Genomic DNA, 57,177 nt, shown 5'->3' on the forward strand with positions numbered 1-57,177 from the left:
CCCACCAGGAAACGTTGCCGGGCAAGACGTTCGGTGAGCCAGTCGAGGCGAGCGAACAGCGTGTCGTATGCCTCGTCGTACGCCTGCTGTGAACCGGCGAAACCGCAGCGGTAGACGCCGTTGTTGACGTCGCGAAAAACGTACTCGGCCACTTCGTCGATTTCGTTTCGCAATGGCTCCGGGTACAGATCCGGCGCGCCTTCGCGGTGGTACTTCTTCCATTGCGTCGAGAAGTCGAGGGTGATCTGTGGGTAGTCGTTCGTGATCACCTTGCCCGTGGCGATCTCCACCATGGCGGGCACCGTGATTCCCCTGGGGTAGTGGGGATCTCGGGCGAAGTATGCGTCCTGCAGTCGCGGGATCTTCAGTACGGGATCGACGCCGCCCGGGTCGAGATCGAAAGTCCAGCTTCGCTTGTCGTGAACCGGACCGCAGATGCCCATCGACAGTACGTCTTCGAGGCCGAGTAGGCGGCGGACGATGATGGCGCGGTTTGCCCACGGGCAGGCACGTGCCACGATCAACCGGTATCGCCCGGGTTCGACGGGGTACCCGTCGCGGCCGTCCTCGGTGATCCGGGTCGGGATGTAGTTGGTGTCGCGTTTGAATTCACGACCCTCTTCGACGAATGTCGGTTCGCTCGCGCCGTCTTCCGTACTCATCTGCGGTCCCTCTCGTTCGAGTGTCAACTGGGCAGGTGCACGTGTACCCGAGCGTATGCCCCCAGAACGTCGAATTTGGCTTTACGTGGAAGCGTCGCTCCGATCGCACTGCCGCGACTTGTGCGTAGCTGCGGGATCAATCCGGAATCGAGAGCGTCCTCCGCAGCGAGAAGCGTTACTGCGCAGCCGATTCCGTGACGGCGATGCGCTGGAGCAGTCAGGGTCGTGAGATCTGCCACGAATCCCTGAAATTCGGAGTACGCCGCGCATCCGAGCACCTCGGTGGAATCGGTGAGGGCGGTGAACCACCGCGTCCGGTTCCCGAGGTCGGCTGTGGTGCTGTCGTCGGGTGGGCACAGCGCAGCGACGGCGAGGGCGTCGTCGATGTCGTGGGAAATCAGTAGTTGCTCGTCGGGTGGCGCGTCCGTGTAGTCGCCGAGGAAAGCGAGATCGACGGGGCCGGTGATTCTGCCGCCGTGATCGCCGGCGATCTCGAGCAGACGCGCCGGTTGCAGCAGGGCGTCGACGGAGATGTCCTCGGTGCGCTCGATGAACCACTGCGGCCCGACGATCGCACCTGAGCCTGCCAGATCGAGAACGTGGATGTCGTCGCCGACGACGCGGGCCGTGTGTGCCGGCCGAAGTGCCGAGTCGCCGAGGCCCAGTTCACGTGCCCAAGCGAGTCGGATGATGTCGAGGTGATGTTCGTCCACTCGCTACAGGCTAGTCCGATTCGAACGGGTTGATCGAGATGGACAGAGGTCGTATATTCCATGTGGACTATTTCAGGTGGAATAGTCAAGAAATAGTCAATTGCGGCTTGTCAGGGAGGGGGACTCATGGGTGACGTGTCACTGACGCCTCTGGGAATCACCGTTCTGGGCCTGCTGTCCGAGCGTTCGATGCATCCGTACGAGATGTATCAACTGGCCTCGGTTCGCCGGGGCGATCAGTTGGTGAAGATCAAGCCGGGATCGCTCTATCACACGGTTTCCCGGTTGGAGAAGCAGGAACTTCTGGCTTCGATCGGGACCGATCGTGAGGGCAACCGGCCCGAACGGACGACGTACGAGATCACCGCCCGGGGCCGTGAGGCCCTCGAGCATCAACTACGTGAGATGTTGGCGGTTCCGGTGCGGGAGTATCCGCGGTTGCCGCTCGCGCTCGCCGAAATGCACAACCTCTCCGCGTCCACCGCGTGTCAGATGCTTCGAATTCGTCTCGCGCACCTCGACAAGACGATCGCGAAATTCGAGGCCGACTACGAAGCGCTGAAGGCGGCGGAAAAACCACGAATCTTCACGGTGGGCGCGGACTACGCCCACGCACTGACCGTCGCCGAAAGAGAGTGGATCGGCGCGTTGGTGACAGACATCGAGAGCGGCGAAATGCCCTGGCTCTCACAAGAACTTCTCGACCGGCTGGCCGGCTCCGCAGGCTCGTCCGCACTACCTAAGGACTGAAGATGGAAAAGCAGGTCAATCCCTGGCACGCGCTGTGGGCGCTGTGTATCGGGTTCTTCATGATTCTGGTGGACAGCACCATCGTCGCTGTCGCCAACCCTGCGATCATGGAGGACCTCGGCACCGACATCAACAAGGTCGTCTGGGTCACCAGCGCGTACCTGCTGGCGTACGCGGTGCCGCTGCTCGTCACCGGCCGGCTCGGTGACAGGTTCGGACCGAAGAACCTGTACATGATCGGCCTCGTACTGTTCACCGGCGCTTCACTGTGGTGTGGTCTGTCCGGCAGCGTCGAGATGCTCATCGTGGCAAGAGCTTTCCAGGGTCTGGGCGCCGCAATGATGACGCCTCAGACGATGGCCGTCATCACACGCACGTTCGCGCCGAACAAGCGTGGCGCCGCAATGGGCCTGTGGGGCGCGGTTGCCGGTGTTGCGACGCTGGTCGGTCCGCTTGCCGGTGGTGTGTTGGTCGACAATCTCGGCTGGGAATGGATCTTCATCGTCAACGTCCCGGTCGGTGTCATCGCATTCCTCCTCGCGTGGAAGCTTGTTCCGTCGTTGCCGACCAGCGAGCACAAGTTCGACATCCCCGGCGTGATTCTCAGCGCCGCAGGCATGTTCCTGCTCGTGTTCGGAATCCAGGAAGGCAGTTCGTACGACTGGAACGGATTCGTCTGGAGCCTGATCGGCGCCGGTGTGGTGTTGCTCGCGGTGTTCGTGTTCTACCAGTCACGCAACAAGAACGAGCCCTTGCTCCCACTCGAACTCTTCAAGGACCGCAACTTCTCGCTCGCCAACGTCGCCATCACCGCGATGGGCTTCGCGATCACGTCGATGGTCCTTCCGCTGATGTTCTACACCCAGGCAGTTCGCGGACTCTCCCCGACGCAGTCGGCGCTCCTCCTCGTTCCGATGGCCGTGCTGACCGGCATTTTTGCGCCGATCATCGGCAAGCTCGTCGACAAGACGCATCCGCGCTACATTGCGGGCACCGGCTTCCTGCTGTTCGCGATCGCCCTGGGCTGGCTGGCATTGGTGATGTCTCCCGACGTCGCGATCTGGGAACTGCTCCTGCCGATCGGCCTGATCGGCTTCGCCAACGCATGCATCTGGTCGCCGCTCGCGGCCACCGCCACACACAACCTGCCTCCGATGCAGGCCGGCGCCGGCGCCGGCGTCTACAACACCACCCGGCAGGTGGGTGCGGTTCTCGGCAGTGCCGCGATCGGAGCACTGATCACCGCACGATTGGCGGCTCAGGGTCTGACCGGCGGCAGTTCCGAAGCCGGAGTGGGTCACCTACCCGAGTTCGTCCGTGAACCGTTCAGCACGGCGATGTCGGAGTCGATCTGGCTGCCCGCCGGCGTGCTGCTCATCGGCTTCGTCGCTTCGGTGTGCTTCGCTCGGCCTCTGCGCGGCGACGCACACGACGACGCGATGGCCGTCAGTGCCGAAGCGCGTCGGGAAACATCACTGCACGATTGAGATAGTCGCTCGGGTCCAGGGCTCGCTTGATCGCCCACATCGTGGCTATGTCCTCCGCAGAGAGGGCCAGGTTCAGATAGTTGCGTTTGAGCGAGCCCACCCCGTGTTCGGAACTGACGTTTCCGCCGTGATCGCGAACCAGTTCGAGGACGCTGCGGTACACGGTGTCGGCGTTCGGGCAGTTCAGGACGTTGAGGTGGATATTTCCCTCGGCGACGTGTCCGAAGAGGATCGGAATTGCCGCGGGGGCACGACTCGCGATCACCGCCGCGGCGTCCTCGGCGAAGGTGGCAAGCGAGTCCAGCGGCAGCGCCGCGTCGAATTTCAGTGGGGGGCCGAACAGTCCGACCACTTCGGCGAAACACTCCCGCGCCGCCCACAAACGCGTCGAGCCGGGATCGTCGACCGCCACGGCCGGGGTCTGCGGTGGGTCGATGCGTTCGAGCAGCTCGGCCAGGTCTTCCAGCGGATCGTGGGCCGCGGACACCTCGGCGAGGAGGTACCACGGTCGCCCCGTCGGAACCGCGGCGTTCAAATGGTGGGCGGCCAGTTCGAGACCGCGCCCGTCCAACAACTCCAGTGCGTCGACGCCGTCGAGAGTGCGCAACACTCGCCCCGCCTCGACGACGTCTTGGAGTGTGTCGAAACCGGTCAGCGATGTGACGCGGTGAGTCGGTATCTTCCGTAATTTCAGGTCGACGGAAGTGACCACCCCTAGAGTTCCCTCGCTGCCCACCCACAGTGCGGGCAGGTTGTATCCGGAATTGTCGGACAACACTTTCGGTGACCGGCGCACCGTGGTCCCGTCGGGGAGCACCACCTCGAGGCCGAGCACCTGTTCGGCCATGTTCCCGTATCGAACCGTGTGCAGCCCACCGGCATTGGTGGAGACCATGCCGCCGATCGTCGCTGTATCCCGAGAAGCTATGTCCACCCCGAATTTCAGGCGGGCGGCGGCGGCCGCCGAATGTACCTGCGCGAGTGTCGCTCCCGCACCGACGGTGATCCGACCGGCGGCAACATCGACTTCGCCGATCGCCTCGAGGCGTTCGGTGGAGAGCAGGACGTCGTCGTGCTCGGGCACCGTCCCGGCGACCAGACCGGTTCGCCCGCCCTGAACGGTGACCGGTACGCCGCGCGAGCGGCACACGTTCAGCACTGCCGAGACTTCGGCGGTATTTCCGGGTCGGACCAGAGCGCTGGCGCGCCCGCTGTAGCGCCCTGTCTGGTCGGTGGAACGGGTCGCCAACACGTCGGCGTCGTCGACGACGAACCGGTGTCCCACAACGTCCGCGAGTGCATTTCTCAGACCGTCCACCCGACGATCGTAGGCCGGTTCGATGTGGCAGTGTGGCGGCATGACTGCTCCCGAATCGCATCCCACCCGTCTCGAGCGCTTCACCACCGATGGTGGTGCCGAGGTGGCTGTCCTGACGTTCGCGCACGGACCACTCAATCTGTTCGATCAGGCCATGTTCGACGCCGTCATCGCCGATGTTGCAGCGCTGACCGAAAACCCACCGCGCGCTGTGCTTCTGCGCGCCGAGGGCAAGGTCAACTCGGCCGGCGTCGACGTCCATGTGTTCGACGGACTGAACCCGGAGCAGGGAGCGGAATTGTGGCGCGAACTGTTCGCCCAGATCTGCCATCCGCTCGAGGCGTTGCCGTGCCCGGTCATCTACGCGGCGCACGGGCTGACGCTGACTGCTGCCTTCGAGATCTCCTTGGCCTGCGACATCATCCTCGCGGCGCCGAAGGCGAAGTTCGGACTGGTCGAGACAGTGGTCGGTCTGACGCCGTCCATGGGTGGACCGCAGCGTTTGGCCGAGCGCGCCGGTTCCGGACGGGCTCGGGAGTTGGTCATGACCGGCGATCTCTACGACGCCGCAACTCTGCACTCGTGGGGCGTCGTCAATGCCGTTCACGACGATGTCGATGCTGCGGCGCGTGCCCTGGCGGCCCGGTTGGCGGACGGGCCCACGCGAGCCCACGACGCCACCAAGCAGATCGTGGCGGCCTGGCGTTCCGGCGGGATCGCCCACGCTGATTCGGTGACTCCCGGGGTGTCCGGTGCGCTGTTCGCCACCGATGACCTACGCGGCGCTGTCCGCAGTTTCCTCGAGGTCGGACCGGGCAAAGCGGTCTACTCCGGAAAGTAAGTTTGCGACGATTATCGCCAGAGACCTCCACGAACTGTGATCCACGTCATATAGTCGAATGGCCGGTGGGTTGTCAGTGACGTGGAGGTATCGATGCGGTCGACGCTTGTGGAATACCCGTGTTCGACTCAGCTCCTCGCCGACGCCCGTGTCACCCGTGCGGGTGACGGGGTGCTTCGGTACAGCCAACTCGACCCGTCGCTGTCCGAACTCCTCGATATCGCCGTTCATCGATTCTCCTCACGCATCGCGGTGGAGGAGGTCGACGGCGAGCAGGTCACCTTCGCGGAGTTGTGGGCCGAGGCGTCGCGGGTCGCAGGCGGGCTGAAGTCGCGAGGCGTCGAGATCGGTGACCGTGTGGCCATTCGCGTCGCCGCCGGGGTGAGGTGGATGGAGGCGTGCCTCGGCGTCATTCTCGCCGGCGGTGTTCCAGTCTCCGTGGGTGTTCATCTGAGCGACGACGCGGCGGACTTCGTCATCGCGGACAGTGGCTCGGTGTTGGTGCTCGACGGGGAACTCCCACACGGTGTTCCGTTCATCGACGACGGTGCCGCCCCGGAGGAGATGGCGATCCTCGCGTACACCGCCGATTCTTCGGGCGAAATGCTGGGCGTCGAGTTGAGCAACGAGAACGTGCTCTCCGCCATCGTCGGCATTCTGCACTCGCGCGATTACGGCGTCGAAGGTGTGCGCAATCTATTGGTGGACAATGACTTCAAGTCGGTACGGCAATTCGTGCACGTGCTCGCGACGTTGGTGGTCGGTGGAACGGTGGTCCTCGCCGGCGACTTCTGGCGTGAGAGTGTGCATACCGTCGACATCGTGACCGGGCGGCCCGAGGACCTGCTCGAGCCTCGGTTGCTCACCCTCGGGCCGGCGGCGCGTGCCGGTTCGAGGTCGGTGCAGTGGATCGATTGCAGCGGGTCGCCGATCACGGCCGAACAGGAAGCCAAGCTGCTGACCCTGTTCCCGGCTGCTCGGCATGTGATCGGGTGGGGCAAAACCGAGACCTGTGGGGCTGGTCTCATTCTGCCAACCGAGTCGGCACCCACCCACCTCGGAAGCGTCGGAATCGCTTTCGGTGGAATGGAAGTGGCGTTGTACGGCCCGGATGCTCCAGGTGGTTTCGGTGAGTTGCTGTGCCGTGGACCGAGTGTCACGCGTCGGTATTGGAACTCGCCGCAAGCGACCTCGACGAGGTTCACCCAGGGGTGGTTCTGCACTCACGACACCGCGCAGATCGACCCCGATGGCTTCGTCCGTATTGTCGAACGCAACGTCGCGTAGTCACGCGAGCGTGGTCGACAAACGAGAGGGACATCATGGCGGACGAGGTTCTCACCGAGCGGCGCGGGCGGACACTGATCATCACCATCAACCGGCCCGAGGCGCGTAACGCCATCAACTCGGCGGTCAGTCACGCATTGGCCGCTGCGGTCGAAGAGCTCGATGCGGACGACGATCTGTCCTTGGCGGTGCTGACAGGAGCCGGCGGAAACTTCTGTGCCGGTATGGATCTGAAGGCATTCGTGGCCGGCGAGAACGTACTCGTGCCGGGACGCGGTCTCGGATTCACGGAAGGGCCGCCGCGTAAGCCGATCATTTCGGCGGTCGAGGGCTTCGCGTTGGCAGGCGGCACGGAACTCGTGCTTGCCACCGACCTGGTGGTCGCGTCGTCCGAAGCGAAGTTCGGTATCCCGGAGGTCAAGCGAGGGCTGGTCGCAGGTGGAGGCGGATTGTTGCGCCTGCCCAAGCGGATTCCGTACCAGAAGGCATTGGAACTGGCCCTGACCGGTGACAGTTTCACAGCCGAGGAGGCCTACCGCTACGGCTTCGTGAACACGTTGACCGAGCCAGGTAAGGCGCTCGAAGGCGCGCTGGAGCTGGCTGAGCGCATCACCCGCAACGGACCGCTCGCGGTTGCGGTCACCAAGGAGATCATCGTCAAGGCCGGCGGTTGGTCCGACGACGAAGCTTTCGCGAAGCAGTTGCAGGTCATGGCGCCGGTGTTCGCGTCCGAAGATGCACGCGAGGGCGCGACGGCGTTCGCCGAGAAGCGCGCCCCGGTCTGGAAGGGGCGGTAACACCGACATGGCTACACCTGTCGCAGAGCTGCACATGCACATCGAGGGTTCTCTGGAACCCGAACAGATTTACCGACTTGCCGAGCGCAATCGAATGGACTTGCCGTACAAGGATATCGACGATCTGAAGTCGAGGTACGAGTTCACCGATCTGCAGTCGTTCCTCGATCTCTACTTCGCCAACATGGCCGTCCTGCGCACCGCGGAGGATTTTGCCGACCTGACGCGAGCGTACTTCCGCCGCGCGGCTGCCGCCGGCGTCGCGCATGCCGAGTTCTTCTTCAATCCACAGGCGCACGTGGTCCGTGGTGTTCCGCTGACCGAGGTCCTGGACGGGATCATGGATGCGGTGGCATCGAGTGAGCGCGAGTTCGGGCTCAGCAGCGCGGCAATCGCCGCCATCCTCCGAGATCAGCCCGTCAAAGACGCCGAGGAGATCTTCTCCGAGATAATTCGCCTGCAGGCTCCGATCGTCGGGCTCGGACTCGACTCCGCGGAGGTCGGCAACCCGCCGTCACTGTTCGAGGACGTGTTCGCCCGCGCGCGTGCCGAGGGTTTGCACGTTGTGGCTCACGCCGGTGAAGAGGGACCGCCCGAGTACATCTGGCAGGCGCTCGACATTCTCGGCGCCGAGCGGATCGACCACGGAGTCCGGGCACTCGAGGATCCTGCCCTGATCGAGCGTCTGGTCGACGAGGAGATTCCACTGACGGTCTGCCCGTTGTCGAACGTTCGTCTGCGGGTGTTCGATTCGCTGTCGGATCATCCGCTTCGATCGATGCTCGAGATGGGTTTGATCGTCACGGTCAACTCCGACGACCCGGCCTACTTCGGGGGATATGTCGACGACAATTTCACCGAACTGGGCCGAGCCCTGGGTCTGACGGAGGCCGAGCGAGACACCCTCGCCCGGAACTCGATCAAAGCCTCGTTTGCGAGCGATGCGCGAAAAGCGGAACTGCTGCGGCACTGAACGTCAGTCGCCGAGCACCTGACGCAAGTACTCGTTGTCGAACACACGATTCGCGTCGTACTTGTCTCGAACGGCGACAAAGTCGTCGAGTCGGTCGTACGTAGGACGCAGGTCGTCGACGGTCCGGTTGTGCATTTTTCCCCAATGCGGCCGGCCGTCGACGGCGCGCGCGATGGCTTCCACCGCGGCGAAGTATTCGGTTTCGGGTCGGCGGTGGTACTGGTGTACCGCGATGTATGCCGTGTCGCGTCCGTGAGCAGTGGAGAGCCAGAGGTCGTCGGCGGCAGCAAAACGTACTTCGACGGGGAAAGCGACGTTGGTTCCGGACTTCTTCATCCAGCGATCGATTTCGTGAAGTGTCTCGGTGACGTGTTCGCGCGGAATCGCGTACTCCATCTCCTTGAACTTCACGCGGCGCGAAGACGCGAATACCCGGTAGCTGCGATCTGTGAACTCGCGGGCGCCGAGCAATCGGGACGACACGTTGTTGATTCTCGGGATCGCGGCCGGTGCCAGGGTGGCAACGCGGTTGACACCTTCGAAGAGTGTGTTCGAGAGGAGTTCGTCGTCGACGAACGCGCGGACCTTGCCCACCGGATCGGGTTCGGTATCTCCGGGGAGTCGCGTATTGCTCTTCGTCAGGACACGATCGGTGTGCGGAAACCAGTAGAACTCGAAGTGGTCCAAGCCCAGACGATCGCTCTCGAGGGTGTCCAGTATGTGAGACAGCGTGTCGGGTTCCTCGATTGCGCGAAGTGTGAATCGCGGGACGCAGGCGAGAGTGATCTTCGAAATGATGCCGATTGCGCCCAATCCGAGGCGGCCTGCTTCGAACAATTCGACGTTTTCGTCGGCGCTTGCGGTAACGACGGATCCGTCGGCGAGAACGATCTCGATTCCGCGAATCTGCGTGGCGATACCGCCGAATCGTGCGCCGGTGCCGTGTGTGCCGGTGGACGTCGCGCCGGCCAGTGACTGGACGTCGATGTCACCGAGATTGGCCATCGCATATCCGCGTTGCCACAAGGCGTCGTTGAGAGCATGAAGGCGAGTGCCTGCAAAAACAGTGACCAGCGCACCGTCGTCGGTCGGTGTGATCGAGTCGATTCCGCTCAAGTTGTCCAGGCTGACGAGGACACCGTCAGTGACCGCGACACCGGTGAACGAGTGGCCGGCGCCGACGGCCTTCACACGTTGGCCACGCGAAGCGGCCTCGGCGACCAACGACGAAAGTTCACGGGTATTTGTCGGCGTCGCAAAGCGACGCGGCGCGGCGCTTTGAGTGCCCGCCCAGTTCTGCCAAGTGTCCGAAGCCATTACGCAATAATGTACTTGGACGGTCGTCCAGGCAAGTATTGCGCGAAGATTTTGTCATTTGCGTTCTACGATCATTGGATGCTGAACAGGCTCCCGGCGGACGAACGCCGCACACAATTGGTCGAGTCCGCCTTGTCTATTGCGGAACAGCGCGGTGTCAGTTCTGTGACGGTAAGGGCGGTGGCAGAGGAGGCCGGGGTATCGCTCGGCGTCGTTCATTACTGCTTCGAGAGCAAGGAAGCGCTGATCGCGGCAATGGGTGAAACGCTCATTCTGCAGCTCAGTGCGTCGATGCAGTATGCGTTCGCGCAGGTCCGCCATGCGCCGGATCTCAGTGGCGTGCAGGGGCTCAGGGAATTGCTGCACATCGGCCTGACCGGAATGTGGCCGACCATCGAGGCAACCCCGGATCGCCAGTTGTTGACCTACGAAATTACTGCGCAGGCACTGCGTAGTCGCAATCTCGGAGCCGAACGTGCTGGGGCGGTTGCATTTGAGCAGTACCGAATCATGGATGAGCTCGCGGTGTCGTTTCTCGAAGAGTGCGCCAAGATATCGGGCACGGTGTGGACGGAGCCGTTGAGTTCGATTGCGCGACTGAGTCTTGCAATGATCGACGGCCTTGTTCTGCGATGGCTGGTCGATCGTGACTCCGACGCGACTATTGCCGAGTTCGGAGAAATGGTTCAGGTAATCGCCAACAAAGCCGTGGTCGCGCCTCAGTAGAACCGCCATCCTGGACATACGTCCAGGATTGGTGATTGACTGGTCGCACGCCGCGACGATTGGATCATCTGTGACCAGGACCCTTGATCGACTCACTGCTGCCACGCGAGAACTCGACCCGCCTCTGGCTGCTCTGGATCTGACCACACTGCGCAGTAATGCAGCCGACCTGGTGCGCCGCGCCGGTGGAACCCCGGTGCGAGTGGCGAGCAAATCGGTTCGTTGTCGGACGGTTCTGGCTGAAACTCTCGGCGACACACTGACCGCGTCCGGCGGATTCCGCGGAATCATGGCGTACTCACTGCGCGAGGCTCTGTGGCTGGTCGGGCTCGGCGCACGGGACATCCTGATGGGGTACCCGACCGCCGATCGTGGCGCCATCGCGGATCTCGCTGCCGACGACACCGCTCTCGCATCGATCACCTTGATGGTCGACGACGATGCGCAGTTGGACCTCATTCGTTCGGCGTCGACGGGGGATGCGCCTGTCCGCGTGTGTCTCGACGTCGACGCGTCACTGCGGATCGGCCCGATCCATCTGGGCGTACGACGCTCGCCACTGCGCGAACCTGGCGCGGTCGCCGCACTCGCGGCGCGTGCGCGCCAACGCGGATTCTCCGTCGTCGGAGTGATGTTCTACGAAGCCCAGATTGCCGGCCTTCCTGACACCAGTGCTCCGATCGGTTGGGTCAAGAAAGCCTCTGCCCGCGAATTGGCGTCCAGAAGGGGCGCTGTGGTCGCGGCCGTCACCGATGCCGTGGGTGCACTCGAGATCGTCAACAGCGGCGGTACGGGGTCGCTGGAGGTCAGCTCGGCCGATCCTGTGGTGACCGAGGTAACAGCAGGCTCCGGACTGTACGTACCGACCCTGTTCGACCGCTACCGTGCCTTCCGTCCCGATCCGGCGCTGTTCTTCGCACTGTCGGCCGTGCGCAAGCCGACGCCGTCCGTCACGACACTGTTCGGCGGCGGATACATCGCGTCGGGACCTGCCGGAGCCACCCGCGTTCCGTCACCGGTCTGGCCCGCTGGTCTCAAACTGCTCCGCAACGAAGGTGCCGGCGAAGTCCAGACGCCGGTCACCGGGAAGGAAGCCGGAAACATCGCGATCGGCGACCGCGTATGGTTCCGTCACGCCAAGGCCGGCGAGCTGTGCGAGCGCTTCGACCGCGTGTACGTGGTCGAAGCCGACGGCACCCGAACCTCGGTTCCCACCTATCGCGGCGAAGGGCAGTGCTTCGGGTAGGGCAGTGCTTCAGGTAAGACAGGCTTCGGCTAGCTCGTCAGCCTCATGAATGCACCCAGTTCGACCAATCCCGCAGGCGTACTGGGCATGTACTGCGTCAACGCGTGTGATCGAACGATGATCGCGCACCACTTGCCGCGTGAGACAGCAACATTGAGACGGTTTCGCGACAGCAGGAACGACATCCCTCGCGGGACGTCCTCGACGGCAGATGCGGCCATCGACACGATTGCCACCGCAGCCTCGCGGCCCTGGAACTTGTCGACGGTCCCGACCTCGACCTCCGTGAGACCGGCCTCGGTGAGATCGCGCTCGACGGTGCCCACCTGGGCGTTGTACGCCGCGACCACGAGAATGTCCGACTGCTCCAGCGGCCTGGTTCCCTCGAACTCGCTCGGGTCGGTCCAAGGCGTACCGAGAAGGCCCTGGATCTGGCGAACGATTTCCTGGGACTCTTCCGGGGAGTAGGTGGAATTGCCGCGGTGATCGACGAACACCGTGTGTACTCCGGCAGCGAGTCCGTCGAGTTTTCTTGCCGCACTCACGGTTTCCTGGGAATGCAGCTTGCCCTCGTACGACAATGCGGACACGGGCGCACACAGATCCGGGTGCATCCGCCACGTTTTCTCGAGGAAGTAGCCGAGTTCGGGTGGCAGTGCGCCGTGTCCCTCGGCGAGCCAACCGAGTGCCGATTCGTCGACAGGTTCGGGGTGAGTACCTTGGCTCACCTGCGGCAACTGCTGCGGATCGCCCAGCAGCAACAGGTTTCGCGCGGAAATCGCGACGGCAATGGTGTTCGCCAGCGCGAATTGACCTGCCTCGTCGACCACGAGCAAGTCCAAACTGCCGGCGGGAACACGATCGGTGTTCGCGAAGTCCCACGCAGTGCCGCCGATGACGCAGCCGACGCCTTCCGCTTCGGCGATGAATCCGGCGTATTCCTCGGACGCGATGTCCTGCCATTCCGCGGTCTTGCTGCGGCTGCCCTTCTTCGCGACCAGTGCGGGGTCCACGCCGGCCTTCAGAATGCCGCCAAGCATGTTCTCGACCACCGAATGTGATTGTGCCACCACGCCGATTCGCCAATGGTGTTGTTCGATCAGTGTCTTGACGACACGAGCGCCCGTGTAGGTTTTGCCGGTACCGGGAGGACCTTGCACCGCCACGTAGGAATCGTCGAGGTCGAGAAGTGCGGCGGTGATGGCGTCGGCGTAGTTGTTGTCGGTGCCGACAGGTGGCAGCGGTGAACCCGAGAGGGTTCTCGGGGTGCTGCGCCGGAGAATGTCGACTGCCGCGATGTGTGGCAGTTCGGGCAGGCTCTCGCTGGCGTCGGACGCGGCAGCGGCGATGGACTTCTCCATGCGTCCGGTGGGAATCGGACGACCAGGTGCCAATGCGACTGGGGAATCGATGTATTCGTCACCGCTGAGCAGTTCTTCCACGGTGACCACGTCGAGCCCTTCGGACTTGACGACGGCGGTGACCTTGACGCTGCTGGTGCCGCGCTGGGTGGGGTTCTCGCTTGCAACGGCATCCGGGGAGGGGGTTGCGTAGAGCGCGAAAAGATCACTGCCCGGGCTCAAAGACGTTCCGGTGCCGAAACTTCCGGTCAACCGGATGTGGCGACGAAACTTCTTCTGCCGCGCGGTGCTCTTGTGCCAGTCCGTTTCGATTTCGGACTGTTCGACCACCATGACGTCGCGGATGTCCACGAGGTCTTCGATCGGTGTGACCAATCGGTCGAAGTGGGCCCACCAGTACGGCTTCCGCTCGCGATTGTGGTAACCGACTGCCGCGGCCAATAGAGCAGCAGCCTGCTGATCGGGGGTACGCGTCGAACCTGCCTTGTGTCCTGCGAATTCGCGGAGCGCGAGCTCCGATTCGGTGAGCTCCTCGAGTGGAATCTTGATCTGCCCGGTCGGCTCACGAAGTTCGACACCATGTTCTGCGGCGCGCTCTGCAAGCCAATCGCGCAGGCGCAGAGTGGATTCGCAGTCGTACTCGTTGTAGTCGGAGATGCCCTGAAGAAGTTCCCTGGCCTGGTCGGCTTGTCCGCCGTCGCGCAATTGGCAGTAGTCGGCATAAGCGACGACCGAAGCGGCGGCATTGGTCACGTCGCCGTCGCGGCCGTGCTCACCCATGTAGAGCGGCTCGAGTTTCTTGATGCTGTACGAGCGTTGTCCGATCCGCAGGCAGGCACGGACGATCGGGTACAGGTCCACGAGCACGTTCTCGCTGAGCAGGGTGTCCACCGTTTGCTCGCCGACACCGTGACGTGCGGCCAAGCGCAACAGCGCCGATTTCTCGTACGCGGCGTAGTGGTAGATGTGCATGCCTGGATGAGCTTCTCGACGCGCGGTGACGTAATCGAGGAAGTCGAGGAGCGCCTGGCGCTCACCCTCGCGATCGTGTGCCCAGAACGGCTTGAACACGTAGTCGTCCGCAGGCCCTTCGACCACACCGAACAGATACTCCAACCCCCAATCGGTGGACCCGTCCTCGGCCCAGAGCGGATCGCCCTCGAAGTCGAAGAAGATGTCGCCGTCGTCGGGGATGGGGAGTCCGCCGAGCGCCGAGGGTTCGTAGACCTCGAATTCGGCGTCGCCGGACACTTCCTGGCGTAGTTGAACCGCTGCCTGTGCACGGAGCTTGTCGAGTGTTTCCCGGCGGATTCCCTCGACAGGGCCGGTGCTCGCGGCGAGTTCGTCGATTGTCGTGATCCCCGAGACGATCAGCTGTTCACGCTGATTGCCGCGGACACCCGCAACCAGCAGCAGGTCTCGATGGCTTTCGACCTCGACGCTGCAGGTGTCGCATCGACCACAACGCAGGTACCGATCGTCGAGCCACTGTGTCGGTTTCCCCTCGGCGCGGTGCTCGTCGAGGACTCGTTCGAGTTCAGCTCTACGTGCCGCGAATACCGGCGCGATGTCTCCGATGTCGTGCGACGACGTGCTGCCGTCGCCTAGCAGTAGATGAACTTGATCGGAGGCGGCAATTGCATTGCGCTCCAACGCATCCGCGTATGCGGCGAGTTGTAGAAGTGCCGACACCTTGGCGTGCCGGGAGAGCTTGCTGTCGTAGACCGCGTAGGTGTCGCCTTCGCGGACGAGGAAATCGCAGAACCCGAGGAATCGGCCGTCGAAAAAGGTTCCCTGATAAATGACCGGCGCGCCCGATCGTGCTGCCTCGACGGTGGCCAACGTGGCAGCGGTCAGGCCTGCGCGTGAGTGTTCCGGTCGCGGCATGACGACGACGCCGTCTCCGTGCTGATCGATGAACTTCTGAAGCTGTTCGCGCTCGTGCGAGTCGCCGAGGCTCGACGTCCGTTCGAGCATCGGATCCGCCTCGGCGGCCTCGGCCGCGATCAGACCGGTTCGGGCGTCGAGTTGCCGCAGCAGTGCGAACTCGCACGAGGCCGCAGCCGAGAGGTCGCTGGCGCTGTAGACGATCTGATCATCGAGTAGGAACACAGGGCGATTGTGCCATCGCTCACCGACAAGGCAACCCACCAGTAATCGCTCACGAGCCGCGGATATCGGTAGCGGCGTGCAGAATGACGATCATGCCTTTCTTCGACGGACGAACCGGTCAGGTGCACTTTCGGCATTGGCCGGCGGCAGGGGGTGCGGTGCCCACGGTGTCACTGGTCTTTCTGCACGGTCTCGGCCAGCACAGCGGCCAGTATCACCGCTTCGCGGGCGCAATGACGGCGTCGGGGATAGACGTGTGGGCGATCGATCACACCGGGCACGGTTTGTCGGAGGGTGATCCGGGAGTCGGGGCTCCGCTCTCCGATCTTGCTGCCGATGCAGCCGCGCTGGCTGACATCGCCTTGGCGGAACTGCCCGAAGTTCCGCAGGCGGTGATGGGTCATTCGTTAGGTGCCGTGACGGCGCTGACGATGCTGGCTCATCGCGATCACGATTTTGCCTCCGCAGTGCTGTGCGGCATCCCGCGCAGCGCGGTCGAGCAACACGGGTGGGCGGAACTCTCCGACGCGGGCATCCCGGTTTTGGTCGTTCACGGTACCGACGACCGGATCGCCCCGGTCGATCCCGTCCGGGACTGGGCGCGGACGCTGCGCAACGTCGAGATGCGTGAGTTCGAGGACGCCGGTCACGACCTGCTGCACGAGAAGGTTCACGCCAGTGTCACCAACGTCAGCCGTGAATTCCTTCTCGCGCATTCCAGGTAGTCCTCTCAGGAGAGCGCGCCGAGCACCTCTTTCGACGTGACGGGATGCGAGAACATCGGGTAGTCGTAGGTGATCGCGTTCTCGTGTTCGGCGACCGAAGTGCCTGCCACGCAATCGGTGAGTGTGATGACCCGGTAACCGTTCTCGTATCCGGTGCGCATGGTCGATTCGACGCAGCAGTTGGTCAGGAAGCCGCCGAGAAGGATCGTGCGAATTCCTTTGCTGCGCAGAATGAAATCGAGGTTGGTGCTGGCAAAAGTGTCGAGTCCGCGCTTGCCCTCGATGACGATGTCGCCGTCTTTCGGAGTGAGGTCGTCGACGATAGCGGCGCCCCACGAACCTTTCACGAAAGCCTTTCCGTCGACGACGCCCTTGAGGATTCCGTACGGATGCGAGGTGATTTCGTTGTACCCCTCGGCGAAGGTGATCGGTGCGTGCATCACGGTGACACCCGCCGCCCGGGCCGCATCGACCAGCGCGGCGGTGTTCGCGAGGAGTCCGTTCGATTCCATGACTGGTGCGACGGCCTCGTGGAGGACACCGCCCTCGGTGGTGAAGTCGTTCTGATACTCGATGAGCACGACGGCGGTGGTCGCGGGATCCAATTCGAGCTTGTCGGTCATGGTCGGCACCTTCTCTGTTGTGGTCCGGGTCACGAATCTCCTCAATTAAACAGTTTGTCAGACAAGCAGGCAAGGGGTGGTAGCGTCGCGGCATGGATACGACTCCGTTGTCGCGCATGCCGCTCAGCCTTGCCGTGTCGGGAAGAATCCGTGCTGCCATACTCGACGGCTCGCTTCCCGTCGGCGAGGCATTGCCGACCGAACAGGAACTCGCGCAGACGTTCTCGGTGGGGCGATCGACGGTCCGTGAGGCGCTTCGGGTCCTGCAAGCGCAGGGATTGTTGACCGGCGCGGACACCACTTCTACTGCCAGGCCTCGGGTGACGCACGAGCATACGGCCGATTCCGCGGCCACAGCTCTCAGCACGGCGTTGCAAGTGGGTGCAGTTCCATTGGGCGATCTTGTCGAATTGCGAGTGCTGCTCGAAGCTGCTGCGCTGCGCACTGTCGTCGCGGTGCCGAACGGCGCCCGGGATGCGATCGAGCGGATGCGCGTCGCAACCCTTGCCGACGACTCGGTCGCATTCCACGACGCCGATGTCGACTTTCACGTTGCGCTGGCCGGAGCCGGCGGGAACAAGGCGTTCGGGTTGGTCATGACGGTTCTCCGCGACAGCATCGCCGGCTACCTGCTGAGTGAACTCGACTCGCGCGAGAACTCGGCGGCCACGCTCGGCGCACTGCTGGCAGAGCACGAGGGTATCGCCGACGCGATCGAGCGCGGTGCAGTTGACGAGGCCGCCGTTTTGGTCGAGCGCCATGTGCGCGGATTCTACGAAGGACGAACACAATGACCACGAGTATCGATCTGTTGGGCGAGCGTCTGCAGAAAGCGGTGGGGGACAGGGCGACAACCGATCCCGACCGAATGGGTGCGTACGTCCGGGATCAATCACTGCTCACCGCAGCCGGAAGGCCCGCCGCGCTGGTCAAGGCGAAGACGGTCGACGACGTCGTTGCGGTCATGGCGGTGGCCCACGAACTCGCCGTTCCGGTGGTGACACGAGGGGCAGGTACCGGGTTGGCCGGCGCCGCCAACGCACTCGACGGATGCATCGTCTTGAGCGTCGCGGGCATGGATCGAATTCTCGAGATCGATCCTGCCGCGCGCACCGCCACGGTGGAGCCCGGAGTGATCAACGGTGACCTGGCGGAAGCTGCTGCACAGCAGGGTCTTTGGTACGTACCGGATCCGGGAAGCCGGTCCATCTCGAGTATCGGCGGCAATCTGGCGACAAATGCAGGCGGCATCTGTTGCGCCAAGTACGGCGTCACCGGTGATCACGTTGCGGCCCTGACGGCGGTACTCGCCGACGGGCGTGTGATCCGTACCGGTGCACGGACGCGCAAAAATGTTGCGGGGCTGGACCTGACACATCTGCTCGTCGGGTCGGAGGGCACTCTCGCGGTCATCGTCGAAGCCACGATGCGGTTGCGTACGGCGCCCACTGCCGCGACCACTGTGGTCGCCTTCTTCGATTCCGCGGAGTCCGCGATCGATGCCGTCCTCGCCGTGTCGGCAGTGGCCGAACCGTGTCAGATGGAGTTGATGGACGACGTCACCATCGGCGCCGTCAATCGGCTGACCAAGATGGGGCTGGACGAATCGGCCGGGGCGATGCTGCTCATCCAGTGCGACGGTAGGTCGGCGGCCGCCGAGGCAGCGGACTGCGCCGCGGCGTGCGAAAGTGCCGGGGCCCGAGAGGTTTTCCACACCGACGATCCGGTGGAAGGTGAAGAGTTCACCGCCGCGCGCCGCATGGCCTTGCCGGCTCTCGAGGCGTTGGGCACGGTACTTCTCGACGACGTCGCGGTGCCGGTGCCGGCGTTGCCGTCCATGTTGGAATGCATTCGTGAAGCGGCCGATCGCCACGGCGTCACGATCGGAACCTTCGGTCACGCCGCCGACGGCAATCTCCACCCGACCATCGTGTTCGACGCTGCCGAATCGGGTGCGCAGGATCGTGCGCGCGGAGCTTTCGACGACATCGTTGCCGGCGCACTGGCGTTGGGCGGAACGATCAGCGGTGAACACGGTATCGGGGTTCTCAAAGCGCCGTACATGGCGGACATGGTCGGCCAGACCGAACGCGAAATGATGCTTGCAGTCAAGGCCGCATTCGATCCGAAGAACGTTCTCAATCCCGGACGAGGTATCTGAGCGGTTCGTCCGTGCCTCAGTCGCCGGAAATTGCGCTACCAGACGAACGTGTTGCCGCACGACGCTTTTCAAGTGACGATGGCCCTCATGAAGCTGTTGATGCTCGGAGGAACACGGTTCCTCGGCCACGCTCTCGTCGATGACGCTTTGGCTCGGGGCTGGGAAGTGACAGTGCTCCATCGTGGGCTCACCGGAGCGCCACCACCTACAGCGGAGGTCCTGTTCGCGGATCGCACCGATCAGCGTGCGATGGTTGATGCGCTCGGTGATCGTCGATGGGATCTTGTCGTCGACACCTGGTCGGGTAGCCCCCGAGTGGTCGGTGAGAATGCACGCGTTTTGCGCGGTCACGTCGACCGGTACGCATACATCTCCAGTGGATCCGTCTACCAATGGGGCTTGCACGTAGACGAGACCTCACCAGTGGTGGCCGCATCTGCGACCTCCGATGACTACAGCGATTACGCGTCCGCCAAACGCGGGGCCGAACTCGCTGTCCTGGAATCCTTCCCGGACGCGTTACTCGCGAGGGCAGGTTTGATCCTCGGCCCGCGCGAGGACATCGGGCGGTTGCCGTGGTGGCTGCAGCGCATCGCGGCGGGCGGACGTGTCGTTGCTCCCGGAGTGCCGACCAGACCGTTGCAGTACGTCGATGCCCGCGACATCGCAACCTTTGTCCTGGCCGGACTGGCAGCCGGGATCAGCGGGGCATACGACGTCATCAGCCCGTCCGGCCACACCACTACCTCCGTACTCCTCCAGGCGTGCGTGGTTGCCACCGGTTCGGACGCTGAACTCGTGTGGATCGACGAGGACAGGCTGGCGGCCGCTGGAGCGCAGCCGTGGACACAACTTCCGTGTTGGGTGCCGCAGGAGGGTGAGTTCGCGGGCTTCCTCGAAGCCGACACCGCCAAGGCGGGGCAAGCAGGGCTGCGGTGCCGGCCCGTCGAAGACACCGTGCGCGATACCTGGGAGTGGATGCAGCGAGAAACTCTGCCGACTCAGCGGGAGGATCGTGCGGTGCACGGCCTTCCATCCGAGATCGAAGAGGAACTACTCTCCGCCGGACAGTGAAACGAGTCTGGCCCGGTTCGCATTCGAACCGGGCCAGACTCGTGAAAGACGATCGATCAGGCGTACAGGTCGCTGATCTTGGTCTTGTGAGCTTCGTGAATGATGTTGCGCTTGAGCTTGAGCGTCGGCGTCAATTCACCGGTCTCCTGGGTGAAGTCGACCTCGAGGATCGTGTACTTCTTGATCTGCTCGGGGTTGGAGACCTTCTTGTTCGCGTCGGCAACGGCCGAGTCGATCTCGGCGATCAGGTCGGCGTTCTTCACCAGATCGGCAATCGGGGTGCCGGCGGGCAGGCCGTTGCGCTCGACCCAACCGGGCAGAGTCTCCGGATCGAGGGTGATCAGTGCACCGATGAACGGCTGACCGTCACCGACGACGAGGCACTGGCTGATCAGAGCGTGCGCGCGCAGGGAATCTTCGAGGCCTGCCGGTGCGACGTTCTTGCCGCCCGCGGTGACGATGATTTCCTTCTTGCGTCCGGTGATGGAGACGTAGCCCTCGTTGTCGATCGAGCCGAGGTCGCCGGTGTGGAACCAGCCGTCGACGATGGATTCGGCAGTGGCCTTCTCGTTGTGCCAGTAGCCGGCGAACACGACCGGGCCCTGCAGGAGGAGTTCGCCGTCCTCGGCGATCCGTGCTGCATGGCCGTTGATCGGCTTGCCGACGGTGCCGACGCGCTGCGCGCTCGAGGTGTTGACGGTGATTGCGGCGCTGGTCTCCGTGAGTCCGTAGCCCTCGTAGATCGGGATGCCGACGCCGCGGAAGTAGTGGCCGAGGCGCGCGCCGAGGGCTGCGCCACCGGAGACTGCACGCTCGCACTCGCCACCCAGAGCTGCGCGCAACTTCGAGTAGACGAGCTTGTCGAATACCGCGTGCTTGAGCTTGAGTGCAAGTCCGGGGCCACCCTTTTCGAGGGATTCGCTGTATTCGATGGCGGTGGCAGCAGCCTTGTCGAAGATGCTGCCCTTACCGCCGTCGACTGCCTTCTGGCGAGCCGAGTTGTACACCTTCTCGAACACGCGGGGCACCGAGAGGATGAAGTTGGGCTTGAAGCCGGCGAACTGCTCGAGCAGCGTCGTCAGGTCCGACGTGTGGGCGACGGTGACCTTGGCGTCGAAAGCGCCGAAGGAGATCGCTCGCGCGAATACGTGGGCAAGCGGCAGGAACATCAGAGTCTTCTTGCCGGGGACCATGGACTCCGGCATCGCCAGGCGGCATGCGTTGGACTCGGCGTAGAAGTTGGAGTGCGTCAGCTGGACACCCTTGGGGCGTCCGGTGGTACCGGAGGTGTAGATCAGGGTCGCGGGCGAGGCAGCGGTGACCTGGTGACGACGAGCGTGCAGTTCTTCGTCGGTGATTGCCGAACCGCGACTGGACAGCTCGTTGATCGCACCCGACTCGATGACAAGAACCTCGCGGAGGGCTTCTGCGCCGTCGGTGACTTCCTTGTGAGTCTCCGCGTGCTTGGCCGTTTCGACGACCAGAAGTGTTGTCGCTGAATCCTCGAGGATCCACTGCGCCTGATCAGGGGAGGAGGTCTCGTAGATCGCGACGGTGCATCCGCCTGCAGTCCAGATGGCGTAGTCGAGAACGACCCACTCGTAGCGAGTCGCTGACAGGATAGCGACGCGGTCGCCGAGCTCGACACCTGACGCGATCAGGCCCTTGGCAACTGCGGAGACCTGCTTCGCGAATTCAGCTGCAGTGACGTCGACCCATCCACCGTTCGACGGCCTCTTGAACGGCACGAATGTGGGGTCTTCTTCGGCGTGACGGAACACGGAGTCGGCCATGGATACGTTCTCCGGAATTGAGAACGACTGTGGAACTGAGAACTCGCGCACTATTGACCCCTCCAGTGACTACTGACATTTCTGATGTGCATTGCATCACATTAGTCGTCATTTTGCACTGTCGTTACTATTCGGTAGAACTGGTCGGGCGCTGACCTGCAGTTTAGTGTGACCGCCTGTTTACAGGTACTCAGGCGACGTGTTGGAGCGTGCGACCGTGCACGGACAGCCACCGCCGAATTGCGTAGTCCAATCGGTCCGGATCCACTCCGAGTTGCTCTGCAGTAGCTGCAAGGATCTCCGAGGTGTCTCCCGGCAACTCGGTGGTGCCGAGTGTCGCGCTGATGAAGGTGTCGGCAGCGGTCCCCAGATCGGTGTGCGGAATTCCGGCCAACATCAACAGGTGGGCCCAGGTCACTTCGGAACCGTCTCCGCACGCGTCCACCCAGGCATGGTGAACGGCTTCGAGAGCGTTGTCGGAATCGGCGGCCGACAGCAGGTCCTCGACGCTGTTGATCCGCAAGTGATGGAGTTTCTCGGCGACCTGTTGGATGTGCCGTGCCTCGATCGGGACACCCGTCGCCGTGTAGCGACGCTTGTACGAGCCGATCTTGCCTGCCCACTGGTCCGAACTGCCGGCTTCCTCGAAGGTGCGGAGTAGTTCGCGTGCGCCATCCGTGACGGGTTTGTCCTCGCGGGCTTTCCGGTACGCCAGGTAGCGATCGACGACGGTCACTTCGCTGTGGCCCGACGTGGACTGAACGGATTCGATGATGCACAGGGCGAGGCTCTGTCGATAAGCGTCTGACGCAACCCAGGCGGAAGGGTCGCCCAGGCGGTCACGGCACGCAGCTGCGACGGCGTCGACGGTATCGGTCGAGATGGTCACGGTTCCTCCAGAAAGCCGAATTCTTTTTGTTCCATTTGGGCTATCGGCACCGAGGAGCGAAATGTTGCACACATCACAAATTCTCAGAGATCTCTTGGACTGTGCTCAGGCTGGAGAGGTGTGCACTCAGGCGAGGAAGGACAGTACTTCGTCGTCGCTGAGTTGATGGAAGTCCTCGAATGCAGCACCGACGCCGCCTAACAGGGCAGGAACGAAGGGGCAGACGACCCGATCGGCGGAGCACGCGATCACTCTCATGGCTTCGGGGGACGCTACTGGGACCGCGACGATCACGGCGGCAGCACCCGCGGTGCGCGCGCATCGGCAGGCAACCGCGGCACTCGCGCCCGTAGCCATTCCGTCGTCGACGATCACCGCAGTGCGTCCGTGGAGGGAAACCGGGGTCCGCCCCTCGCGCAGGAGATGCGCCCGCCGTTCCAATTCGGTTCGCTCGTCGCGTTCGACGGCGACGAGTTCTCTTTTCGAGACGCGAACCGCTGCGATGACGTCGTGGTTGAGGACCCGCACGCCGCCCTCACCGATGGCGCCCATCGCCAGTTCCGGGTTGTACGGACTGCCGAGCTTGCGCACCACCACGATGTCGAGCGGAGCGTTCAGTGCCGCAGCCACTTCGGCTGCGACCGGAACTCCGCCGCGCGGGAGTCCGAGAACGACGGGCTTGTCGATACGCAAGGTCTCGAGCCGCCCGGCCAGAAATTTGCCGGCGGAAGATCGATCCCGATACTGGGTCACTGCGTTGTCCTCGAGAAGCTCGAACCCCGACCAGTTCGACGCTACTCGCTGCAGGTCACCGCGACGAGACTGTGAACCTCCGCAGCGCGAGAGCGGGATTCTTCTCGCGTACCTCGGTGATGCGAGCAGCCGAAACGAGTGCGGTGGCGACCCCGACCTGCTCGCCAAGTGAACACATCACGACGCCCATCGGGTCGACGATCATGCTGGCACCCGCGCCGCCGCGCGCGCTCTGATCTGCCGCTGCGATGTACATCGTGTTCTCGATGGCCCGGGCGCGCACGAGAGTGGTCCAGTGGTCTTCCTTGAGCGGCCCCGGCACCCACTGGGCGGGCAGGAGCAAGATGTCTGCGCCGACGTCGACGATGCGCCGGGTGACTTCCGGGAAGCGCAGGTCGTAGCAGGTCTGGAGGCCGAAGGTCAGGCCGTCGCACCCGAAAGTCTGCGGTTCGGTGATCTCGCCCGCGCGGATCACGGCCGACTCCTGGTAACCGAAAGCGTCGTAGAGATGCAGCTTCCGGTAGGTCGCCACCAGTTCGCCGTTCGGGTCCATCGCGACGAGGGTGTTGGAGATTCTGCTCACGTCGTCGATCCGCTCGTTCATTCCTGCCACGAGGAAGATTCCGAACTCCGCGGCGACCGACGCCAGCGCCGAACCGAATTCGCCGTCCAGGTCCTCCGCGGACTCGATCAAACGCTCATCCGTCTTCGGTGCGGTGAACATCGAGTATTCCGGCGCCACGACAACTTTCGCGCCGCGTGCTGCTGCATCGGAAGCCAGTGATCGCAGTGATTCGAGGTTGGCTTTCTTGTCCGTCCCCGGGGCGAATTGGGCAATCGCGACAACGGTCTGGGAGGGGGTGGCTGCGGTGGCTGCGGTCATGCTTCCTACGCTAGGCGAAACCCGCTGGGAGGGTGGATCTGTCGTAAATGCACCCCCGGTATGTCGTCGTGTCTATACTCTATCCGCTAAACTGCTGGTCAAATGAGTGATATTGAGCGTGACCCCGAACCCCCAACATTTGCCGACCTCGACATCGATGATCGGGTACTGAAGGCACTGTCAGACGTGGGCTACGAGTCGCCCTCGCCCATTCAGGCTGCCACCATTCCGCCACTGCTCGAAGGCAAGGACGTCGTCGGTCTCGCACAGACCGGTACCGGCAAGACCGCAGCCTTCGCAGTTCCCGTTCTGTCGCGGATCGACACGTCGATCAAGCAGACCCAGGCGCTGGTGCTTGCTCCCACGCGTGAGCTGGCGCTTCAGGTTGCCGAGGCCTTCGGCAAGTACTCCGCGCACATCCCCGGACTCAACGTCCTGCCGATCTACGGTGGCCAGAGCTACGGCGTCCAGCTGTCGGGCCTGCGCCGCGGCGCACACGTCGTCGTCGGTACCCCGGGTCGTGTCATCGACCATCTCGAAAAGGGCACCCTGGATCTGACCAATCTCAAGTACCTCGTTCTCGACGAGGCCGACGAGATGCTCAAGATGGGGTTCCAGGAGGACGTCGAGCGCATCCTCCGCGACACCCCCGGCGACAAGCAGGTCGCCCTGTTCTCCGCAACGATGCCCGGCTCGATTCGCCGGATCTCGAAGCAGTACCTGAACAATCCGGTCGAGATCACCGTCAAGTCCAAGACGTCGACCGCCTCGAACATCACGCAGCGCTACATTCAGGTTGCTCATCAGCGCAAGCTCGATGCACTGACCCGAGTCCTCGAGGTCGAGGCATTCGAGGCGATGATCATCTTCGTCCGTACCAAGCAGGCCACCGAAGACCTGGCGGAGAAGCTGCGCGCCCGCGGGCACTCGGCTGCCGCGATCAACGGTGACATCGTCCAGGCCCAGCGTGAGCGGACCATCGGTCAGCTCAAGAACGGAGCCCTCGACATCCTCGTCGCGACCGACGTTGCTGCTCGAGGCCTCGACGTGGATCGAATCTCCCACGTCGTCAACTACGACATCCCTCATGACACGGAGTCGTACGTCCACCGCATCGGTCGTACCGGCCGCGCCGGTCGTCAGGGTGACGCGTTGCTGTTCGTCGCCCCGCGTGAGCGTCATCTGCTCAAGTCCATCGAGAAGGCGACCCGTCAGCCGCTTGCGGAGATGCAGCTTCCCAGTGTCGACGACGTCAACGCCCAGCGCGTGGCCAAGTTCGGTGACTCCATCACCGAGAGCCTGGCCTCGGAGAATCTCGCGATGTTCCGCAAGATGATCGAGGACTACGACCAGGAACACGACGTTCCGCTCATCGACATCGCTGCCGCTCTGGCGTTGCAGTCGCGCGACGGCGAAGCATTCTTGCTTTCTCCCGAGCCGCCGGCACCGCCGCGTCGTGAGCGCGAGCCTCGTGAACCACGTCCTCCCCGTCGTTTCGACGATGGCCCGGCCCCGCGCTCGCGTGGGCCCGAGGGCCAGGAGCTGGCCGCGTACCGCATTGCAGTCGGCAAGCGTCACCGCGTCGTTCCGGGTGCCATCGTCGGTGCCATCGCCAACGAGGGTGGGCTTCGTCGAAGCGACTTCGGGCACATCAGCATTCGCCCGGATCACAGCATCGTCGAGCTGCCGGCCGACCTCTCCAACGAGACTCTCGAAGCTTTGCGTCGCACACGCATCTCCGGCGTCCTGATCCAGCTGCAGCCTGATTTCGGGCCGCCGCAGGGTCGTCCGAGTGGCCGTGGCGACCGTGGTGGCCGGGACGATCGTGGTGGACGTGACGACCGCCGCGGTGGCGGACGCGATCGCTACAACGACTGACATACAGCTTCAACGACTGTCATGAAGACTGAAACAGGCGCTGCCCTCCGCGAGGAGGACAGCGCCTGTTTTCTGTGTGGGGGGCAAGGCTTTTCTGTGTGGGGGGGCAAGGCGCTGCGCGGTATCAGATCGGCGTCGGTGCGAGGGCGCCGTTCTTCCGGGCGTTGGTGTCGAACTGCGTGCGGTACAACTCGGCGTAGCGGCCGCCGCGCGCGAGCAGTTCCTCATGGTTGCCGCGCTCGACGATCTGGCCTGCCTCGACGACAAGGATCAGGTCCGCGGAACGGATCGTCGACAATCGGTGAGCGATCACCACCGCAGTCCGCCCGGCGAGTGCTTCGCCGAGTGCTTCCTGAACCGCAGCTTCCGACGTCGAGTCGAGATGCGCGGTGGCCTCGTCCAAGATGACGACGCGAGGCTGGGCCAGGAGCAGGCGTGCGATGGTCAGGCGTTGACGCTCGCCGCCCGAGAGGCGGTAACCGCGTTCACCCACCACGGTCTCCAGTCCGTCGGGCAGCGACGCAACCAGGTCGGTGAGCCGTGCGCGCTCCAGAACCTCACGCAGATCTTCTTCGGTGGCATCCGGTCGTGCAAGGAGCAGGTTGGATCGAAGGCTCTCGTGGAACAGGTGCCCGTCCTGCGTGACCATGCCGACGGTCTCCCGGATGGAATCGGCACTGAGGTCGCGGACGTCGACGCCGCCCAACTCGACCGAACCGGAGTCGATGTCGTAGAGGCGCGGAATCATCTGCGCCACGGTCGACTTTCCGGCACCGGACGTGCCGACCAAGGCGACCATCTGTCCTGCTTCGGTGCGGAACGACAGGTCGTGCAACACGTCCTCGCCGCCGCGGGTGTCGAGGATCGCGACTTCCTCCAGGGACGCGAGAGACACCTTGTCCGCGGATGGGTAAGCAAAAGTGACGTTCTTGAACTCGACGGACACCGGGCCCTGCGGCACCGTGCGTGCATCGGGCTTCTCGGTGATGAGCGGCGCCAGATCGAGAATCTCGAATACCCGCTCGAAGCTGACCAGGGCGCTCATGACGTCCACCCGGGCGCTGGCCAGTGCGGTCAACGGCGAGTACAGCCGCGTCAACAACAATGCCATCGCCACGACGGCGCCTGCGTCCAACTGTCCGCGCAGCGCGTAGAAACCGCCGAGTCCGTAGACGAGGGCAAGAGCAAGGGCCGAGACCAGCGTCAGCGCTGTGACGAAGACGGACTGCAGCATTGCGGTCCGGACTCCGATGTTGCGCACACGCCTGGCGCGAACCGCGAACTCCGCAGATTCTTGCGACGGGCGGCCGAACAGCTTGACCAGAGTCGCGCCGGGAGCGGAGAACCGCTCCGTCATCTGGGTGCTCATGAGCGAATTATGGTTGGCTGCTTCACGATTGAGTGCTGCAAGTTTTGCGCCCATGCGCCGTGCGGGGATGACGAAGATCGGGAGAAGTAGCAGCGCGAGGACGGTGATCTGCCAGGAGATCCCGAGCATGACGATCAGCGTGATCACCAGGGTGACCAGATTGCTGACCACTCCGGACAAGGTGTCGCTGAAGGCGCGCTGAGCGCCGATGACGTCGTTGTTGAGACGGCTGACCAGTGCTCCGGTTCGAGTTCTGGTGAAGAACGCGATGGGCATCTTCTGGACGTGATCGAAGACGGTGGTGCGCAGATGCAGGATCAGGTCTTCGCCGATGCTGGCCGAGAGCCACCGGGTCAACAGTCCCAGAGCGGCTTCGAGAAGTGCAACCAGTGCGATCAGGGCGGCAAGTTTGACGACCACGTCGACGGCGTCGCCGCCGACTATCGCGTTGACCACGCGCCCGGCCAGGACAGGTGTTGCCACGGCAAGCGCAGCAGTGACGACACTCAGTACGAGGTACCAGCTGAGGTTGCGTTTCTGTGGAACTGCGAACGTCGCGATCCGCTTCAGTGTCGCCTTCGAGAACGGGCGCCGATCTTCTTGCGCGTGCATCGCGTTGTACATCGCGTTCCACGCGGTGACTTCCATACTCATGACTTCGCCCCTCCGGTCGCCGGCCACGAAGATTACGTGGCCGGTACGACACGAAGGTAGAACCTCAACCAAACTTCAGGTCAAGTGCGGCCTCAGCGGGCCACGTCGACCACCACGCGAGGAGGGTCGCTGAGCGTCGTGACCGTGAACGGCTGCTTCTCGGTCACGCCGATGAACGACTGCGTGACTCCCTCGAAGACGTTGGACCCGTTGACCTCGGTCACGACTCCGCCGACGCCGGGGACCGGGTTGGGGCCGGAGTACTGCTCGACTCCGCTGTCGAAGGGATATGCGGAACCGTCGATCAGGACCTGGATCACTGCGGCACCCTTGATGTCCACGGGCTTACCGCTGCCTTCCTGCGTCGCCGCGTCGACGTACTTGACGCGCCAACCGGGTGTGCCGGTTCCGCCCATTTCGTAGACGACACGATCGAATCCGTCGTGCTCGCCCACTCGGATGTCGACGACGGTGAGCTTGGATTCGGTGCCCGCAGCCGACGTCTTGTCGGAGCTGTCCGTCGGGACTGGTTCTGTGGTCGACGCTGCTGCACTCGAGGTCGAGGTCGAGGTGACGGCCGAGGTGGCTGCCGTGGGAGTGGTCTCCGCGTCCTGCGAACAGGCAGTCAGGCTCACGCCCACTGCGATGGCAGCGACAGCGGCAAATGATCTCGTCCGGTTCGTTGTCATGACTCGATCGTAGGGCTCGCGTTATCGGGATCCGCGGCGGCGGTGCCCGGAGTTACCTAACCGATATCGCCGTCGACATAGAGCCACTTACCCTCTGTTCGCGCAAATCGACTGCGTTCGTGGAGCATTCCCCGCTCGCGTCCGAATGTGTAGTGAGCGCGAAATTCCACGACGCCGTCGGAATCGAACAGCCCGCCCCGTTCGGTGTCCAGGATCTCCAACCGGAGCCATTTCTGGTCGGGGTCGAGATCGAGTTGGGCTGGGCGATGGTCGGGATGCCAAGTCTGCGTGAGATATTCGTCGTCCATCACAGCGAAAGCCGTGTAACGCGAACGCATCAGGGTTTCGGCGGTCGGTGCGTGCGCTACTCCGCTGATGTACTTGCCGCAGCATTCGGCCAACGCGTTGCCGCTGCCGCACGGGCACGGATCGGTCGGATTGGGTGTGGTGGGGCGGCGCGAAGTCACCGCCCCATTACAGCACGCGAACTCAGACCAGTTTGTGTTCGCGGTTCTCCCAGTACGGTTTGCGGAGGTCGCGTTTGAGGATCTTTCCGGTGGGATTGCGGGGAAGGATCTCGACGACGTCGATACTGGTCGGGCACTTGAACTTTGCGAGGCGTTCCTGTGTATAGGTGATCAGTTCGGCTTCGTCGATCTGCGCTTCGGCAGTGAGAACCACGACAGCCTTGACGGTTTCACCCCAACGGTCGTCGGGAACGCCGATGACCGCGACCTCGGCGATTGCCGGATGCTCCACCAGTACTCGTTCGATCTCGGGGGAGTAGACGTTCTCGCCGCCGGTGATGATCATGTCCTTGAGGCGGTCCTCGATGAAGACGAAGCCGCCGGAGTCGGCGCGGCCCATGTCGCCGCTACGTAGCCACCCGTCTGCGGTAATCGTTTCGGCCGTCGCCTCAGGCTTGCCCAGGTATCCGGGTGTGCACTGTTCGGATCGCCACCACAGTTCACCGGTCGTTCCGGTGGGCACGTCCTCGAGCGTGACGGGGTCCACCACGCGCATCTCGACGCCGGGGATCGCCGTACCTGCTGATGCCATGCGCTCGACCTGCGACTCGTCGCGGTGAACGTCCGGCATCAACGCGGTAATGACGCCTGCCATTTCGGTCATGCCGTAGACCTGCACGAATTCGGTGTCCGGCCACGCTGCGAGTGCCGCGCGCAACAGTGGGAGCGGCATGGGGGCGGCGCCGTAGGTGATGCGTTTGAATGCTTTGAAGGCGGCGACCGCCTGCTCGCCTGCGGCCAGGACTCCGGCAATGACCGGTGGGACGAGAAAGGCGATGTTGGCTCCGGCGGCGAGACCGGCGAAGATCGACGGTCCGTCGGCTTCTCTCGTGAAGTAACAGCGGCCACCGGTGTGAATTGCCATGATGGCGTAGCACGTTCCGCCGACGTGGAACATCGGCATCGCGATCAAGAATCGGTGATCCTCGTGGGCCGGCAGGATTTCGAGGACATTGTTGCTGTGCGCGAACAGGTTTCGATGCGTGAGCTGGACACCCTTGGGGCGACCGGTCGTCCCGGAACTGTAGAGAACCAGAGCGGTGGCATCGGGGCTCACCTCGGGGCGGGCGTGCAGCGGTGTGACCTCGTCGATCCACGGCTCGAATTCGTCGTGTTCACCGCCGACGGCGAAGATCGATTCGACGGCCGTCAAGCGGTCTCGCATCGCGACGACCTGGGGGAGTAGTTCGCTGCCGACGAACAGAATGCGAGCGCCACAGTCCGCGAGAACGTAATCCAGCTCTTCGCTCGAAAGTCGCCAGTTGGGAACGACATTCGCGGCGCCGAGTAGTGAGGCGGCGTAGGTGACTTCGAGACAGGACAGATGATTCTTGTCGACGAACGCGACAGTGTCGCCGGCACCGATGCCTGATTCGGCGAGGGCGGCGGCGATACGCAAGATGCGGTCCCGCCACTGAGCCCACGTGAATTCGGTCCCTTGGAAGGTCATCGCTGCTTGATCAGGCTTGACCGTCGCCCAGTGCTCTAGCCGATCGAAAATGATTCCAGCGGTGGCGTCGGACATTCGGCCGCCTCTCTCGTGTGATTGGTGTCACAAGGTTAATGTGCGCCCGGTCTTCGTATCGCTGTTTCCAGTCAATGCGCACAAGCAGGAGGGGTCGCATTCCCCCGACCCTGACCGGCTCGGCCGCAGATATCAGGGTGGTCCCCGATGGCGGGCGCGCCCGCCACCCGACAGGATGGAACCAACCATTGCGGGCGTCCGTGTTTTCACGGGCGCCCGTCACGCCCGCAAAGTAGCACCGAAGTGAACAGGAAAGGCGATCATGAGTTCGCACGCCCAGGATGTCGCGGCCCGCGCAGTCGGCCTGTCCAAGACCTACGGCACCGGAGATACCCAGGTGCACGCCCTCAGTTCGGTGTCCGCAGATTTCGCCCGCGGTGAGTTCACGGCGATCATGGGGCCGTCCGGTTCCGGTAAGTCGACGCTGATGCATTGCCTCGCCGGTCTGGATTCCGCCAGTTCGGGTTCTGTTCTCATCGGTGACACGGAACTCACGACGCTTTCCGACAAACAGATGACCCAATTGCGACGCGATCGCATCGGTTTCGTTTTCCAGGCGTTCAACCTGGTGCCGACCCTGACCGCGCTCGAGAACATCACGTTGCCGCTCGACATCGCGGGACGCAAAGCGGACCCGACCTGGTTGAACAGCGTCCTGACCAAGCTGGGTCTCGGGGATCGCCTCGATCATCGGCCGGGAGAGCTCTCGGGTGGTCAGCAGCAGCGTGTGGCGTGTGCGCGTGCGCTGGCGGGTCAGCCGGAGATCATCTTCGGCGACGAGCCGACCGGAAACCTCGATTCGAAGTCCTCCGGTGAGGTGCTCTCGATCCTGCGGGCGGCCGTCGACGAGTTCAACCAGACCGTGGTGATCGTGACGCACGATCCGCGGGCAGCGGCGTATGCCGACCGGGTGGTGTTCCTCGCGGACGGCAAGATCGTCGACGAATTGCGCGAGCCTACGGCGGATTCGGTCCTCGACCGGATGAAGCGTCTGGACGCTCCGCAGGCGGTCGTGAACGTGGAAGCCGGGGCTTGAGCACATGGCTTCGGTAAGTAACTCGCCGATGCGCAAGGTTTCCCTGCGCAACTTGGCGGCACACAAGGTGCGACTTGCGCTGACGGTTCTCTCCGTGGTGCTTGGCACGGCTTTTGTCGCGGGGTCGTTCGTTTTCACCGACACCCTCCAGAAGACTTTCGATTCGATCTTCGAGAACACCGCCCAGGGCGTCGACGTCCGGGTATCGATGGAAGAGCGCAACACCAGTGGCGTCCCGGTCGAGGATGTCGACAAACTTGCCGCAGTCGACGGCGTTCGAGCGGTAGCCCCGGCCGTCAGTGGACAGATCGTCCTGATCAACGCAGACGGCGGCGCTGTTCAGACCGGCGGCGCGCCGAGTATCGGTCAGTCCTACCTACCGCCGGGCCAGGCGATTGCCGAACCCGACACCTTCGTCGAGGGCGCGCCTCCGACGCAGACCGGTCAGGTCGCGCTGAACACCAGCGCCGCCGAGCGAGCCGGACTGAAGGTGGGGGACTCCGCCAAGGTTCTGGCACCGGCCCGCGGAATCGTGGACGTGACGTTGTCCGGTATCTACGAGGGGGCGGGCAGTGACACCGGCGGGTTCATCGGCGCGCTCTTCACCGACGAGCAGGCCCGTGGACTCTTCACCGACGGCCAACACGTCGAGTACATCGACGTCGCGGGCGACGGGGTGTCGCAGACGGAACTGCAGCAACGCGTCGAGCAGGTTTTCCCCGATCTCAAGGTGCAGACCGGCGACCAGGTTCGTGAGGAGACCAAGGCCGAGGTCGACTCGGCGCTGAGCTTCATCAACTACTTCCTGTTGGCGTTCGGCGCGATTGCTCTGCTCGTCGGAACGTTCATCATCTACAACACCTTCTCGATGATCGTGGCGCAGCGTCTTCGTGAGCTGGCGCTGCTGCGTGCGATCGGTGCGAGCCGAGCGCAGGTCGGCCGTTCGGTGGTCACCGAGGCGCTCGTGGTCGGACTCATCGGCAGCATCATCGGTCTGCTCGGCGGTATCGGTCTCGCCTACGGATTGCGCAGTCTCCTCAACACATTCGACGTCGGTCTGCCGGAAGGCCCGCTCCAGGTGGGTGCCCGCACGATCATCGTCGCGTTGGTGGTCGGCGTCGTCGTCACGACGCTCAGCGCTTACGCCCCGGCTCGTCGTGCGTCGAAGATCCCGCCGGTGGCGGCCATGCGTGAGGAGTTCGCCTCCACCGGCGACTCACTGCGAGTGCGGACGTTGATCGGTGCGATTCTCGGCGTGATCGGTGTGGCACTGCTCGTGTTCGGCTCTCGCGGTACCGGCGGCGGCGCGGCGCTGATCGTAGGCCTCGGTGCGTTCTCGTTGATCATCGCGGTGCTTCTCGGGGCTCCCGCGCTGTCGCGGCCGATCGTCGGCGCGCTCGGTGCCGTGTTCGCCAAGCCGTTCGGTGCCATCGGGCGATTGGCTCGTACCAATGCGGTGCGCAATCCCCGTCGCACGGCCGCAACGGCATTCGCGTTGACTCTCGGTCTGATGCTGGTGACGGTCATCGGAGTGTTCGGTTCCTCGGCCAAGGCGAGCATCAATGCTCTTGTCGACGTGGGTGTTTCGGCCGACTACATCCTGACCGGTCCCAACGCGATCGGCGTGCCGCGAGGTGCGGCCGACGCGGTCCGACAGGTGCCCGACGTGCAGAGCGCGACGTCGTTGCACGGAGTGCGTGCGAAGGTCGACGGTGAGGACGAGCAGGGCGCTTCGTTCGACGGCCCGATCGAAGGCGTGCTCGAGTACAAGATCCTCGAGGGCACGGTCGATCTGACCGGCAACAACATGCTCGTCTCGAAGTCGACTGCGGATGACAAGGGCTGGACTGTCGGCTCGACCCAGACGTTGACCGGTCCTGGCGGCGTCGAGTACCAGACCGTTGTCGCGGGAGTGTTCGAGGACAACCAGCTGATCGGCTCGTGGATCGTCTCGGACGAGGCGTACAGGAAGCTGATGCCGGCCGAGAGTCTGCCGGACTTCGTGGTGCTGGTGAAGGCGAAGCCTGGCGCGGATCTGACAACGCTGCGATCCGAGCTCGAAACGGCCACGGAGAAGTACGTCGTCGTCCAGGTGCAGGATCGTGAGGAGTTCAAGGGAACTCAGGGCCAGCAGATCAACACGTTGTTGGCGATCCTCTACGGACTGCTTGCACTCGCGGTCGTGATCGCAATCCTGGGCATCATCAACACCCTGGCACTGTCGGTGGTCGAGCGGCGACGAGAAATCGGAATGCTGCGAGCTGTCGGCATGCAGCGCGGACAGATGCGACGCACGATCTACCTCGAGTCGGTGCTCATCGCGGTGTACGGCGCGGCGGTCGGAGTTGTTCTCGGCATCGCGTTCGGTTGGGCCTTCGTGAGCACTCTCGCGGATCAGGGCCTCGACAAGATCACGATCCCGTGGGGTCAGGTGGTCGGAATGCTGATCGGCTCGGGTGTGGTGGGTGTCTTGGCGGCGCTGTGGCCGGCCAACCGAGCGGCCAAGACGAAGCCGCTCGAGGCGATTGCAGACATGTAGGGCCTTCGGCCCCCGTGCGCACTTTTGGTAGCGGAAGCAGCCGAAAGTGCGCACGGTACCGTTGCCACATGAGCACCCTTCAAGAAGTCGGCGAACGTGAATCCTGGCGCTGCTGGCTGTGTGACGAACCGGTCGATCCCGACATGTCCGTCAATGATCCGCGCGGCCCGAGTATCGACAGCATCAACACCGCAAAAAAGGGTGGCAAGACCAAAGGCGGCGTCGAACGCTTGGCGCACCGCGCATGCAACACCAAGAAGGGTGCGGTCAAACCTGTTGTGGAATGGCCGGATCGGCTGTTCGTCGTGGATCCCGCTCCGATCATCGGGGTCGTGGAGCAGCTCGAGCGAAAGGGTGGCCGCGTCGCCGTCGCTCGCTGCCCCGGCAAGGACGACGCCCAGGAAGCGTCGGATTGGCTGATCGATCGGTTGTCGCGTCTGGCTCCCGCGTTGAATGTCGAAACAAGCATCGACGCCGCGGGCGGGGGTTACCTGTTGGTCCTGAAAACCGTGTAGGAGGTCGGCCCCGAGTGCCGTCTTTTGCGGTACCTGTTCCGCCTCCATAGCTGTCGGGGTACGGTCGAACCGAACATGAATCCGGTTTCGAGTGCGAAGGAATCCCGATGAACCTGGCATTGACCGACGAGGAACTAGCGTTCCGCGACGAGATGCGGACGTTCTTCCGTACGCAAATCCCCGCGGACATCAGGGAGGCGTACGCCCACGGCGAGGAGTTGGGGCGCGACCGTATGGTCGAGGCGCAGCAGATCCTCAACGCTCACGGTCTGGCGGTACCGCACTGGCCGGTCGAGTGGGGCGGCAAGGACTGGACCCCGGTCCAGCACAACATCTGGCTCGACGAACTGCAGCTTGCGTCGGTTCCCGAACCTTTGGCGTTCAACGCCAACATGGTCGGTCCGGTCATCGCGGCCTTCGGCTCGCAGGAGCAGAAGGAGAAGTTCCTTCCGGCGACTGCGAACCTCGACATCTGGTGGTGCCAGGGATTCTCCGAACCCGAGGCCGGTTCCGATCTCGCTTCGCTCAAGACCCGTGCGGTCCGCGACGGCGACGACTGGGTCATCAATGGTCAGAAGACCTGGACGACGCTGGGACAGTACGCCGACTGGATCTTCTGCCTCGTGCGCACCAATCCCGATGCGCCCAAGCGTCAGGCCGGCATCTCGTTCATCCTTGTCGATCTGAAGACGCCTGGCGTCACGGTCCGCCCGATCAAGCTGATCGACGGCGGCTACGAGGTCAACGAAGTGTTCTTCGAGGACGTCCGCGTTCCGGGAGAGAACCTGGTCGGTGAAGAGAACCAGGGCTGGGGCTACGCCAAGTTCCTGCTCGGCAACGAGCGAACCGGTGTCACCCGCGTCGGTTTCTCGAAGGTTCGTCTGGCCCAGGCCAAGGCTCGCGCTGCCGAGGTCAAGGTCGGTAACGGAACACTGCTCGAAGATCCGCTCTTCGCTGCTCGCCTCGCCGAACTCGAAAACGAATTGCTTGCCCTCGAGCTCACTCAGCTCCGGGTGGTAGCCAGTTCCGCTGACGGCCAGCCGAACCCGGCGTCGTCGCTGCTCAAGCTTCGTGGCTCCGAATTGCAGCAGGCGAGCGTCGAACTGTTGATGGACGTGGCCGGCCCTGATTCACTGCCGTACGACGCGGGCAGCGACATCGCCTCCGCGAGCTGGGCGCAGCACACTGCCCCGACGTACCTGAACTACCGCAAGGTATCCATCTACAGCGGATCGAGCGAAGTGCAGCGCAGCATCATCGCCTCCTCGATCCTCGGATTGTGAGGCGTGGCATGGACTTCGAACTCAACGACGAACAAAAACTTCTCCGCGACACCACCAAGGATCTCCTCGCGCGTAGCTACGACGCCGAGAAGCGCAACGCGATCATCGACTCCGATCCCGGGTGGAGCCCGCAGGTCTGGAAGCAGTTGGCCGAGGTCGGCTTGCTGGGCCTGACATTCTCCGAGGACGACGGCGGCATGGACGCCGGCCCAGTGGAAATCGGCGCGGTCATGACCGAGATCGGTCGACGCTTGGCACCCGAGCCGCTACTCGACGCGGTCGTGACGCCGGGCGGGCTCATCTCCGAAGGGGGCAGCGCAGAGCAGCGCTCGTCGATTCTTCCCGGAGTGGCCGAGGGCACCACGTTCCTCGCGTTCGCCGACCAGGAACCCGGAATCCGTTGGCCGGCAACCGAACGGGCCACCGCGGCGGCCCAGGTCGACGGCGGCTGGACCATCACCGGTATCAAGAATCCCGTCGGCCACGGCGCGACGGCGGACATCTTGGTCGTGAGCGCTGCGCTCCCCGGCGGTGGCGTCGGACTGTTCCTCGTCAAGAGCGATGCCTCCGGTTTGGTACGCAAGTCCTACGCCACTCACGACGGGTTGCGCGGGGCGCAGATCGAGTTCACCGATACGCCGGCCGAAGCACTCGGTGAGGGCGGTGACGCTACTGCTCTGATCCAGGCCGCGCAGATCCGTGAGCAGGCCGCGCTGTGCGCCGAGGCTGTCGGAGCGATGGAAGAGGCGCTACGCCTGACCACCGAATACCTCAAGACGCGTAAGCAATTCGGGGTTCCCCTCGCAAAGTTCCAGACACTGACACACCGCGCCGCCGACCTGTACGTCTCGCTCGAGTTGGCACGCAGCATGAGTCTGTACGCAACGATGTCCCTTGCCGACGGCGTCGTCGATCCAGTGATCGCTTCGCGGGTGAAGTTGCAGATCGGGCGTTCGGCTCGGCTCATCGGCCAGGAGGCGATCCAGATGCATGGTGGTATCGGTATGACCGCAGAGTACCCGGTGGGGCACTACGTGAGCCGACTCGTCGCCATCGAGCACACCCTCGGCAGCACCGAAGATCACCTTCGGGTGTTGGCCGCCGGTGTGGCTGATCACGAGATGGTCAGCGTGGTCTGATCTTTCACGAACGACGAAGGGGCCGCATTCCGTTCCAAGGATGCGGCCCCTTCGTCGTTCAGCGGTGATTGCGCAGGACGTCCAAGCGGAGTCGGCGCTGCTCGATGTTGACGGCGCTGTCGGTGAATGCGTGTTGCCACCCGGGGTCACTCGTTCGGGCCGCCGCGTCCTGCAGAAGCGGTACGGCGTCGAAAGGGAAGCGCGCCTGCACGCTTCGCAGGGTGGAAAAGTGACTGTGACGCGAGTGGATGCCCAAGTCCTCACCCGTCGCAGCATGCTCCATCGCTTCGTTCTCCAAGGCGTTCAACAACTTTTCGGCGACGGCCAGGGGCCATGGGCGGTCGATGCCGTCGAGTAGTGCGCTGCCGTCGACGCCCAGAAGGTACTCGTCCGCGTGGCCGGCAACGATGTACTCGACGCGCTCGCGTGGGTCCGCGATGGCGACGATTCTCCGGTCGGTCGTGCGCCCGTCCCGCTCCAGAAATGCCGACGCCCACGCGGTGTTCTTCTGGAGAACGGTTGCAGCAGTCCATGATTCGATCATCACTGCGCGCCATTGCTTCTCGATGGGGATGGTGAGGGCCTCGCGTGGCGAACCGGCCATAGATTCCCACAGCGTCAGCGGAGTGGCGGTCACGACTTGCCGTAACCACCAGCGCCGGATGCCCTTGTTCTTGTAGTGGACGTCTTCGATGCCGTCACGAAATGCGAGGTCGTCGAGCGAGCCGGGCAATCGGACGGCAAGGCGCGGCCGCAAGGGCTTCGTCTCGAGCCGCACCCAGGACCGAGCCCGAGTGACCATTCGAGAGGCAAACGGAGATCGGGGGAGTTGCCGTAGTAGTTGAATTGCACGCTCACGGACCCGCACGGCTGGATCGTCGAGTGCACGCTCGAGGAGCGCGTAGTCGTGTTCACCCAGCCCGACGTCGAGATGGTCGAGGAAGTGCAGCCGGCTTGCCGTGGCCTCGTCGTCCCAAGCGATCTCGAGCTCTTCGCTCGCCAGTTCCGGGTCGACCGTACGTATGTAATCGAACCAGGCCGTACGGTCGTCCGGATCGGGCGAAAGCCACAGCTCGTCCCGGCGTGATCCGATTCGTCGTAGCTGGGCCCAATCCGGGTTCTGCTCCGCCAGGTACTGCCCGCGTCGACCGGCGAGGCGAAGTAGCGCCTCGCGGTGCTCGGGATACTTCAGCGCGGCTTCCATGAAGAGCGGAACGCTGGCAGCGGGCGCGAGGAATCCGCGTTGGTCGGCCATCGCGAACCATTCCGCGAGAGTCCAGGAACGAACCTGCAACAAGGACTGAAGTTGTTCGATCGCGAGGTCGGGAAGCAGCGGTTGAACTGCTGGATCAGTCTTCGATGCGCGCGAGTGACCTGCGTGCGCGTCTGATCGCAGGGAGGTCACCCGCCTACGGTATGGCAGGGGTGCGTCGAGCTGGGTCGCAGGGGTCGGGCGCGTGTCGGCAGATTCTGGAACAGTGGTAACCGGCGACCACAAGGAGGCGTGAGATGGCAGACGGAACTGATGACGTCTTTGTCGTGGCGTCGGTGACCGAACGGCGAACGCTCATCTCCACCCGAGTGAGGGAGTGGTGTGCGGCGGGGACAGTCGAGTCGAACCGGCCGGAGTTGTCCGATGATGTCGCGCTGCTGATCGCCGGCGGCTATGCGGACGAGTCGACGCGGTCGATCCTGGCGAACCGGCGCAGTGTCGGACGTTCGTTCCCGGAGATCGGCGGCTTCTCGGAGTTGCGGTATCTCACCGACGAGCTGGCCCGCACCAGACGTCGACTGCTCGCGACTCGCATCGGCCCTGTTCAGGTTGTCCTCGAACGACGGGTGCAGGCGCTCGAGAAGCGCGTTCAGTCGATGCGGTCGGCGATCGTGCATTCCAATCGTCACTTCGCGAGCAGCGTCCGTGCCATCCGCAAGGACCGGCGCGACGGCCTGCATCTCGACGTCGAGCAACGCGAGGCTCTCTTTGCCGGGCTCACCCGTACGCCGGTTCCAGCGAAGCTGCCGGTGGGGCTCGGTGTCGTGGCCAGCAGTGGAAACGCAGCACTCGACAAACTCGCCGCCCAGTTCGGGAAGGTCCAGGGAACCGGTGTCATCGCCGATGCCGGAAGGCGCATCGCGGAAGTCCTCGACGGACTGGTCGATTCAGAACCCGAGGGACGCGCCGGTGAGTACGACGCCTTGCTTTACCTCGCCGGGAATCTGTTCGACCGGATCGAAAGCTCCAGCGCGTGGCATTCCGACCACTTCGTCATTCAACGTAACCAACTCGACCTGGCCGACGAGATCACCCAGATCGCGGTCGACACCGTCGCGCTGCGTTCGATTCTTGCGGAGTTGGACGACGCGGCTGCACTGGCACGCGACGAGGGAACCCGAGCCGGAATCGCTTCGCGCAGGGAAGCGCTCGGCGCGGTCTGGGACCAGCTGGTCGAGCGCGTGGCGGCCCTCGCGCGGATCGGTGACCTGGTCGCACGGGCCGAGGATCAGTTGAGTTCGCAGCGCGCGGTTGCGCATGCAGCGAGCCTCGACAGCCGGATCGACGACCTACTTGCGCGCTCCGGCTCACGTGAACTTTCGGCTGCAAACACGCACTACGTCGGGGATCAATTCGACGGTGTGGAAGAGCTGATGTTCGCTCACCGGGCGGCGCTTTACGGGGACATTGCACTGCTGACCTCTGGGAACGAGCGTCGGGCGCCGTAGTCAGGCCGTCGCCGGAGCTGTAAGGTCGGGGGTACTGACCGGCCACACGATCGAAGTAAAGGCCGGGATTTCGCTCAATGCTCGACCCCGATGCCGATCCGGTGATGCGGGCGTACCCGCTCGAGACAGGTCGATCATGGAAGACACCGCAAGCCGCGGCATCAATGCGTTCATTTCCGAAGCTACGCAGCGTGGGGGCAAGGCTGTCCGTCTCACGCACTCACGTCGTAATCCCGTCGAGGTGACGGGCGCTGACGGTGTCAGCCGAATCGTCCGCGTGCGGTCCAAGCTCGACGGTGACTGGCAGGCCAGGCGTCAGGACGAGTCGCTCGAGAGTGACGACACCCGCTCCGAGTTCTGGGTGTTCGTCGACCTGGCAGCAGATCCGCACGAGTTCTACATGTTGCCCTCCAACGAGGTCGCCGACGACATCCGCGCCGAGGTCGACCTGTGGATCATGGACAGCCCCGGACGCAATCGCACCGGCCATCACGCGATTCCGCGTGGGCGCGTCGTGCACGGTCACGATCGTTGGGATGCGCTGGGCTTAGCCGCGGTCAAGGATCCGAGCATTTACGTCGAGACCCCGGTTGCGACCAAGCGTAAGACGTCGCCGGTCGCCGCGAAGAAGCGTCGCGCCAGCGGTGTCGAGGAGATCGAAGTCGTCGACAATCGCCTTGAGATGACAGCCGATTGCCACGGATATCGCTGGGTCGGGCGCTTCGACGAAACCACCGAGGTCGTCGAGATCATGCGTGGACCGATGGAAGGCCGCCGATTCCCAGATCCGACCGCGGCCGCAAATGCTGTCACCGGTCACATCTCAGGCGACACCGAGAGCCATGACGGTTGGTCGTTCTGGACGATCAACAACACGGCCCTCGGCGCTCATCTCAAAACTGCCTGATCTCAGGCTCCGACTGCCGCCGACACCCGTTCGAGAGTGTCCAGTTCGTTCGACGAGAGAACCAGATTCGGGGCGTCCAGTAGCGCCGGGAGCTGCTCGGGCCGGCTGACGCTCGCGATCGGTGCGGTGATGCCCGGTCGAGTCAGCAGCCAGGCCAGCGCGACGGTCGAGATCTCGCTGTCGTGTGCCTGCGCGATTGTCGCCAGTTCCGCGACGACGTCGAGTCCGGCGTCGCTGAAGTATCCGGCGGTCAGTCGTTCGCGGGAGCTGCCTTCGATATCCGCGCGGGTCTTGTATTTTCCGGTCAGGAAGCCGGAAGCGAGAGCGAAGTACGGGAAGACGCTGATGTTGTTGTCGGTGGCGATCTGGGCAAGTTCGGGTTCGTACGACTTGCGGTGAACCAGGTTGTAGTGCGGTTGCAGGGCGATCGGCGCGGCGTAACCGTTCTCTTCGGTGATCCGCAGCCACTCCCGGACGCGATCGGGGCTGTAGTTGGAGATTCCGAGATAGCGAACCTTGCCCGCGACGACCAACGCATTGAAGGCTTCGAGAGTTTCCTCGAGCGGAGTCTGTGGGTCGTCGAAATGCGCGTAGTACAGATCGATGCAGTCCGTCTGCAGGCGCTGCAGCGACGCCTCAGCTGCGGCCGCGATGTTGTCGGCCTTCAGGCCCTTGAAATCGGGATGGCTACCCACCTTGGTGGCGACGACGATGTCGTTCTGCAGTCCCCGATCGGTGATCCATTTCCCGATGATCGTTTCGGATTCCCCACCGGAATTGCCGGGAGCCGACGCCGTGTACGAGTCGGAGGTGTCGATGAAATTTGCACCGGCTTCGGCGAACGAGTCGAGGATCTCGAAGGACGTCTTCTCGTCCGCGGTCCATCCGAAAGGGTTGCCGCCCAAGCTGAGTCGGAAGATGTCGAGATCCGAATTTCCGATGATCGCCACTGTGTGGAACTCCCGTCGATGAAGGTGGTCGCTGCATCCCGCACCGTACCCTCTCACGGCGCTGGCGATGGCGCGCCCTCGCCAGGTTCGCCGAAAAATGTATCGGATCGTGATTGCCGCCGTCGGTGTTGGGTATGGCCTCAAATACTGAATTCTTCGATGGACTGCTGATAGGAGCGTCCGATGATGATTGTGGACGAAGCCACCCGCGTCGTTCGTGGTGTGGCAGACGCAACGACGACGGTGGCCGGAGCCGTCGGCGGTGGAGTGCTCGGTGGAGTGACGGGCGGGATACGTGGATCGGCGGAGGGTGTCCGAGACGGAATTCGTGCGGGTAGTTCCTCGACGCCGACGGCGGTTCTCACGATGGCGGCCGTGGGTGCGGCGGGATTGGTGGAATGGCCGGTGCTCTTGGCAGTCGGCGGCACGGCCCTGGTACTCCACGAATGGGATCGCAAGAGCGGTCGGCCGGATCGCCAGGTCAAGGCGGTTGGCCGCACGAGCAAGCCGGAACAGGTAAAGAAGGAATCGAGCGGAAACTCCCACAAGGCGGCCGGCCGGTCACAGGATCGAACTCACAGTTCTTCGCACACTCGATCCACTCACTGATGTTCTCAGCGATGGCCCGGCGTGCGGTGTCGGTGGCAACTTTGCCGCCGCGCCTGGCGTTGTCGGGACTCGCGTTGGTGGGCGGTTCGACGATTCCGCGAACCGCTGTCAGTGACGTGGCGTTGCGGACCGGCACCCTCGCGTTGGCGGGTGTGGGGATGATTCCTGCAGCAGCGGGATCGATATTCGGTGCCCCGCGAATCCCAGGTTCCGCCTATGTCTCGGCGGCCGCGTCGGCGATCAATTATCAACCCCGGGTGCGTCGGCGAATCGAACAGCGCCTTGGCCGTTCGCTCACCGACTTCGCATTGGAGTCGGCGACGTCGTTCGCGGACGTTCTGACCTATGCGCCTGCGTCATTGGGCGTGGATTTCGGGCTGCGGACGATGCTGCTACGCGAAACTCTGGCGGCGCGACACTCTCGGCGGGTGTGGTCATTCGAACCTGGCGGTCGCGGTGCTTCCACGAGGCCTGAACCGAGTGGCTCAGGTGAGCGTTACGCAGACAGGATCGCTGGGGTTCAGCTGGCGGCCGGAGCTGCACTGGCTACCGTCTCTGCCGGCGGTGACACCGTCGCGACGAGTATCAAGGTTTCGGCGCCGCGACCGCTTCGGATGTCGCGCGAATCATTCGCTGCTGGTTTGTCATACGGTCTGTGGCGGACGCACCACGTCGCCGTTTCGGACCCCGCGGCTCTACGCATGCTCGATCGTGTCGATACCGTCCTCGTCGATCCGAGTGTCCTTTTCGACGACGCGCTCCGGGTTTCCGACATACGAGAGGTGTCCGAGTCGGACCGCGTCGTGGTGTGGGCACATGCCAGGGAAGCGCTTGACGCCGGCTCGCTCCCGGTCGGAAGACACCGCATCGACGGCGCCGAAGTTGTCGTAAGACCGGTGCGAAAAGGGTTGGCGGAATCACTGATAGGCGAAATACGCGCGAGCGGGGTCGCAGCCGTCACGATCGACGACGACGGGCTCGGATCACTGCGAAGTGGATTCGACGAGCTCTATCCGGCGCAATCGACTGCCGAAGCCGGCCTGCGCGAGGCTCTCTCGGCGTTGGTGGCCGAGGGTCGGACAGTTGCGATCGTGTCGAGTAGGGCGATATCGGGACAGGCAGTGCTACGCATCGGGATTTCACCACCGAGTGGCGAGCACGTGAGTGCCGACATCCACACCGACTTGGCCGGGGCGTGGCGGGTTGTCCATGCGCTCCCGGCTGCTCGAACAGCGACGAGGCGCGGTGTCGAACTCTCCTCAGGTTCTTCGGCATTGGGTGCCTTGATCATGCTTCCGGGAGTTCGAGGGGCTGGGCCGGGGCCGATCACAGCTGGTTCGGCCGCGGGACTGTGGACCGGATACACCTTGTCCCGATCTGTGATTCAAGCGCCCGTCCCTGTCGGTACTCCGAGCGATACCTGGCATGAAATGGACGGTGATGCTGTCGTTCGCGAACTATCCGAATCCATCCGACATACACCGCACCGTGCGGAAGCTCGTGTGCGAGCGCCCGCACGGTTCAGGTTGATCCGTGACGGATTGTCGGCGTTGCGAACAGAATTGGCGGATCCACTGACGCCTGTGTTGGCGACCGGCTCCGCTGCCAGTGCAGTCCTCGGTTCACCGGTAGACGCCGTCCTGGTCGGCTCGGTCTTGGTCGGCAATGCTGCGATGTCCGCTGTTCAACGGCTTCATTCGGAGCGGGCGGTGCAGCGGCTCTTGCGGACTCAGGAACCGGTAGCTCGGCGAGTAACCAACGACGGCACGGTCGAGACAGCGGCCGACGCGCTCGAACTCGGTGACGTCGTGGCAATCGAGTCCGGGGACATCGTGCCCGCAGATTGTCGCCTGTTGAGCGTCGAATCGCTGGAAGTCGACGAGTCGTCGTTGACGGGAGAGTCCCTGCCCGTCGACAAGCAGACCGACCCGACCCCTGGGATGCCACTGGCCGAGCGACGGTGCATGGCCTACGCAGGGACAACAGTGCTTGCCGGATCCGGTCGTGGCGTGGTCACGGCCCTCGGAGCCCGAACGGTGACCAGGCGTGCCGATGTCGGTGTGTCCCGATCCGGACCTGCTGTGGGCCTGACCAACAGACTTCGCGAACTCACGAGGGCGACCCTGCCGGCCAGTATCGGCGGTGGGGCGTTGGTGACAGTCGCGGGTCTGCTTCGTGGTACCGGTCTGCGCCGCGCCGTCACCGGAGGTGTGGCCGTAGCTGTGGCTGCCGTGCCGGAGGGGCTGCCTCTGGTTGCCACTCTAGCTCAGCAGGCCGCAGCGCGAAGGCTCACTGCAGCAGGAGTGTTGGTTCGTGCGCCACGATCGATAGAAGCGCTCGGTCGTGTCGACGTGGTCTGCTTCGACAAGACCGGAACCCTCAGCGAGAACAAGCTACGGGTGGCCGCGGTCGAACGCGTCGACGGCTGGGACGAAAGCGAGATTCTGGAAGTTGCGGCGCGCAGTGCCCTGGGAAGTCGCGACGATCGCGTGTTTCATTCGACGGATGCCGCCGTCGTCGATGCAGCCCAGCAAGCTCTGGACGATGCTTCGGTTTTCGGTGACGTCGAGGCGAACAACCTCGTTCCGTTCAGGTCGGGGCGGCCGTACTCGGCAGCTTTGCTCGGCAGGCGGATCGCACTCAAAGGTTCGCCGGAATTCGTGACCGAAGCAGGACGAGATCCGAATGCTGTGTCGGCGAAGCACGTTCAAAGCATGGCCGGACGCGGACTGCGGGTGGTTGCCGTCGCCCAGCGCGAGTTGTCGGAACACGACGCGCGACGCGCAGGCGAAGACTCGCAATTTCTCGAACAGTGTTGCTCCGAGGGGTTGGAAGCGGTCGGCCTTCTCGGACTCTCGGACACGCTCAGACCCGAAGCAACGCAACTTGTTCGAGAACTTCGAGGCGACGGACGGCAAGTGCGCGTGCTGACCGGGGATCATCCGACAACAGCGGCCGCGGTCGCCACCGAACTGGGGTTGGACGTCGCACGCGAGGATGTTGTCACCGGTCCTGACTGGGAGAACTTCTCTCGCGCCGAAAGACGGGATGCGGTCCGCGGCAGCAGCGTCTTTGCGCGCGTGACACCCGAGCAGAAGGTCGAGATCGTGCAAGCGTTGGAGACCGACGGGCGGGTGTGCGCCATGGTCGGTGACGGCGCGAACGATGCTGCGGCGATCCGAGTTTCCAGCGTGGGAATCGGGGTGGCGTCGACCGACAGTGATCCGGCGCGCGGCGCCGCAGACATCGTGCTCCTCGACGGCCGTGTCGGCGGACTGACCGACGCATTGGACGAGGGCAGTCAATTGTGGCGGCGGGTCAGATCAGCGGTAGGGGTTTTGCTCGGAGGCAACGCGGGTGAAGTCGCATTCGCGCTGATCGGTTCTGCGTTGTCCGGCGAATCACCGCTCAACGCAAGGCAGTTGCTACTGGTCAATCTGATGACGGACGCCTTGCCCGCTGCCGCGCTTGCGGTGAGCACCCCGTCCGAGAACGGATCCGAGAAGTCCGAACAGATGGACGCTCATGCGTTGTGGCAGACGATCGCTGTCCGCGGCGGTGCCACGGCAATCGGTGCGCTGGCAGCGTGGCTTCTGGCCCGGGCGAGCGGTAGGAGGCGGCGAGCGTCGACGGTGGCGTTGGTTGCCCTGGTGGGCACCCAACTGGGGCAGACGCTGCTCGAATCACGCAGTCCGCTGGTGGTCGCAACCGTTGCCGGATCCGCTGCGGCGCTGGCGACGCTCGTCAGCACACCCGTGGTGAGCCAATTTCTCGGTTGCACGCCGCTCGGTCCCATCGCCTGGGGCCAAGCGGTGGGCTGCGCGTCGGCGGCGACGCTGCTCGCGGCGCTGGCTCCGCGGGTGTTGGAGCGGATTGCCGCAACTGAGGAGAACGCGAACGGTCAGTCGACGATTCGCAAGATCCCGACGCGAACGAGCACTGCGTACACCTCCCGAACCGGGGGAGTCAGCGCTCGCGACAGCGTGGAAATCAGCGACGTGGAAATCAAAGAAGCGGAAACCGGTGAATCAGACACGCTTGTGAGCGTCGCTGCTGGAAGTGACACGTCGCCGAACTCCCGGGCGACCCGAGATGAATCCTGAGGAATCGTGACATGTCCCAGAACACCGTCGACCACACGAACCCCGTCGATCACCGCGCGGTAGTCGAATCCGTCCGTTCGGCACGGAGCTTCGAGTTGGAGCTACCGATCGTCGGTGCCATCCCTGTTCCGAGACCCGAGCAGATCGCCTACTTTGCGGTGATGGGACTGATGGTCGCCTTCGAGATCATCGAGTGGCCCGTGGCAGTCACCATTGCAGCGGGGCATCTGCTCGCAACAGAGCAGCACAATCACGTCCTCGAAGAGATCGGAGAGGCGCTCGAGGGGGTCTGACGCAGGCGCTGCCTGGACACAAATCGAGGCCTGGACACAAATCGAGCGGCCCCGCATTTCGCGGGACCGCTCGACGTGCGGAGAAACTTACTGCGCGAGTGCGCGCTTCATGCCGCGTTCGACTGCTGCGATGATCTGCGGACGCAGTTCTGCGGCAGGGACGATCTCATCCACCGAGCCGACCTCTCGGGCCCGCTGGATGTTGTGGATCGCTTCGAATTCGGATGCCACTTCGCCGAGCTTGTCGGAGCGGACGGCGATGCGCTGAGCGTTCAGTTCTACGCGCAGATGTGCTTTCTCCGTGTCATCCTTGGCTGCTGCCAAGTCTGCCTCCAGTTGCTGCACCTTCGGGTCGTTGTTGGTGCGGGTGTTCACCTCACGGGTGAAGACCACTGCGGCGGCGGGGGCGCCGCCGAGTACCGACGCGAACGAGCCTTCGACAGCAAGAACTTCCATGTTGTCGTTGAGCGCACCGGAGAACACGACGAACGCGCCGCCGTGGTAGCGGGAGACGACGCAGAACACGATCGGTCCGTCGAAGTTGACGATGGCGCGGCCGATCTCGGCGCCGTACTCGAGCTGGATGTTGCGCAGCGACTCCGGGGAACCGTCGAAGCCGGACAGGTTGGCCAGCACCACGATCGGACGGTTGCCGCTCGCAGCATTGATCGCGCGAGCAGTCTTCTTCGACGAGTTCGGGAACAGCGTTCCCGACGTCCAGGTGTCGGGACCGTCGGCGGGGAAGTGCCCCTTACGTGGGATCGCGCGGGATTCGATGCCCACCACTGTGACCGGATGTCCGGCGAGGTGCGCGTCCAGAACGACCGACGTGTCGGCGCCGGCCATGTCGGCCCAACGCTCGAGAACAGAGTGGTCCTGGTCGACCACCGAACGCATCACGGTGCGAATGTCGAAGGGCTTCTTGCGATCCGGGTTCTTCGCCGAGGAGAAGATGTCGCCGACCGTCTCGAAGTCGCTCGACGGGTGGGTGTGCGGGAAGCTACGCACGTCGCGATCGACAGGGTCCGTCGTCGCTGCGCGGCGCGGGAACCGTTCGCCGGGAGCGAGGTACGAGTGTGCGTAGTGACGGAACAGGATCTCGCACGCCGCAGTGAGGTCGGGGGCCCAATACTGTGCCTGGCCGTTGGGGCCCATGACGCGGTCGTAACCACCGATACCGAAGTTGTCCTCGGCCGACACACCACCGGAGTAGTCGAGAGACTGCTTGCCGGTCAGCACCATCGCGCTGTCCGGGGTCATCACCAGAATGCCCTTGGTGTGCATCAACATGGTGGCTTCGGCGTTCCAGTAGGGCTGAGCGCCGACGTTGATTCCCGTGACGACGATATTGATTTCACCGCCGTTCTGGGTGAAGGTGATGATCCGGCGCAGGCCACGGGAGACCCAGTCCATGTTCTCGGTGCCGCTCTCCATCGAGATGGTGGCACCCGAGGACAGTGCAAACCACTCGACCGGGGCGTTCAACTTCTCGGCCAGGTCGATGGCAGCGACCACGCGTGAGCATTCGGCCTCGGCCACGGTACCGAGCGCCTTGGTGGGGTCACCGAAGAGCGCGACACGGGTCATTCCCTCGGGATAGCGCGGCGTCGGAGTGTTCACGAGGCCGACGACGATGCCGGCCTTGTTGAGCCCGTACGGACGCTCGACAGGTGAGAGGACGCCCGCTTCGTCGAAGTCGTGCTCGACGAAGGTGCCCTTGGTGCCGGTCAGGAGCGGAATCAGCTCGTACGGGTACACCGTGCCGCGTGCCCGCGAACTCTGGACCTTCTGGGCGTACGCGTCGAGGGGGAGCAGCGGTTCAGTGGGAGGCGTGGTCTTGTTGATGACCACACCGGCACCTGCGCGGTAGGAGAATCGCAGCGCAACTTCCTTGGGCGCGCCGCCCTTTCGGTCCTTCAGGCGGGTGATGAGTGTGATCTCTTCTAGCCCGGCGCCGACGGTCAGTCGGGCTGCGTTCTGAGCGATCACGGAGAAGCGTTCGCTGGGAACGTCGGCGACCGGCCACACGTACAGCACGACGCGGTTGGCTGCCAGTCGACGCTTGTCTCCGCGCTGGGACTGCGCACGGCGGATGCCGTCGAGGCACGCGGCAAGTGTGCGCTCGATGGCCGGAAGCGCAACCATCTGGCCTTCGTCGTCGAGCTGCGGTGTCACGTCACGGATTTCCGCGAGAGCGATCAGGCGCTCGTCCTTCGGGTTCTCCTTGGCGGAGAGGTGGAACAGGTAGGTGTTCTCCGGAGCCGGCAGACGCTTGCCGTTGAAGTTCTTCAGACGCCACATGTCCAGACGCTGACCCGTGAGCGGATGCATGTCGCGGATGATGTTGTCCTCGACCAGTTCACCGTCGATCGGGCGGAAGGTGACCCAGCGAACCGGCTCCCCATTCGGATTGCAGATGATCACAGTCGCGCGGCGGGACCGGGTGATCGTCTCGTTGCGCGAGAGTTCGGTGCGCAGCGTCTCGACGAGCGTGTCGCCGTCGGCGGGCTGATTCGGCCAGTCGAGGTAGATGTCGACTACCAGGCCGCGACCGGATGGAGCATCCTGCGCGATTGTTGCGACATCGTCGAGAGCCGTTCCGAGAGCGTCGAATTCGGCCACCGTCGAGACCAGATGTAGCCCGTCGCCCTTGAGGTCGAAGTTACCGGTCACGAAACGGCGGTCGACGTGCTCGAAAACGCGGACGTCTTCGAAGGAGTGAATCTTGTAGTAGCGACGCGTGATGACCTCGAGCAGAGGGCCGCCATCGCGGTTGCCAAGGCCGATCTTTCGACCCAACAGGTCCAGGAGCGGTTCGGGAGTGGCGACGAGGTTGGCGATTCGCTCGTCGAAATCGGCAGCGTCCGGCTGCTCTTCGAGGTAGGCGAGGTTGCCGCGTACTCCGTCGTAGACGTCTTCGCGAACTTTGCGGATGCGCGGCTCGTCGAAGAACCGGAAGCGAAGGTTGCGGGCGACGTCGCCGATGACGGGGTAGCGGACCTGCGTCGCGACGATGAGTCGATCGAGAACCTCGTTGAGCTCCTGCGCCGAGCAACCGGGAGCCTTGTCGCCGACGAGCCAGCCTTCGAGAAGTGCTGCAATGACCGGGATCTGGGCTTCCATGCGCTGCAGAGCCAGGAAGAGTCGGTACACCGCTTCCTCGACGGCCTGGCGATCTTCCAGATCGGTGACGTCGTAGTGGCGAAGTGCCCGTTCGAGTCTCGTGCGGAACGACGCCGGCAAACCTTCGCGCTCGGAGTCGAGTGAGTGCAGGAAGGTGTGGAAGTGCTCGCGGGGGCTGTGGACGGATTCGTCCTTCGCGGACTCGCCCGAGGTGGGCTTGTTGCGCGAGAGTTCGCAGATGTCGGCGAAGGTGGTCAGCACAGCCAGTTCTGCCTGGACCAGTTCGCGGTCCTCGGATTCGAGTGCGCTGCGAAGTGCGTCGTATTCGGCCAGAACAGCGTTTGCGTGCTTGCCGCTGACGTCGTAGCCACTGATCATCGCGGTCAGTGCTTCCAGCTGTGCCAATGCATCTGCGCGGGTATCGGACCCGGAAGTTGCTGCGGGAAGATCGAATTGGACTCGCGGAGCCTTCTCCGTGACAGCTTCCTCACTGACCTGGTCGACGCGCAGGAGCGGTGCGCCGGCATCGACCTGGGAGTTGACGGTAGCGAGAACCTCACGCACTTTGCCCGCATACGGAGCGCGAACCGCGGTCTCCATCTTCATGGATTCGAGCACGACCAGAGTGGATCCGGCTTCGACGTCGTCGCCGACCGCGACCGGTACTGCTACCACTACGGCGGGAGCCGGCGCGCGGACTACGCCGGCGTCGTCCTGGCTGATCTGGTGGCTGATGCCGTCGACCTCGACGAGATAGCGAGCCGGGCTCACGACGGAAACGACGTGGAAGCGGCGATCACCGATCACCAGCCGTGACTCGAAGTCACCGAGACGATCGACGTCGACCTCGATGTCTCCGGCGTCTCCGTCGACGCGGTAGCGGTGCGGGCCGATACGACCGACGGTCAGTTTGTATGCCTGACCTTGGTAGTTGAGCTCGACGGTACGGCCGATCGCGTGATTGGCGCGTGGGCGGCCGCCACGTGCCGAGGCGAGGAAGGCCGCACGCTCGAGGGACTCCTCGGCGTCGTAAGCATCGATGGCGGTGGCGATCAGCGCGACGTCCGCGCGGCGAGTGGTGCCGGTGAGGGCGCCCGTGCGGTCGAGCCAGCCGGTATCCGCGGATGCCGAGATGACCTCGTCGCGATCGAGTAGATCGAGGAGGAACGACTTGGTTGTAGTGCCGCCGTCGAGTACGACAGTGGTTTCACGAAGGGCAGTGCGCAGACGCGCAAGCGCCTCGGAGCGGTTGCGGCCCCACGCGATGACCTTCGCGACCATCGAGTCGTAGTCGGGCGGAATGACGTCCCCGGCAGCGATGCCGGTGTCGACCCGGATGCCGGAGCCGAGCGGGAACTTGAGGAGCTGAACGGTGCCGGGTGCCGGCGCGAAATCGTTGTCGGCGTCTTCGGCGTTGAGGCGGGCTTCGACAGCGTGGCCGAATGCGGGCGGGCAGTCACCGACCAATTCGTCACCACTGGCGACCAGGATCTGCAGTTTGACGAGGTCGATTCCGGTGGTGACCTCGGTGATCGGGTGCTCGACCTGCAAGCGGGTGTTGACCTCGAGGAACGTGAAGAGCTTGTTCTCGGGCTGGTAGAGGTATTCGACCGTGCCTGCGCCCTGGTATCCGGCTGCCTTGACCAGTTCGGCGGACACCTTCTTGAGGTGGTCCGACTGTTCTTCGGTCAGGACGGGGGAGGCGGATTCTTCGATGACCTTCTGGTTGCGACGCTGAATCGAGCAGTCGCGAACGCCCGGAGCCCAGACATTGCCGTGGTTGTCGGCGATGACCTGTACCTCGACGTGGCGTGCATCGGTGACAAGGCGTTCGAGGAAGACGACGGGGTCGCCGAAGGACCGCTCTGCTTCGCCCTGCGTGCGCTCGAGTGCAACTTCGAGTTCGTCTTCGGCCCAGACCTTGCGGATACCGCGTCCGCCGCCGCCGCTTCGGGCCTTGATGATCAGGGGATATCCGATGGACTGAGCATGACGACGAGCGTCGGCGCGCGTTTCGACCGGTCCGCCGCTCCACGGGGCGACCGGTACGCCGACCTTCTCGGCCAGGATCTTGGCGGCAACCTTGTCGCCGAGCAGGCGCATCGCGTCGGCGCTCGGGCCGATGAACGTGATGCCCAGTTTCGCGACGATCTCCGCGAAGGCGGGATCCTCGGCCACGAAGCCCCAGCCGACCCAGACTGCGTCGGCCTCGGCTGCGAGCAGTGCTCGCTCGAGTTCGGCGTAGTCGAGATACGGGCTACCGGTGCCGGTGCTGCGCAGGGTCACGCCCTCATCGGCCTGGCGGACGAACATGGCGCGGCGCTCGGCCTCGGTGTGCAGTGCAATGACGCGAATGCCGTAGTCGTGTTCGGCGTTCAGTTCGCGTACAGCCCTGATCAGCCGGACCGCGGCCTCACCTCGATTGACCACTGCGATTCGTTTGAACATTGTCACTGCCACCGTCCTTGATGAGATTCTTCGTCACGTACGTTGCGATATGAGCCGACCGTGTCCCACATACCCGGATTCCCCGGTTCGTGAACTACGCCGCGATGCGCTGTGTTTCCCCCGGTTGCGCGTCGGCAAGTGATTGCCCTTCCGGTTCGTCGAGTCCCCTGCGCTGAAGCACTGTGTGCACCGAAGCGCTGTGTGCGCTGAGGCACTGTGTGCCTTGTGCGCCACCCTGCAGGCGTGGACTCAGAACCGCTCCAATCACGAATCAGCAACATATTGTGTCTGCTTCCAGGGAATCCCTGGTTTATCTAAGAATGCAGTATGTCGACGCTCATGTCACCTGGGCGAATTGAAGAATATTAGTCAACGTGAACCACGGTTACACATATGGCGTTAAATCATTGCGGTGCAATGGAATTCGGACTTGTGACACGGATCACGATGGTAATGAAATCGGCAAGAAAGTGAATACTCACTGGTAACAAAATCGCATATTCGGAGAATTCTCTGGGTTGCTCGATTATTACTGATCGGTACTACTGGCGAGTATTTTTTATGTCCGGTCGGACCGTATTCGAGAAATCGCCTTCGATGGTTGCGATGTGCTTTGCGATCGCGTCGAGTCCTGAGGGAGGGAGGTGCAATGCGTTGCCGAGAGCAAGTGAAGTCCGCTTGAAGTGCTCCACGAGTGGTTCGTATTTCGTGACCAGTCTCAGTCTGTCGGTCCCGTTCAGGTACTTCACGCTTCCCGCGTTGTCGACGAAGTCGCTGAACTTCACGAGGAACACTGCGGGATCTGCTATCGCGCGGATGACGTGATCCTGATATCCGGCGGTGGTGTTGTCGTGTGGGTAGTCGATTGGATTGGTCACTGCCTCAACAAGTTCGGAGATTCTGTGGCCGAAGCGCGAGGCGATGAGTGTGGACGCACGTTCCTGCGCTTCGGATGCGGACATGTCGTCTGCAGTCTGGCCACCGAGGAGCGCGATGACGGCGTGTGGTCGGTCCTCGACCGTGTCGTGAAGTGCGGTTGCGCTCAGGATCTCGACATCGGAGCACCCGTACCGAAGCAGCCGCAATACATTTCGTAGGGGATGAACGATGTAGGGATCCTCGTCGGACTTGATCCCGTTCTTTCTGAACTGATCGAGGTGCGCAAGGGTCGCGACCTCCATGGCGAGCCGTAGGGTTTCACCCGGGATCGCCAGCTCGTGGACGGCGCTCTCGATGGCGAAGACCAGCGTTGCAGCGTCCATGTCCTTCAGGGGCAACTGGTCGAATGCAGACCTGATCGGGTCGGAGTTGCTCATGCCAAATAGCCTTCCGGTTGGTGAGGCGTCGCGACGAATGTCCTGGTGCAGATCTGCAATCGAGCCCTGATTGACGCCGGAAATACAGGTCGAGGTCAGAATCATCTTGATTCTATCCGGCGACTACGACAGCAAGTGTTCCTAGCGTTGTCATAGAGGTGGGCGGGGAGGTTCGTTCGCCTCCATCACAGGCAAATAGGGCAGGAAGAGGTTCGATGACCACGGAGGCGACCCTGGAGTCGTTTGTCGAGACAGTTGACACGGATGTCGACACCCATCCGCTGGACGATCCTGTGCGACAAGGACTTCGCGGACATCATGCGCAATTCGCTCGCTGGGCAGGGAGAGTTGCGCGATACGACCCGACGGTCGCGCCGTTTGTCGGTCATCCGCCCGAGTTGGACGCCGAGGACTGGGAGAACCTACTCACACTCGTAGGTCCTGGCGGCACAGTAGGTTTGCGAGGATTTGATCACCGCCCGCCGGAAGGGTGGCGCGTTGTGGATCAGTTCGGCTCGGTGCAGATGGACGGATCCGCACTCGAAGTCTCCGTTGATCCGTCGGTCGAACTTCTCGGAACGGGCGACGTTCCCGAAATTCTGGCATTGATCGAGCGCACCAAGCCAGGACCGTTTCTTCCTCGTACCGTCGAGATGGGCAGTTACTACGGCATTCGCGTCGACGGAAGACTTGTTGCCATGGCGGGGGAGCGGTTGCACCCTCCGGGATGGACGGAAATCAGTGCGGTGTGCACTGACAGCGACTTTCGGGGTCGAGGCCTGGGTACGACGCTGATCCGTGCCGTCGCTGCCGGGATTCGCGATCGCGGCGAGCTGCCATTTCTCCATGCAGTGCAATCGAATACGAATGCCATCAGACTCTACGAATCACTGGGGTTCGTTCTCCGGAAGAGATCCAGGTTGACTGCGGTGCAGGCGCCTGCCTGATCGAATTCGCGCCGACGCCTGTGTTTCGGGCGCTCGGCCACTAGTCTGAACAAATGACAGTCGATCAGGCGTTGGACAGTGATTTCCTCACTCTTGCCGATCCGTACCGCCGCGAGTTGCTGGCGCACTGCTATCGCATGATGGGGTCGATTCACGACGCCGAAGACCAGGTCCAGGAGACGTTCATCCGGGCTTGGCGCGGGTTCGACGGTTACAAGGGCCAGTCATCTCTCAGGACCTGGCTCTACCGCATCGCGACGAATACCTGCCTGACCGCGCTGGAGGGGAGATCGAGGCGTCCCCTCCCGACCGGCCTCGGCGCACCTAGTTCGGACCCGGCCGACGATTTGATCGAGCGCAACGAGATTGCCTGGTTGGAACCGATCGCCGATTCTGCGTTGGGCGACGTCAATGATCCGGCCGTCATGGTCGTCAATCGCGATTCGGTCAGGCTCGCGCTTGTTGCCGCTTTGCAGCACTTGTCCGCGCGCCAACGTGCGGTTCTGGTTCTACGTGACGTTCTCCAGTGGAAGGCGTCGGAAGTTGCGGAGGCGCTGGACACCACAACCACTGCGGTAAACAGCCTGCTGCAGCGGGCTCGCGCGCAGATCAATCACATCGGACCCACCGAGGACGATCTCGTGGAACCGACTACCGAGGCTGCCCGGAAGTTGCTTCGCGACTACGTGCACAGCTTCGAGAGCTACGACGTCGAGGCCATCGTCGAACTGTTCACGCGCGAAGCCATCTGGGAGATGCCTCCGTTCGAGGGTTGGTACCAGGGCCCCGAGGCAATCGGGCAACTCATCGGAACCAAATGCCCGGCCGACGGACCAGGAGCGATGCGCCTACTTCCGACCGCTGCGAACGGTCAGCCGGCGTTCGGCCTCTACATGCGCGAGCCCGATGGTGTTCACCGCGCTTTCCAGTTGCACGTTCTCGATGTCACCGAGTCCGGGATCTCGCACGTGACGTGTTTCTTCGATCTGAGTCTGTTCGCACGGTTCGGATTGCCTGCCGAGCTGTAGGTGCCCTGCCGAGTTGTAGGGGCAAGGAGTTGCGCGAGCCCTCCGGTATGGAGGGACCCGCGCGACTGCTCGTTACTGCTGTTGCTGTGCGTTACTGCTGGGGAACAGTCGCAGCCGGGTCCATCCACATGACCTCCCAGACGTGATTGTCGAGGTCGCGGAACGCGCGTCCGTACATGAAGCCGTGATCCTGGGGCTCCATCCACTTGCTGCCGCCGGCAGCAATCGCCGCGTCGACGAAGGTGTCGACTTCCTCCCTGCTGTCGGCCGACACACACATCAGTGCTTCACGAGCTTTCGACGTGTCACAGATGTCGTCGGCGATGAAGTCCCCGAAACGCGGTTCGTTCAGGAACATGACGGTGGCGGAATCGCTGACGATCATCGAGACAGTGTTCTCGTCACTGAACATGTCGTTGAACTCGAAGCCGAGGCCACTGAAGAATGCACGGGTAGCGGCGACGTCCTTGACCGGCATGTTGACGAAGAGAAGACGAGACATTGGGTGCTCCTTGAACTCGGTTGACTGATTACTGAACGCTTCGGTTCCTGTTGGTGCCTGCTCATACAGACCGCAGTGGGCGCAGAAAGTCATCGCGAGAAGCAAAAATTCGAGAAAAGTATCGCCTGTTAACCGACTGCAGTGCTCTGACCTGGCGATTTGGTGTTGTGTTGATCTTCGCGTAACTTTGTCCAGGTCAGAGCGACACGGACACCGACTCCCACCTGCGAGGGTGAGTGACACGAGGTTGTACGAAGTGCCTGACCAAAATCTGAAGTAGTTTCCATCGTGTATGGTTGTGCTTCACCTCCAGTTCTTCCCCGAATGTTCAGCGGTTTGCGCCGGTGACCAGGTTGGGATAGGCTGGAAAAGTTGCCCCGGAGCGGCGGCCATAGGGTCGTGGTGATGGTGTGTGCGTGTTCTTTGAGAACTCAACAGTGTGTCGATGAATGTCAGTGCCAAATATTTTTTGGTACTTCACATCCGCGAATGATCAACCGCCTCTTGGGGTTTGGTTGGTTTGTGTGTGGTGTGAGTATTTTTCGTCGGTGATTGTTCATTCTTCCGTCTGAATGGTTGCCGACA

Annotated in this window: 44 protein-coding genes (1 of these 44 only partly in view); 25 read left to right on the top strand and 19 right to left on the bottom strand. The window is 63.4% G+C overall.

Going from position 1 to position 57,177, the window contains the following annotated elements:
* Both ASU23_RS04960 and ASU23_RS04965 read right to left on the bottom strand, forming a co-directional pair.
* A protein-coding gene (locus ASU23_RS04960; protein ID WP_042450363.1) for a glutathione S-transferase family protein crosses the window boundary here: on the bottom strand, positions 1–662 show its 5' portion. It extends 373 nt beyond the left edge of the window; the window shows 662 of its 1,035 coding nt (coding positions 1–662); it begins with the start codon at positions 660–662; the stop codon falls past the left edge of the window.
* A gap of 23 nt (positions 663–685) precedes the next feature.
* Complete coding sequence (locus ASU23_RS04965; RefSeq protein ID WP_003945114.1) at positions 686–1,375, bottom strand: hypothetical protein; 690 nt, start codon at positions 1,373–1,375, stop codon at positions 686–688.
* A 126-nt stretch (positions 1,376–1,501) separates the two neighbouring features.
* Here ASU23_RS04965 and ASU23_RS04970 point away from each other — a divergent pair, with 126 nt between their 5' ends.
* Both ASU23_RS04970 and ASU23_RS04975 read left to right on the top strand, forming a co-directional pair.
* Positions 1,502–2,125: a PadR family transcriptional regulator gene (locus ASU23_RS04970; RefSeq protein WP_007736146.1), complete on the top strand. Its 624-nt coding sequence runs from the start codon at positions 1,502–1,504 to the stop codon at positions 2,123–2,125.
* Between the two features lie 2 nt (positions 2,126–2,127).
* Positions 2,128–3,612 carry a DHA2 family efflux MFS transporter permease subunit gene (locus ASU23_RS04975; protein WP_003945132.1) on the top strand — a complete coding sequence of 495 codons (1,485 nt, stop codon included), beginning with the start codon at positions 2,128–2,130 and terminating at the stop codon, positions 3,610–3,612.
* On the opposite strand, the gene ASU23_RS04980 is transcribed toward ASU23_RS04975, so the two are convergent.
* Positions 3,572–4,972: an FAD-binding oxidoreductase gene (locus tag ASU23_RS04980; protein WP_051720874.1), complete on the bottom strand. Its 1,401-nt coding sequence runs from the start codon at positions 4,970–4,972 to the stop codon at positions 3,572–3,574. The genes ASU23_RS04975 and ASU23_RS04980 overlap by 41 nt on opposite strands.
* On the opposite strand from ASU23_RS04980, the gene ASU23_RS04985 reads away from it, so the two are divergent.
* From ASU23_RS04985 to ASU23_RS05000, 4 genes are all read left to right on the top strand, one after another.
* Complete coding sequence (locus tag ASU23_RS04985) at positions 4,971–5,771, top strand: enoyl-CoA hydratase/isomerase family protein (protein ID WP_007736151.1); 801 nt, start codon at positions 4,971–4,973, stop codon at positions 5,769–5,771. The two genes, ASU23_RS04980 and ASU23_RS04985, sit on opposite strands and share 2 nt — an antisense overlap.
* Before the next feature lie 93 nt (positions 5,772–5,864).
* Complete coding sequence (locus ASU23_RS04990; RefSeq protein WP_058037452.1) at positions 5,865–7,058, top strand: class I adenylate-forming enzyme family protein; 1,194 nt, start codon at positions 5,865–5,867, stop codon at positions 7,056–7,058.
* A gap of 35 nt (positions 7,059–7,093) precedes the next feature.
* Positions 7,094–7,855 carry a crotonase/enoyl-CoA hydratase family protein gene (locus tag ASU23_RS04995; RefSeq protein ID WP_058037437.1) on the top strand — a complete coding sequence of 254 codons (762 nt, stop codon included), beginning with the start codon at positions 7,094–7,096 and terminating at the stop codon, positions 7,853–7,855.
* Positions 7,856–7,862: 7 nt separating this feature from the next.
* Complete coding sequence (locus ASU23_RS05000) at positions 7,863–8,828, top strand: adenosine deaminase (RefSeq protein WP_003945144.1); 966 nt, start codon at positions 7,863–7,865, stop codon at positions 8,826–8,828.
* Between the two features lie 3 nt (positions 8,829–8,831).
* On the opposite strand, the gene ASU23_RS05005 is transcribed toward ASU23_RS05000, so the two are convergent.
* Complete coding sequence (locus tag ASU23_RS05005; RefSeq protein WP_054781623.1) at positions 8,832–10,145, bottom strand: D-arabinono-1,4-lactone oxidase; 1,314 nt, start codon at positions 10,143–10,145, stop codon at positions 8,832–8,834.
* A gap of 78 nt (positions 10,146–10,223) precedes the next feature.
* On the opposite strand from ASU23_RS05005, the gene ASU23_RS05010 reads away from it, so the two are divergent.
* Positions 10,224–10,871, top strand: a complete 648-nt coding sequence (locus ASU23_RS05010) for a TetR/AcrR family transcriptional regulator (protein ID WP_020908434.1) — start codon at positions 10,224–10,226, stop codon at positions 10,869–10,871.
* A gap of 70 nt (positions 10,872–10,941) precedes the next feature.
* Positions 10,942–12,117, top strand: coding sequence for an amino acid deaminase/aldolase (locus tag ASU23_RS05015; RefSeq protein WP_007736155.1), 1,176 nt, complete (start codon positions 10,942–10,944; stop codon positions 12,115–12,117).
* A gap of 29 nt (positions 12,118–12,146) precedes the next feature.
* On the opposite strand, the gene ASU23_RS05020 is transcribed toward ASU23_RS05015, so the two are convergent.
* Positions 12,147–15,590 carry a bifunctional RecB family nuclease/DEAD/DEAH box helicase gene (locus ASU23_RS05020; protein ID WP_058037453.1) on the bottom strand — a complete coding sequence of 1,148 codons (3,444 nt, stop codon included), beginning with the start codon at positions 15,588–15,590 and terminating at the stop codon, positions 12,147–12,149.
* A gap of 83 nt (positions 15,591–15,673) precedes the next feature.
* On the opposite strand from ASU23_RS05020, the gene ASU23_RS05025 reads away from it, so the two are divergent.
* Positions 15,674–16,315 carry an alpha/beta hydrolase gene (locus tag ASU23_RS05025; RefSeq protein WP_003945142.1) on the top strand — a complete coding sequence of 214 codons (642 nt, stop codon included), beginning with the start codon at positions 15,674–15,676 and terminating at the stop codon, positions 16,313–16,315.
* 5 nt (positions 16,316–16,320) lie between these two features.
* Here the strand turns inward: ASU23_RS05025 and ASU23_RS05030 are convergent, their stop codons facing one another.
* Positions 16,321–16,938 carry a cysteine hydrolase family protein gene (locus ASU23_RS05030; RefSeq protein ID WP_030536921.1) on the bottom strand — a complete coding sequence of 206 codons (618 nt, stop codon included), beginning with the start codon at positions 16,936–16,938 and terminating at the stop codon, positions 16,321–16,323.
* Positions 16,939–17,030: 92 nt separating this feature from the next.
* On the opposite strand from ASU23_RS05030, the gene ASU23_RS05035 reads away from it, so the two are divergent.
* The 3 genes from ASU23_RS05035 to ASU23_RS05045 all read left to right on the top strand — a co-directional run bounded on the left by ASU23_RS05035 (position 17,031) and on the right by ASU23_RS05045 (position 20,173).
* A complete protein-coding gene (locus tag ASU23_RS05035; protein ID WP_030536920.1) occupies positions 17,031–17,732 on the top strand; it encodes a FadR/GntR family transcriptional regulator in 702 nt (233 codons plus the stop codon).
* Positions 17,729–19,099, top strand: coding sequence for an FAD-binding oxidoreductase (locus tag ASU23_RS05040; RefSeq protein ID WP_058037438.1), 1,371 nt, complete (start codon positions 17,729–17,731; stop codon positions 19,097–19,099). The genes ASU23_RS05035 and ASU23_RS05040 overlap by 4 nt, the downstream gene beginning before the upstream one ends.
* Positions 19,100–19,186: 87 nt before the next feature.
* Positions 19,187–20,173 carry an NAD-dependent epimerase/dehydratase family protein gene (locus ASU23_RS05045; RefSeq protein WP_253741206.1) on the top strand — a complete coding sequence of 329 codons (987 nt, stop codon included), beginning with the start codon at positions 19,187–19,189 and terminating at the stop codon, positions 20,171–20,173.
* A 56-nt stretch (positions 20,174–20,229) separates the two neighbouring features.
* On the opposite strand, the gene ASU23_RS05050 is transcribed toward ASU23_RS05045, so the two are convergent.
* The 4 genes from ASU23_RS05050 to ASU23_RS05065 all read right to left on the bottom strand — a co-directional run bounded on the left by ASU23_RS05050 (position 20,230) and on the right by ASU23_RS05065 (position 24,491).
* Complete coding sequence (locus ASU23_RS05050) at positions 20,230–22,017, bottom strand: long-chain fatty acid--CoA ligase (RefSeq protein ID WP_058037439.1); 1,788 nt, start codon at positions 22,015–22,017, stop codon at positions 20,230–20,232.
* Between the two features lie 139 nt (positions 22,018–22,156).
* Positions 22,157–22,855 carry a hypothetical protein gene (locus tag ASU23_RS05055; protein ID WP_003945151.1) on the bottom strand — a complete coding sequence of 233 codons (699 nt, stop codon included), beginning with the start codon at positions 22,853–22,855 and terminating at the stop codon, positions 22,157–22,159.
* Between the two features lie 126 nt (positions 22,856–22,981).
* Positions 22,982–23,608: a phosphoribosyltransferase gene (locus tag ASU23_RS05060; RefSeq protein ID WP_007736162.1), complete on the bottom strand. Its 627-nt coding sequence runs from the start codon at positions 23,606–23,608 to the stop codon at positions 22,982–22,984.
* Positions 23,609–23,663: 55 nt separating this feature from the next.
* Positions 23,664–24,491: a carbon-nitrogen hydrolase family protein gene (locus tag ASU23_RS05065; protein WP_058037440.1), complete on the bottom strand. Its 828-nt coding sequence runs from the start codon at positions 24,489–24,491 to the stop codon at positions 23,664–23,666.
* Positions 24,492–24,593: 102 nt separating this feature from the next.
* On the opposite strand from ASU23_RS05065, the gene ASU23_RS05070 reads away from it, so the two are divergent.
* Entirely contained in the window at positions 24,594–26,369 is a 1,776-nt protein-coding gene (locus ASU23_RS05070; protein WP_003945121.1) for a DEAD/DEAH box helicase, read from the top strand.
* Positions 26,370–26,493: 124 nt separating this feature from the next.
* Here ASU23_RS05070 and ASU23_RS05075 read toward each other — a convergent pair whose 3' ends face one another.
* From ASU23_RS05075 to ASU23_RS05090, 4 genes are all read right to left on the bottom strand, one after another.
* The gene (locus ASU23_RS05075) at positions 26,494–28,392 is read right to left on the bottom strand and encodes an ABC transporter ATP-binding protein (protein ID WP_019749303.1); all 1,899 of its coding nucleotides are present in this window, start codon (positions 28,390–28,392) and stop codon (positions 26,494–26,496) included.
* Positions 28,393–28,484: 92 nt separating this feature from the next.
* Positions 28,485–29,081 (bottom strand): hypothetical protein, encoded by a 597-nt coding sequence (locus ASU23_RS05080; protein WP_007736169.1) that lies wholly within the window; start codon positions 29,079–29,081, stop codon positions 28,485–28,487.
* A gap of 56 nt (positions 29,082–29,137) precedes the next feature.
* Positions 29,138–29,548: a YchJ family protein gene (locus tag ASU23_RS05085; RefSeq protein WP_007736170.1), complete on the bottom strand. Its 411-nt coding sequence runs from the start codon at positions 29,546–29,548 to the stop codon at positions 29,138–29,140.
* A gap of 22 nt (positions 29,549–29,570) precedes the next feature.
* Entirely contained in the window at positions 29,571–31,133 is a 1,563-nt protein-coding gene (locus ASU23_RS05090) for a long-chain-fatty-acid--CoA ligase (RefSeq protein WP_058037441.1), read from the bottom strand.
* A gap of 262 nt (positions 31,134–31,395) precedes the next feature.
* On the opposite strand from ASU23_RS05090, the gene ASU23_RS05095 reads away from it, so the two are divergent.
* The 5 genes from ASU23_RS05095 to ASU23_RS05115 all read left to right on the top strand — a co-directional run bounded on the left by ASU23_RS05095 (position 31,396) and on the right by ASU23_RS05115 (position 37,645).
* A complete protein-coding gene (locus tag ASU23_RS05095) occupies positions 31,396–32,169 on the top strand; it encodes an ABC transporter ATP-binding protein (RefSeq protein WP_003945134.1) in 774 nt (257 codons plus the stop codon).
* A 4-nt stretch (positions 32,170–32,173) separates the two neighbouring features.
* Positions 32,174–34,708 (top strand): ABC transporter permease, encoded by a 2,535-nt coding sequence (locus ASU23_RS05100; RefSeq protein WP_019749299.1) that lies wholly within the window; start codon positions 32,174–32,176, stop codon positions 34,706–34,708.
* Between the two features lie 68 nt (positions 34,709–34,776).
* The gene (locus tag ASU23_RS05105; protein WP_007736175.1) at positions 34,777–35,223 is read left to right on the top strand and encodes a hypothetical protein; all 447 of its coding nucleotides are present in this window, start codon (positions 34,777–34,779) and stop codon (positions 35,221–35,223) included.
* A 107-nt stretch (positions 35,224–35,330) separates the two neighbouring features.
* Entirely contained in the window at positions 35,331–36,506 is a 1,176-nt protein-coding gene (locus ASU23_RS05110; RefSeq protein WP_007736177.1) for an acyl-CoA dehydrogenase family protein, read from the top strand.
* A gap of 8 nt (positions 36,507–36,514) precedes the next feature.
* Positions 36,515–37,645, top strand: a complete 1,131-nt coding sequence (locus ASU23_RS05115) for an acyl-CoA dehydrogenase family protein (protein WP_030536908.1) — start codon at positions 36,515–36,517, stop codon at positions 37,643–37,645.
* A 58-nt stretch (positions 37,646–37,703) separates the two neighbouring features.
* Here ASU23_RS05115 and ASU23_RS05120 read toward each other — a convergent pair whose 3' ends face one another.
* Complete coding sequence (locus ASU23_RS05120; protein WP_021344957.1) at positions 37,704–39,050, bottom strand: DUF5691 domain-containing protein; 1,347 nt, start codon at positions 39,048–39,050, stop codon at positions 37,704–37,706.
* Between the two features lie 104 nt (positions 39,051–39,154).
* Here ASU23_RS05120 and ASU23_RS05125 point away from each other — a divergent pair, with 104 nt between their 5' ends.
* Together ASU23_RS05125 and ASU23_RS05130 are read left to right on the top strand one after the other, a co-directional pair.
* Positions 39,155–40,366, top strand: coding sequence for a hypothetical protein (locus tag ASU23_RS05125; protein ID WP_058037442.1), 1,212 nt, complete (start codon positions 39,155–39,157; stop codon positions 40,364–40,366).
* Positions 40,367–40,502: 136 nt separating this feature from the next.
* Positions 40,503–41,273, top strand: coding sequence for a hypothetical protein (locus ASU23_RS05130; RefSeq protein WP_003945109.1), 771 nt, complete (start codon positions 40,503–40,505; stop codon positions 41,271–41,273).
* 2 nt (positions 41,274–41,275) lie between these two features.
* On the opposite strand, the gene ASU23_RS05135 is transcribed toward ASU23_RS05130, so the two are convergent.
* Complete coding sequence (locus tag ASU23_RS05135) at positions 41,276–42,223, bottom strand: aldo/keto reductase (RefSeq protein WP_007732210.1); 948 nt, start codon at positions 42,221–42,223, stop codon at positions 41,276–41,278.
* 183 nt (positions 42,224–42,406) lie between these two features.
* On the opposite strand from ASU23_RS05135, the gene ASU23_RS05140 reads away from it, so the two are divergent.
* Genes ASU23_RS05140 through ASU23_RS05150 form a run of 3 tightly spaced genes read left to right on the top strand, consistent with a single transcriptional unit; the run spans position 42,407 to position 47,228 of the window.
* On the top strand, positions 42,407–42,832 hold the full coding sequence (locus ASU23_RS05140) for a hypothetical protein (RefSeq protein WP_058037443.1): 426 nt from the start codon (positions 42,407–42,409) through the stop codon (positions 42,830–42,832).
* Positions 42,832–46,935, top strand: a complete 4,104-nt coding sequence (locus tag ASU23_RS05145; protein ID WP_058037444.1) for a cation-translocating P-type ATPase — start codon at positions 42,832–42,834, stop codon at positions 46,933–46,935. Before ASU23_RS05140 ends, ASU23_RS05145 begins: the two co-directional genes overlap by 1 nt.
* Before the next feature lie 11 nt (positions 46,936–46,946).
* Positions 46,947–47,228, top strand: a complete 282-nt coding sequence (locus tag ASU23_RS05150) for a hypothetical protein (protein ID WP_030536904.1) — start codon at positions 46,947–46,949, stop codon at positions 47,226–47,228.
* A gap of 87 nt (positions 47,229–47,315) precedes the next feature.
* Here ASU23_RS05150 and ASU23_RS05155 read toward each other — a convergent pair whose 3' ends face one another.
* Both ASU23_RS05155 and ASU23_RS05160 read right to left on the bottom strand, forming a co-directional pair.
* On the bottom strand, positions 47,316–52,799 hold the full coding sequence (locus tag ASU23_RS05155) for a carboxyl transferase domain-containing protein (protein ID WP_058037455.1): 5,484 nt from the start codon (positions 52,797–52,799) through the stop codon (positions 47,316–47,318).
* 542 nt (positions 52,800–53,341) lie between these two features.
* Complete coding sequence (locus tag ASU23_RS05160) at positions 53,342–54,115, bottom strand: hypothetical protein (RefSeq protein WP_232509030.1); 774 nt, start codon at positions 54,113–54,115, stop codon at positions 53,342–53,344.
* Positions 54,116–54,330: 215 nt separating this feature from the next.
* Here ASU23_RS05160 and ASU23_RS05165 point away from each other — a divergent pair, with 215 nt between their 5' ends.
* A complete protein-coding gene (locus tag ASU23_RS05165; protein WP_058037445.1) occupies positions 54,331–55,062 on the top strand; it encodes a GNAT family N-acetyltransferase in 732 nt (243 codons plus the stop codon).
* A 53-nt stretch (positions 55,063–55,115) separates the two neighbouring features.
* The gene (locus ASU23_RS05170; protein ID WP_003945115.1) at positions 55,116–56,090 is read left to right on the top strand and encodes a sigma-70 family RNA polymerase sigma factor; all 975 of its coding nucleotides are present in this window, start codon (positions 55,116–55,118) and stop codon (positions 56,088–56,090) included.
* 91 nt (positions 56,091–56,181) lie between these two features.
* Here the strand turns inward: ASU23_RS05170 and ASU23_RS05175 are convergent, their stop codons facing one another.
* Positions 56,182–56,592, bottom strand: a complete 411-nt coding sequence (locus ASU23_RS05175; RefSeq protein WP_003945103.1) for a VOC family protein — start codon at positions 56,590–56,592, stop codon at positions 56,182–56,184.
* Positions 56,593–57,177: the final 585 nt, after the last annotated feature.

Origin of the sequence: Rhodococcus sp. KB6 (genome assembly GCF_001445685.1) — a bacterium.
Lineage (GTDB): Bacteria > Actinomycetota > Actinomycetes > Mycobacteriales > Mycobacteriaceae > Rhodococcus_F > Rhodococcus_F qingshengii.

Excerpts from the sequence above, each read along its gene's own strand:
- ASU23_RS04970 (WP_007736146.1), top strand. The coding sequence starts at position 1,502 with ATGGGTGACGTGTCACTGACGCCTCTGGGAATCACCGTTCTGGGCCTG.
- ASU23_RS04975 (WP_003945132.1), top strand. The coding sequence starts at position 2,128 with ATGGAAAAGCAGGTCAATCCCTGGCACGCGCTGTGGGCGCTGTGTATC.
- ASU23_RS04985 (WP_007736151.1), top strand. The coding sequence starts at position 4,971 with ATGACTGCTCCCGAATCGCATCCCACCCGTCTCGAGCGCTTCACCACC.
- ASU23_RS04980 (WP_051720874.1), bottom strand. The coding sequence starts at position 4,972 with ATGCCGCCACACTGCCACATCGAACCGGCCTACGATCGTCGGGTGGAC.
- ASU23_RS04990 (WP_058037452.1), top strand. The coding sequence starts at position 5,865 with ATGCGGTCGACGCTTGTGGAATACCCGTGTTCGACTCAGCTCCTCGCC.
- ASU23_RS04995 (WP_058037437.1), top strand. The coding sequence starts at position 7,094 with ATGGCGGACGAGGTTCTCACCGAGCGGCGCGGGCGGACACTGATCATC.
- ASU23_RS05000 (WP_003945144.1), top strand. The coding sequence starts at position 7,863 with ATGGCTACACCTGTCGCAGAGCTGCACATGCACATCGAGGGTTCTCTG.
- ASU23_RS05005 (WP_054781623.1), bottom strand. The coding sequence starts at position 10,145 with ATGGCTTCGGACACTTGGCAGAACTGGGCGGGCACTCAAAGCGCCGCG.
- ASU23_RS05010 (WP_020908434.1), top strand. The coding sequence starts at position 10,224 with ATGCTGAACAGGCTCCCGGCGGACGAACGCCGCACACAATTGGTCGAG.
- ASU23_RS05025 (WP_003945142.1), top strand. The coding sequence starts at position 15,674 with ATGACGATCATGCCTTTCTTCGACGGACGAACCGGTCAGGTGCACTTT.
- ASU23_RS05030 (WP_030536921.1), bottom strand. The coding sequence starts at position 16,938 with ATGACCGACAAGCTCGAATTGGATCCCGCGACCACCGCCGTCGTGCTC.
- ASU23_RS05035 (WP_030536920.1), top strand. The coding sequence starts at position 17,031 with ATGGATACGACTCCGTTGTCGCGCATGCCGCTCAGCCTTGCCGTGTCG.
- ASU23_RS05040 (WP_058037438.1), top strand. The coding sequence starts at position 17,729 with ATGACCACGAGTATCGATCTGTTGGGCGAGCGTCTGCAGAAAGCGGTG.
- ASU23_RS05045 (WP_253741206.1), top strand. The coding sequence starts at position 19,187 with ATGAAGCTGTTGATGCTCGGAGGAACACGGTTCCTCGGCCACGCTCTC.
- ASU23_RS05065 (WP_058037440.1), bottom strand. The coding sequence starts at position 24,491 with ATGACCGCAGCCACCGCAGCCACCCCCTCCCAGACCGTTGTCGCGATT.
- ASU23_RS05070 (WP_003945121.1), top strand. The coding sequence starts at position 24,594 with ATGAGTGATATTGAGCGTGACCCCGAACCCCCAACATTTGCCGACCTC.
- ASU23_RS05075 (WP_019749303.1), bottom strand. The coding sequence starts at position 28,392 with ATGAGTATGGAAGTCACCGCGTGGAACGCGATGTACAACGCGATGCAC.
- ASU23_RS05080 (WP_007736169.1), bottom strand. The coding sequence starts at position 29,081 with ATGACAACGAACCGGACGAGATCATTTGCCGCTGTCGCTGCCATCGCA.
- ASU23_RS05090 (WP_058037441.1), bottom strand. The coding sequence starts at position 31,133 with ATGTCCGACGCCACCGCTGGAATCATTTTCGATCGGCTAGAGCACTGG.
- ASU23_RS05095 (WP_003945134.1), top strand. The coding sequence starts at position 31,396 with ATGAGTTCGCACGCCCAGGATGTCGCGGCCCGCGCAGTCGGCCTGTCC.
- ASU23_RS05100 (WP_019749299.1), top strand. The coding sequence starts at position 32,174 with ATGGCTTCGGTAAGTAACTCGCCGATGCGCAAGGTTTCCCTGCGCAAC.
- ASU23_RS05105 (WP_007736175.1), top strand. The coding sequence starts at position 34,777 with ATGAGCACCCTTCAAGAAGTCGGCGAACGTGAATCCTGGCGCTGCTGG.
- ASU23_RS05110 (WP_007736177.1), top strand. The coding sequence starts at position 35,331 with ATGAACCTGGCATTGACCGACGAGGAACTAGCGTTCCGCGACGAGATG.
- ASU23_RS05115 (WP_030536908.1), top strand. The coding sequence starts at position 36,515 with ATGGACTTCGAACTCAACGACGAACAAAAACTTCTCCGCGACACCACC.
- ASU23_RS05125 (WP_058037442.1), top strand. The coding sequence starts at position 39,155 with ATGGCAGACGGAACTGATGACGTCTTTGTCGTGGCGTCGGTGACCGAA.
- ASU23_RS05130 (WP_003945109.1), top strand. The coding sequence starts at position 40,503 with ATGGAAGACACCGCAAGCCGCGGCATCAATGCGTTCATTTCCGAAGCT.
- ASU23_RS05140 (WP_058037443.1), top strand. The coding sequence starts at position 42,407 with ATGATGATTGTGGACGAAGCCACCCGCGTCGTTCGTGGTGTGGCAGAC.
- ASU23_RS05145 (WP_058037444.1), top strand. The coding sequence starts at position 42,832 with ATGTTCTCAGCGATGGCCCGGCGTGCGGTGTCGGTGGCAACTTTGCCG.
- ASU23_RS05150 (WP_030536904.1), top strand. The coding sequence starts at position 46,947 with ATGTCCCAGAACACCGTCGACCACACGAACCCCGTCGATCACCGCGCG.
- ASU23_RS05155 (WP_058037455.1), bottom strand. The coding sequence starts at position 52,799 with ATGTTCAAACGAATCGCAGTGGTCAATCGAGGTGAGGCCGCGGTCCGG.
- ASU23_RS05160 (WP_232509030.1), bottom strand. The coding sequence starts at position 54,115 with ATGAGCAACTCCGACCCGATCAGGTCTGCATTCGACCAGTTGCCCCTG.
- ASU23_RS05165 (WP_058037445.1), top strand. The coding sequence starts at position 54,331 with ATGACCACGGAGGCGACCCTGGAGTCGTTTGTCGAGACAGTTGACACG.
- ASU23_RS05170 (WP_003945115.1), top strand. The coding sequence starts at position 55,116 with ATGACAGTCGATCAGGCGTTGGACAGTGATTTCCTCACTCTTGCCGAT.
- ASU23_RS05175 (WP_003945103.1), bottom strand. The coding sequence starts at position 56,592 with ATGTCTCGTCTTCTCTTCGTCAACATGCCGGTCAAGGACGTCGCCGCT.